This window comes from Sphingomonas sp. QA11 (assembly GCF_028473665.1).
Classification (GTDB): domain Bacteria; phylum Pseudomonadota; class Alphaproteobacteria; order Sphingomonadales; family Sphingomonadaceae; genus Sphingomonas; species Sphingomonas phytovorans.
The window spans coordinates 2,333,903-2,388,045 of the sequence record NZ_CP098774.1; the positions used below are offsets into that span (position 1 = coordinate 2,333,903).

64 protein-coding genes and 1 tRNA gene (2 of these 65 running past the window's edge) are annotated in these 54,143 nt (G+C 64.3%); 31 read left to right on the forward strand and 34 right to left on the reverse strand.

Going from position 1 to position 54,143, the window contains the following annotated elements; genetic code table 11:
• From NDN01_RS10805 to NDN01_RS10835, 7 genes are all read right to left on the reverse strand, one after another.
• A protein-coding gene (locus NDN01_RS10805; protein ID WP_272627380.1) for a hypothetical protein crosses the window boundary here: on the reverse strand, window positions 1-312 show its 5' portion. The gene continues 51 nt to the left of window position 1, outside the view; the window shows 312 of its 363 coding nt (coding positions 1-312); the start codon lies at window positions 310-312; the stop codon falls past the left edge of the window.
• A 150-nt stretch (window positions 313-462) separates the two neighbouring features.
• Window positions 463-966: a DUF5681 domain-containing protein gene (locus tag NDN01_RS10810; RefSeq protein WP_272627381.1), complete on the reverse strand. Its 504-nt coding sequence runs from the start codon at window positions 964-966 to the stop codon at window positions 463-465.
• 678 nt (window positions 967-1,644) lie between these two features.
• The gene (locus NDN01_RS10815) at window positions 1,645-2,247 is read right to left on the reverse strand and encodes an adenine phosphoribosyltransferase (protein WP_272627382.1); all 603 of its coding nucleotides are present in this window, start codon (window positions 2,245-2,247) and stop codon (window positions 1,645-1,647) included.
• Window positions 2,222-3,070 (reverse strand): cytochrome c1, encoded by an 849-nt coding sequence (locus tag NDN01_RS10820; RefSeq protein WP_272627383.1) that lies wholly within the window; start codon window positions 3,068-3,070, stop codon window positions 2,222-2,224. Before NDN01_RS10820 ends, NDN01_RS10815 begins: the two co-directional genes overlap by 26 nt.
• 15 nt (window positions 3,071-3,085) lie before the next feature.
• Window positions 3,086-4,375, reverse strand: coding sequence for a cytochrome b (locus tag NDN01_RS10825; protein ID WP_272627384.1), 1,290 nt, complete (start codon window positions 4,373-4,375; stop codon window positions 3,086-3,088).
• Window positions 4,376-4,385: 10 nt separating this feature from the next.
• The gene (petA, locus tag NDN01_RS10830) at window positions 4,386-4,970 is read right to left on the reverse strand and encodes a ubiquinol-cytochrome c reductase iron-sulfur subunit (RefSeq protein WP_272627385.1); all 585 of its coding nucleotides are present in this window, start codon (window positions 4,968-4,970) and stop codon (window positions 4,386-4,388) included.
• Window positions 4,971-5,102, reverse strand: coding sequence for a hypothetical protein (locus NDN01_RS10835; RefSeq protein WP_272627386.1), 132 nt, complete (start codon window positions 5,100-5,102; stop codon window positions 4,971-4,973).
• A 52-nt stretch (window positions 5,103-5,154) separates the two neighbouring features.
• Here NDN01_RS10835 and NDN01_RS10840 point away from each other — a divergent pair, with 52 nt between their 5' ends.
• The 3 genes from NDN01_RS10840 (at window position 5,155) to NDN01_RS10850 (ending at window position 7,107) form a co-directional block, all read left to right on the forward strand.
• Window positions 5,155-5,604 (forward strand): tRNA (cytidine(34)-2'-O)-methyltransferase, encoded by a 450-nt coding sequence (locus NDN01_RS10840; protein WP_272627387.1) that lies wholly within the window; start codon window positions 5,155-5,157, stop codon window positions 5,602-5,604.
• A 76-nt stretch (window positions 5,605-5,680) separates the two neighbouring features.
• Entirely contained in the window at window positions 5,681-6,520 is an 840-nt protein-coding gene (gene hemF, locus NDN01_RS10845; RefSeq protein WP_272627388.1) for an oxygen-dependent coproporphyrinogen oxidase, read from the forward strand.
• Window positions 6,511-7,107, forward strand: coding sequence for a GNAT family N-acetyltransferase (locus NDN01_RS10850; protein ID WP_272627389.1), 597 nt, complete (start codon window positions 6,511-6,513; stop codon window positions 7,105-7,107). The genes hemF and NDN01_RS10850 overlap by 10 nt, the downstream gene beginning before the upstream one ends.
• Here NDN01_RS10850 and NDN01_RS10855 read toward each other — a convergent pair.
• Together NDN01_RS10855 and NDN01_RS10860 are read right to left on the reverse strand one after the other, a co-directional pair.
• Window positions 7,074-7,820: a hypothetical protein gene (locus NDN01_RS10855; protein ID WP_272627390.1), complete on the reverse strand. Its 747-nt coding sequence runs from the start codon at window positions 7,818-7,820 to the stop codon at window positions 7,074-7,076. The genes NDN01_RS10850 and NDN01_RS10855 overlap by 34 nt on opposite strands.
• A complete protein-coding gene (locus NDN01_RS10860; protein ID WP_272627391.1) occupies window positions 7,817-8,641 on the reverse strand; it encodes a hypothetical protein in 825 nt (274 codons plus the stop codon). The genes NDN01_RS10855 and NDN01_RS10860 overlap by 4 nt, the downstream gene beginning before the upstream one ends.
• A 66-nt stretch (window positions 8,642-8,707) precedes the next feature.
• Between NDN01_RS10860 and lipB the strand changes: the two genes are divergently transcribed.
• The 3 genes from lipB (at window position 8,708) to NDN01_RS10875 (ending at window position 10,632) form a co-directional block, all read left to right on the forward strand.
• Window positions 8,708-9,415 (forward strand): lipoyl(octanoyl) transferase LipB, encoded by a 708-nt coding sequence (lipB, locus tag NDN01_RS10865; RefSeq protein ID WP_272627392.1) that lies wholly within the window; start codon window positions 8,708-8,710, stop codon window positions 9,413-9,415.
• 101 nt (window positions 9,416-9,516) lie between these two features.
• Window positions 9,517-9,771, forward strand: coding sequence for a hypothetical protein (locus tag NDN01_RS10870; protein WP_272627393.1), 255 nt, complete (start codon window positions 9,517-9,519; stop codon window positions 9,769-9,771).
• Window positions 9,772-9,948: 177 nt separating this feature from the next.
• The gene (locus tag NDN01_RS10875; RefSeq protein ID WP_272627394.1) at window positions 9,949-10,632 is read left to right on the forward strand and encodes a hypothetical protein; all 684 of its coding nucleotides are present in this window, start codon (window positions 9,949-9,951) and stop codon (window positions 10,630-10,632) included.
• Window positions 10,633-10,656: 24 nt separating this feature from the next.
• Here the strand turns inward: NDN01_RS10875 and queE are convergent, their stop codons facing one another.
• The 11 genes from queE to NDN01_RS10930 all read right to left on the reverse strand — a co-directional run bounded on the left by queE (window position 10,657) and on the right by NDN01_RS10930 (window position 21,448).
• Window positions 10,657-11,289, reverse strand: coding sequence for a 7-carboxy-7-deazaguanine synthase (gene queE / locus NDN01_RS10880; RefSeq protein ID WP_272627395.1), 633 nt, complete (start codon window positions 11,287-11,289; stop codon window positions 10,657-10,659).
• Between the two features lie 10 nt (window positions 11,290-11,299).
• Window positions 11,300-11,989, reverse strand: coding sequence for a 7-cyano-7-deazaguanine synthase QueC (gene queC, locus NDN01_RS10885; RefSeq protein WP_272627396.1), 690 nt, complete (start codon window positions 11,987-11,989; stop codon window positions 11,300-11,302).
• 171 nt (window positions 11,990-12,160) lie between these two features.
• Window positions 12,161-12,592 carry a hypothetical protein gene (locus NDN01_RS10890; protein WP_272627397.1) on the reverse strand — a complete coding sequence of 144 codons (432 nt, stop codon included), beginning with the start codon at window positions 12,590-12,592 and terminating at the stop codon, window positions 12,161-12,163.
• Between the two features lie 93 nt (window positions 12,593-12,685).
• Window positions 12,686-13,597 (reverse strand): Hsp33 family molecular chaperone HslO, encoded by a 912-nt coding sequence (hslO, locus tag NDN01_RS10895; RefSeq protein WP_272627398.1) that lies wholly within the window; start codon window positions 13,595-13,597, stop codon window positions 12,686-12,688.
• Between the two features lie 132 nt (window positions 13,598-13,729).
• Window positions 13,730-14,647 carry an ornithine carbamoyltransferase gene (argF, locus tag NDN01_RS10900; protein ID WP_272627399.1) on the reverse strand — a complete coding sequence of 306 codons (918 nt, stop codon included), beginning with the start codon at window positions 14,645-14,647 and terminating at the stop codon, window positions 13,730-13,732.
• A gap of 7 nt (window positions 14,648-14,654) precedes the next feature.
• Window positions 14,655-15,827, reverse strand: coding sequence for an aspartate aminotransferase family protein (locus NDN01_RS10905; protein WP_443025243.1), 1,173 nt, complete (start codon window positions 15,825-15,827; stop codon window positions 14,655-14,657).
• Window positions 15,828-15,966: 139 nt separating this feature from the next.
• Complete coding sequence (locus NDN01_RS10910) at window positions 15,967-17,370, reverse strand: NAD(P)H-dependent flavin oxidoreductase (RefSeq protein WP_272627401.1); 1,404 nt, start codon at window positions 17,368-17,370, stop codon at window positions 15,967-15,969.
• A 66-nt stretch (window positions 17,371-17,436) separates the two neighbouring features.
• Window positions 17,437-18,573, reverse strand: coding sequence for a glycosyltransferase (locus NDN01_RS10915; RefSeq protein ID WP_272627402.1), 1,137 nt, complete (start codon window positions 18,571-18,573; stop codon window positions 17,437-17,439).
• A gap of 80 nt (window positions 18,574-18,653) precedes the next feature.
• On the reverse strand, window positions 18,654-19,769 hold the full coding sequence (locus tag NDN01_RS10920) for a glycosidase (RefSeq protein ID WP_272627403.1): 1,116 nt from the start codon (window positions 19,767-19,769) through the stop codon (window positions 18,654-18,656).
• Window positions 19,766-20,524 carry an SDR family oxidoreductase gene (locus tag NDN01_RS10925; RefSeq protein WP_272627404.1) on the reverse strand — a complete coding sequence of 253 codons (759 nt, stop codon included), beginning with the start codon at window positions 20,522-20,524 and terminating at the stop codon, window positions 19,766-19,768. Before NDN01_RS10925 ends, NDN01_RS10920 begins: the two co-directional genes overlap by 4 nt.
• A gap of 33 nt (window positions 20,525-20,557) precedes the next feature.
• The gene (locus NDN01_RS10930) at window positions 20,558-21,448 is read right to left on the reverse strand and encodes an alpha/beta fold hydrolase (RefSeq protein WP_272627405.1); all 891 of its coding nucleotides are present in this window, start codon (window positions 21,446-21,448) and stop codon (window positions 20,558-20,560) included.
• A gap of 37 nt (window positions 21,449-21,485) precedes the next feature.
• On the opposite strand from NDN01_RS10930, the gene NDN01_RS10935 reads away from it, so the two are divergent.
• The 8 genes from NDN01_RS10935 (at window position 21,486) to NDN01_RS10970 (ending at window position 29,049) form a co-directional block, all read left to right on the forward strand.
• The gene (locus NDN01_RS10935; protein WP_272627406.1) at window positions 21,486-22,859 is read left to right on the forward strand and encodes a protein adenylyltransferase SelO; all 1,374 of its coding nucleotides are present in this window, start codon (window positions 21,486-21,488) and stop codon (window positions 22,857-22,859) included.
• A 48-nt stretch (window positions 22,860-22,907) separates the two neighbouring features.
• On the forward strand, window positions 22,908-24,320 hold the full coding sequence (astD, locus tag NDN01_RS10940; RefSeq protein WP_272627407.1) for a succinylglutamate-semialdehyde dehydrogenase: 1,413 nt from the start codon (window positions 22,908-22,910) through the stop codon (window positions 24,318-24,320).
• A 52-nt stretch (window positions 24,321-24,372) separates the two neighbouring features.
• The gene (locus NDN01_RS10945) at window positions 24,373-25,068 is read left to right on the forward strand and encodes a hypothetical protein (protein WP_272627408.1); all 696 of its coding nucleotides are present in this window, start codon (window positions 24,373-24,375) and stop codon (window positions 25,066-25,068) included.
• A gap of 97 nt (window positions 25,069-25,165) precedes the next feature.
• Complete coding sequence (cobA, locus tag NDN01_RS10950; protein ID WP_272627409.1) at window positions 25,166-25,954, forward strand: uroporphyrinogen-III C-methyltransferase; 789 nt, start codon at window positions 25,166-25,168, stop codon at window positions 25,952-25,954.
• Complete coding sequence (locus NDN01_RS10955; protein WP_272627410.1) at window positions 25,951-26,247, forward strand: DUF2849 domain-containing protein; 297 nt, start codon at window positions 25,951-25,953, stop codon at window positions 26,245-26,247. The genes cobA and NDN01_RS10955 overlap by 4 nt, the downstream gene beginning before the upstream one ends.
• Window position 26,248: 1 nt before the next feature.
• Complete coding sequence (locus tag NDN01_RS10960) at window positions 26,249-27,880, forward strand: nitrite/sulfite reductase (RefSeq protein WP_272627411.1); 1,632 nt, start codon at window positions 26,249-26,251, stop codon at window positions 27,878-27,880.
• The gene (locus NDN01_RS10965; RefSeq protein ID WP_272627412.1) at window positions 27,873-28,298 is read left to right on the forward strand and encodes a DUF934 domain-containing protein; all 426 of its coding nucleotides are present in this window, start codon (window positions 27,873-27,875) and stop codon (window positions 28,296-28,298) included. The genes NDN01_RS10960 and NDN01_RS10965 overlap by 8 nt, the downstream gene beginning before the upstream one ends.
• On the forward strand, window positions 28,291-29,049 hold the full coding sequence (locus tag NDN01_RS10970; RefSeq protein ID WP_272627413.1) for a phosphoadenylyl-sulfate reductase: 759 nt from the start codon (window positions 28,291-28,293) through the stop codon (window positions 29,047-29,049). Before NDN01_RS10965 ends, NDN01_RS10970 begins: the two co-directional genes overlap by 8 nt.
• 18 nt (window positions 29,050-29,067) lie before the next feature.
• Here NDN01_RS10970 and NDN01_RS10975 read toward each other — a convergent pair whose 3' ends face one another.
• A complete protein-coding gene (locus NDN01_RS10975; RefSeq protein ID WP_272627414.1) occupies window positions 29,068-30,573 on the reverse strand; it encodes a replicative DNA helicase in 1,506 nt (501 codons plus the stop codon).
• Window positions 30,574-30,700: 127 nt separating this feature from the next.
• Between NDN01_RS10975 and NDN01_RS10980 the strand changes: the two genes are divergently transcribed.
• From NDN01_RS10980 to NDN01_RS10990, 3 genes are read left to right on the forward strand one after another with little or no spacing between them, the layout of a single operon-like run.
• Complete coding sequence (locus NDN01_RS10980; protein WP_272627415.1) at window positions 30,701-31,183, forward strand: UPF0262 family protein; 483 nt, start codon at window positions 30,701-30,703, stop codon at window positions 31,181-31,183.
• A 4-nt stretch (window positions 31,184-31,187) separates the two neighbouring features.
• A complete protein-coding gene (locus tag NDN01_RS10985) occupies window positions 31,188-31,877 on the forward strand; it encodes a glycoside hydrolase family 25 protein (RefSeq protein ID WP_301087125.1) in 690 nt (229 codons plus the stop codon).
• Complete coding sequence (locus NDN01_RS10990) at window positions 31,874-32,332, forward strand: cytidine deaminase (RefSeq protein ID WP_272627416.1); 459 nt, start codon at window positions 31,874-31,876, stop codon at window positions 32,330-32,332. Before NDN01_RS10985 ends, NDN01_RS10990 begins: the two co-directional genes overlap by 4 nt.
• Before the next feature lie 9 nt (window positions 32,333-32,341).
• Here NDN01_RS10990 and NDN01_RS10995 read toward each other — a convergent pair whose 3' ends face one another.
• Window positions 32,342-32,497, reverse strand: a complete 156-nt coding sequence (locus NDN01_RS10995; protein ID WP_272627417.1) for a hypothetical protein — start codon at window positions 32,495-32,497, stop codon at window positions 32,342-32,344.
• 232 nt (window positions 32,498-32,729) lie between these two features.
• Here NDN01_RS10995 and dcd point away from each other — a divergent pair, with 232 nt between their 5' ends.
• On the forward strand, window positions 32,730-33,284 hold the full coding sequence (gene dcd / locus NDN01_RS11000; RefSeq protein WP_272627418.1) for a dCTP deaminase: 555 nt from the start codon (window positions 32,730-32,732) through the stop codon (window positions 33,282-33,284).
• 316 nt (window positions 33,285-33,600) lie between these two features.
• Here dcd and NDN01_RS11005 read toward each other — a convergent pair whose 3' ends face one another.
• The 5 genes from NDN01_RS11005 to NDN01_RS11025 all read right to left on the reverse strand — a co-directional run bounded on the left by NDN01_RS11005 (window position 33,601) and on the right by NDN01_RS11025 (window position 36,695).
• Window positions 33,601-33,957, reverse strand: coding sequence for a tetratricopeptide repeat protein (locus NDN01_RS11005; RefSeq protein ID WP_272627419.1), 357 nt, complete (start codon window positions 33,955-33,957; stop codon window positions 33,601-33,603).
• A 172-nt stretch (window positions 33,958-34,129) separates the two neighbouring features.
• The gene (locus tag NDN01_RS11010; protein WP_272627420.1) at window positions 34,130-34,558 is read right to left on the reverse strand and encodes an ExbD/TolR family protein; all 429 of its coding nucleotides are present in this window, start codon (window positions 34,556-34,558) and stop codon (window positions 34,130-34,132) included.
• Between the two features lie 28 nt (window positions 34,559-34,586).
• On the reverse strand, window positions 34,587-35,072 hold the full coding sequence (locus NDN01_RS11015; RefSeq protein WP_272627421.1) for an ExbD/TolR family protein: 486 nt from the start codon (window positions 35,070-35,072) through the stop codon (window positions 34,587-34,589).
• Between the two features lie 94 nt (window positions 35,073-35,166).
• Window positions 35,167-35,946, reverse strand: coding sequence for a MotA/TolQ/ExbB proton channel family protein (locus NDN01_RS11020; RefSeq protein ID WP_272627422.1), 780 nt, complete (start codon window positions 35,944-35,946; stop codon window positions 35,167-35,169).
• A gap of 89 nt (window positions 35,947-36,035) precedes the next feature.
• Window positions 36,036-36,695 (reverse strand): energy transducer TonB, encoded by a 660-nt coding sequence (locus tag NDN01_RS11025; RefSeq protein ID WP_272627423.1) that lies wholly within the window; start codon window positions 36,693-36,695, stop codon window positions 36,036-36,038.
• Between the two features lie 254 nt (window positions 36,696-36,949).
• Between NDN01_RS11025 and NDN01_RS11030 the strand changes: the two genes are divergently transcribed.
• Window positions 36,950-37,771 carry a hypothetical protein gene (locus tag NDN01_RS11030; protein ID WP_272627424.1) on the forward strand — a complete coding sequence of 274 codons (822 nt, stop codon included), beginning with the start codon at window positions 36,950-36,952 and terminating at the stop codon, window positions 37,769-37,771.
• Here NDN01_RS11030 and NDN01_RS11035 read toward each other — a convergent pair.
• The 3 genes from NDN01_RS11035 to NDN01_RS11045 form a co-directional block, all read right to left on the reverse strand.
• Window positions 37,768-38,109 carry a Rossmann fold domain-containing protein gene (locus tag NDN01_RS11035; RefSeq protein WP_272627425.1) on the reverse strand — a complete coding sequence of 114 codons (342 nt, stop codon included), beginning with the start codon at window positions 38,107-38,109 and terminating at the stop codon, window positions 37,768-37,770. The two genes, NDN01_RS11030 and NDN01_RS11035, sit on opposite strands and share 4 nt — an antisense overlap.
• Window positions 38,106-38,477, reverse strand: a complete 372-nt coding sequence (locus tag NDN01_RS11040) for a dihydroneopterin aldolase (protein WP_272627426.1) — start codon at window positions 38,475-38,477, stop codon at window positions 38,106-38,108. Before NDN01_RS11040 ends, NDN01_RS11035 begins: the two co-directional genes overlap by 4 nt.
• Before the next feature lie 61 nt (window positions 38,478-38,538).
• Window positions 38,539-39,171: a glutathione S-transferase family protein gene (locus NDN01_RS11045; RefSeq protein ID WP_272627427.1), complete on the reverse strand. Its 633-nt coding sequence runs from the start codon at window positions 39,169-39,171 to the stop codon at window positions 38,539-38,541.
• A gap of 92 nt (window positions 39,172-39,263) precedes the next feature.
• Here NDN01_RS11045 and NDN01_RS11050 point away from each other — a divergent pair, with 92 nt between their 5' ends.
• Genes NDN01_RS11050 through NDN01_RS11065 form a run of 4 tightly spaced genes read left to right on the forward strand, consistent with a single transcriptional unit; the run spans window position 39,264 to window position 42,174 of the window.
• On the forward strand, window positions 39,264-39,776 hold the full coding sequence (locus NDN01_RS11050; protein ID WP_272627428.1) for a GNAT family N-acetyltransferase: 513 nt from the start codon (window positions 39,264-39,266) through the stop codon (window positions 39,774-39,776).
• A gap of 38 nt (window positions 39,777-39,814) precedes the next feature.
• Window positions 39,815-40,378 (forward strand): DUF1285 domain-containing protein, encoded by a 564-nt coding sequence (locus NDN01_RS11055; protein WP_272627429.1) that lies wholly within the window; start codon window positions 39,815-39,817, stop codon window positions 40,376-40,378.
• A complete protein-coding gene (locus tag NDN01_RS11060) occupies window positions 40,379-40,981 on the forward strand; it encodes a CoA pyrophosphatase (RefSeq protein ID WP_272627430.1) in 603 nt (200 codons plus the stop codon). It abuts the gene before it with no gap.
• Window positions 40,969-42,174: a CCA tRNA nucleotidyltransferase gene (locus NDN01_RS11065; protein ID WP_272627431.1), complete on the forward strand. Its 1,206-nt coding sequence runs from the start codon at window positions 40,969-40,971 to the stop codon at window positions 42,172-42,174. Before NDN01_RS11060 ends, NDN01_RS11065 begins: the two co-directional genes overlap by 13 nt.
• Here the strand turns inward: NDN01_RS11065 and NDN01_RS11070 are convergent.
• From NDN01_RS11070 to gcvA, 3 genes are all read right to left on the reverse strand, one after another.
• On the reverse strand, window positions 42,144-43,787 hold the full coding sequence (locus NDN01_RS11070) for a putative bifunctional diguanylate cyclase/phosphodiesterase (protein ID WP_272627432.1): 1,644 nt from the start codon (window positions 43,785-43,787) through the stop codon (window positions 42,144-42,146). The two genes, NDN01_RS11065 and NDN01_RS11070, sit on opposite strands and share 31 nt — an antisense overlap.
• 152 nt (window positions 43,788-43,939) lie before the next feature.
• On the reverse strand, window positions 43,940-46,192 hold the full coding sequence (parC, locus tag NDN01_RS11075) for a DNA topoisomerase IV subunit A (RefSeq protein ID WP_272627433.1): 2,253 nt from the start codon (window positions 46,190-46,192) through the stop codon (window positions 43,940-43,942).
• Window positions 46,193-46,244: 52 nt separating this feature from the next.
• Complete coding sequence (gcvA, locus tag NDN01_RS11080) at window positions 46,245-47,144, reverse strand: transcriptional regulator GcvA (RefSeq protein ID WP_272627434.1); 900 nt, start codon at window positions 47,142-47,144, stop codon at window positions 46,245-46,247.
• Between the two features lie 112 nt (window positions 47,145-47,256).
• On the opposite strand from gcvA, the gene NDN01_RS11085 reads away from it, so the two are divergent.
• The 4 genes from NDN01_RS11085 to purC all read left to right on the forward strand — a co-directional run bounded on the left by NDN01_RS11085 (window position 47,257) and on the right by purC (window position 50,489).
• Entirely contained in the window at window positions 47,257-47,439 is a 183-nt protein-coding gene (locus NDN01_RS11085; RefSeq protein ID WP_272627435.1) for a hypothetical protein, read from the forward strand.
• 48 nt (window positions 47,440-47,487) lie between these two features.
• On the forward strand, window positions 47,488-48,393 hold the full coding sequence (locus NDN01_RS11090; RefSeq protein WP_272627436.1) for an alpha/beta hydrolase family protein: 906 nt from the start codon (window positions 47,488-47,490) through the stop codon (window positions 48,391-48,393).
• A 364-nt stretch (window positions 48,394-48,757) separates the two neighbouring features.
• The gene (locus NDN01_RS11095; protein ID WP_272627437.1) at window positions 48,758-49,507 is read left to right on the forward strand and encodes a hypothetical protein; all 750 of its coding nucleotides are present in this window, start codon (window positions 48,758-48,760) and stop codon (window positions 49,505-49,507) included.
• Between the two features lie 202 nt (window positions 49,508-49,709).
• Complete coding sequence (purC, locus tag NDN01_RS11100; RefSeq protein ID WP_272627438.1) at window positions 49,710-50,489, forward strand: phosphoribosylaminoimidazolesuccinocarboxamide synthase; 780 nt, start codon at window positions 49,710-49,712, stop codon at window positions 50,487-50,489.
• 40 nt (window positions 50,490-50,529) lie between these two features.
• Here the strand turns inward: purC and NDN01_RS11105 are convergent, their stop codons facing one another.
• A complete protein-coding gene (locus NDN01_RS11105) occupies window positions 50,530-50,679 on the reverse strand; it encodes a hypothetical protein (protein WP_272627439.1) in 150 nt (49 codons plus the stop codon).
• A 144-nt stretch (window positions 50,680-50,823) separates the two neighbouring features.
• Here NDN01_RS11105 and purS point away from each other — a divergent pair, with 144 nt between their 5' ends.
• The 4 genes from purS to NDN01_RS11125 form a co-directional block, all read left to right on the forward strand.
• Window positions 50,824-51,054 carry a phosphoribosylformylglycinamidine synthase subunit PurS gene (gene purS, locus NDN01_RS11110; RefSeq protein ID WP_272627440.1) on the forward strand — a complete coding sequence of 77 codons (231 nt, stop codon included), beginning with the start codon at window positions 50,824-50,826 and terminating at the stop codon, window positions 51,052-51,054.
• Window positions 51,051-51,719 (forward strand): phosphoribosylformylglycinamidine synthase subunit PurQ, encoded by a 669-nt coding sequence (gene purQ / locus NDN01_RS11115; RefSeq protein ID WP_272627441.1) that lies wholly within the window; start codon window positions 51,051-51,053, stop codon window positions 51,717-51,719. Before purS ends, purQ begins: the two co-directional genes overlap by 4 nt.
• 330 nt (window positions 51,720-52,049) lie before the next feature.
• A tRNA-Cys gene (locus NDN01_RS11120) sits at window positions 52,050-52,121 on the forward strand.
• A 311-nt stretch (window positions 52,122-52,432) separates the two neighbouring features.
• Window positions 52,433-54,143 carry the 5' portion of an eCIS core domain-containing protein gene (locus NDN01_RS11125; RefSeq protein WP_272627442.1) on the forward strand. It continues 410 nt past the right edge of the window, so the window shows 1,711 of its 2,121 coding nt (coding positions 1-1,711); the start codon lies at window positions 52,433-52,435; its stop codon lies beyond the right edge, outside the window.

Sequence of the window (54,143 nt, forward strand, 5' to 3'; positions counted from 1 at the left end):
GCGCCACACTGGCCGGATGTCGCGCCGGTCACGATGCCAGTTCTGCGACCGGCCCTGCCAATAGCCGCGCTGACCGTCGTTCCAGCGATGACGGTGGTTGTTGCGGTCATAGACGTAATAGCCGGTGCCCGGATAATAATAGTCGCCATACCAGCCCCAATAGGGGTCGGCCCGATAGCCGCCATAATAGGGGTCCCAGTCGCTATAGCCGGCGGAGATTCCGCCATAGCCATAGCCATCGGTCGCGCAGCCGGAGAGGCCGAAGCCGGCGGCAAGCGCGAGGCCGGCTACGGAAAGCTTGAAAGGTGACATTGACGCAACTCCCATGATGGGAGCGCCGATGTGGTACGGCAGCGGCGCTTCGAAGCGGCGCTTCGATGCGTCATCAACGGAAAAAGGGCGCGACGGTTCCAGTAAACGCCTCCTTCACGCCGCACCAACACGGGGCCGCATGCCCCGGCTCTACGCCTCGCCCTCGTCTGGCACCTCCCGTACGACGACAGAACCGGTCCGGGGGTCGGCGACGATGTCGTCCGAATAGGACGTGCGCACCACCATCCTCCCCTCGCAGTCCGACCACTCCCGTTCGAGATGGTCACGTTCGAGCACATTGTAGAGCGCAATCTGCGCGCGCTTTTGCTCGGCCTCGGCGGCCTTCACCAACTGGGTCCAGCGATGTTGCGCGATCTGGTTGCCCTCGCGCGCCGCTGTCGCCATCGCGCGCAGCACCGCCTCATGCGTCGACAATTCGAGCGTTTTGCCGTCCTCCTCGACCTTCACGCGGCGATAGGCCTCGGCTAGAATCATCTGCCGGCCGGGCTCGGTCGATCCAGGCAGCCGATCCCCCAGCGCCCCGGTCGCGCGCGGCCTTCCCGCGGGGTTACCGGACTGTCCCTTGCGGAATCGATGCTCGACCGGCGGATTGCCATATCCGGTCGCCTTTGATTCAAGCTTGCCCGTTGCCATGCGACGACTCCTTCCATGATGATGCTCGCGCCGCACAAACCCGAATCCGCCGCATGGTTGAATCAAGCCGTGATCCTGCCGGACTCGGGATTTCCCTGTTCCAACCGTCCCGTTCCCTGTTCGGCTTCGACAAATTCCCTGTTTTATAGGAACAGGGAATCTGCCCGCAGCGCATTGGTTTTCCGACATAATTCGACACCTGCCAACGCCGGGCGGACGGGCGGAAATACCAAATTCCCTGTTATTTTCCCTGTTACCACAGCCGGAACAGGGAAATCCTCAAGGTCCGTGGCGGAGCGGAAACCTGTCTACCGACCGGAATATGCCCGGCAGGCGCGCAAGCTTTGCATGCTCGGCGCCGACGAGGCCGGTATCGCCGATTTTTTCGAGGTGGGAATCGAAACCTATGAGGCGTGGCGCCGGCGATACCCCGATTTCGCCGCCGGCATCGCTGCCGGCCGGCGCGCTGCCGACGACCGGGTCGAAGGCTCGCTCTATCAGCGCGCGATCGGTTTCGAACGGAAAAGGAGCAGGACGATCGTACCTGCCCATGCCGAGGAGCCGATCGTCATGATCTGGCGTGAGCGGATTCCGGCGAATGTGACTGCTGCCCTCACCTGGCTCGCAACCCGTCGTCCGGAAACCTGGGGTAAAGCGATGCCCGCAAGGGCCTGCAGATCAATGCCCGTCGAACGCCACCAGCGAGCGAACGTCGATGTCGTCCGCGCGAAGCGCGTCGGCGCCGCCGAGTTCGGGCAGGTCGACCACGAAAGCGGCTTGGGTGACGATCGCTCCCGCCTTGCGCAGCAGCCGAACGGCTGCCCGCGCGGTACCCCCCGTCGCGATCAGGTCGTCGACCAGCAGGACAGTCGCGCCCGGCGTACAGGCATCGGCATGAATCGCGATCCGGTCGGTACCGTATTCGAGCGCATAATCCTCGGCGATCGTCGCACCGGGCAGCTTGCCGTCCTTGCGGATCAGCAGCACGCCCGCGTTCAGCGGGATCGCAAGCGCCGCGGCGAAGAGGAAGCCGCGGGCCTCGATGCCGGCGACCAGATCGACCTTGCCGCCCACCGAGGCCGCCATGCGGTCGATGCTCAGGGCGAAGCCCCGTGCATCGAGCAGCAAGGTGGTGATGTCCCGGAACATGATCCCCGGCTTCGGAAAGTCGGGGATCGTCCGGATCAGAGCCCTGAGATCGTCATTAGCCCGATCGTCATTGGCTCCAACGTCACCGGCGCCGGGCGCCACTGTCTCAGTGCTTAATGTCGCGCCAGACATTCTGATACGCTCCCCAGGCAAGGAAGCAGAAGATCAGCAGGAAGATCACCACGGCGAAACCAGCCGAGTGACGCGCCGTGAGATTGGGCTCGGCCGTCCACACGAGGAACGCGGCGACATCCTTCGCCATCTGGTCGACGGTCGGCTTGGTGCCGTCGAGATACTGCACCTGGCCTTCGCTGGTCAGCGGCGGCGGCATCGCGATGTTCATCGTCGCGAAATAGGGGTTCGCGTGCAGGCCCTCGGGCGTCTTCACGTCCGGGAATTCCTTGATCATCTCGGCCGACTGAGCCTGATAGCCGGTCAGGAGCGAGTAGATATAGGCCGGGCCGTCATGACGCGCCTTGGTCATCAGCGAGAGATCGGGCGGAACCGCGTTGTTGTTGGCGGCGCGCGCGGCGATCTCGTTCGCGAAGGGCGACGGGAAACGATCCGACGGGATGTTCTTGCGGGTCGCGGGCTCGCCGGTATCCGGGTTGATCGAGGGCTGCTCGATGACCCACTGGTTGGCGATCGCCTTCACCTGGGCATCGTTATAGCCGATCTGCTTAAGATCGCGGAACGAGACCTGGTGCAGCGAATGGCATGCCGCGCAGACTTCCTTGAACACCTGGAAGCCGCGCTGCAGCTGCCGGGTGTTCTTCAGATTGCCGAACCAGCCGTTGGAGTCGAGTTCGAGCTCCTTGGGATGCTTGTGCCACTCCGTCGTCTCGATCGACGCGGGCGCCGGATCGGTGATCTGGCTCTGGACAGTCCAGAAGAGAGCCCAGGCGAGTACGGCGACGAACCCGGCGCCGACCAGCATTGCGAGATTGCGGACCATTGTACCTATTGCCCCTTATTCGGCCGCGAGCGCGGTCTGCGCCGACGAACTGCCGCCATGCTTCGCCAGCACCGCCTCGGTGATCGAGTTGGGCAGCGGCGTGGGGCGTTCCGCCCGCGAGATGATCGGCAGGATGATCAGGAAATGCGCGAAATAATAAGCCGCACAGATCTGGCTGAGGATGACGTAGAGCGGCGTCGCGGGCGATCCGCCGCACCAGCCGAGGATCAGGACGTCGACCACCAGGATCCAGAAGAAGGTGCGATAGGTCGGCCGGTAAGTGGCCGAGCGCACCGGCGAACTGTCCAGCCAGGGCAGGAAGAACAGCAGCAGGATCGAACCGAACATCGCCAGCACACCCCACAGCTTCGCCGGGAGGATGAAGTCCGAGGTGAAGGCGCGCAGGATCGCGTAGAACGGCCAGAAATACCATTCGGGCACGATGTGCGCGGGCGTCGAGAGCGAGTTCGCCGGGATGTAGTTGTCGGGATGGCCGAGATAGTTCGGCGCGAAGAACAGCAGCACCGCGAACAGCAGCAGGAACACGCCGAGGCCGACGCCGTCCTTGGCGGTGTAATAGGGGTGGAACGGAACCGTATCCTGCTCGCCCTTCACTTCAACGCCGGTCGGGTTGTTCGACCCCGGAATATGCAGCGCCCAGATATGCAGGACGATGACCGCGGCGATCACGAACGGCAGCAGGTAGTGCAGCGAGAAGAAGCGGTTCAGCGCCGCCTGGTCCGGGGCGTAGCCGCCGAGCAGCCAGATGCGGATATATTCGCCGACCACGGGTATCGCCGAGAAGAAGCCGGTGATCACCTGCGCGCCCCAGAAGCTCATCTGACCCCAAGGAAGCACATAGCCCATGAAGGCGGTTGCCATCATCAGCAGGAAGATGACGACGCCGAGCAGCCAGACCATCTCTCGCGGTGCCTTGTAGGAACCGTAGAAGAGGCCGCGGAAGATATGGATATAGACGACGATGAAGAACATCGAGGCGCCGTTCGCGTGCGCGTAGCGCAGGAACCAGCCGCCGTTCACGTCGCGCATGATATGCTCGACCGAGTTGAACGCACCGTCCGCCGTCGCGCCATAATGCATGGCGAGGACGATGCCGGTGATGATCTGGATGCCGAGCGCGGCACCGGCGAGAACGCCGAAATTCCAGAAATAATTGAGGTTGCGCGGCACCGGATAACCGGCACCCACGGCGTTATAGACGAGGCGCGGAACCGGCAGCCGTTCGTCGACCCACTTCATCAGCGGGTTGGTGGGTGCGTAATGCTTGGCCCAGGGAAAGCTCATGGGTGCGTCCTCAACCGACCGTTACGGTGGTGGCAGAATTGAATTTATAGTCGGGCACCGCCAGATTCTTCGGCGCCGGGCCTTTGCGGATGCGCGCCGCGGTGTCGTAGGCCGACCCGTGGCAGGGGCAGAAATAACCGCCGAAAGGCCCGCGATTCTCGCCCTCGCCCGCGCCCAGCGGCACGCAGCCGAGATGGGTGCACACGCCCAGCGTGATCAGCCAGTTCTTGTGGCCTGCCTTGGTGCGCTGCTCAAGCGTCTGCGGGTCGCGCAGCGAACTGACCGGCACGGCGTCCGCCTCGGCGATTTCCTTCGGCGTCAGGTTGCGCACGAACAGGGGCTGCTTGCGGAACGAGGTCTTGATCGCCTGTCCCGGCTGGATCTTCGACAGATCGATCTCGGTGGTCGACTGTGCGAGCACGTCGGCCGACGGATTCATCTGGTTGAGCAGGGGCAGCACGGTGACAGCACCGCCGACGCCGATCCAGGCCACGGCCGCGATATTGATGAAATCGCGGCGGCGGGGATCTTCCACCTCCTCATGGAACGGTGCCGGGTCTTCCCCAGGCGGTACGGCGGTATCAACAATTGCCATTCACTTGCCCTTGCACTTCAGGTCGCGGCGACGTTCGGAGAAGCGCGATGCGATATATCCGCGCACGCCCGCCGATCCTCCGTCCCCACGGAGGCTGGCGGCCTGATAGACGCGGGGGGCACGCTTTGCCAACTGCATTTTAGCCCTGTTGTTACGGCTACGCCCAAAGGCCTATGCGCGCACCATGCGCATCGCACTTTACCAGCCCGATATCGCCGGCAATGTCGGCACGATCCTGAGGCTCGCAGCCTGTCTTGGCGTGGGCGTCGACCTGATCGAACCGATGGGATTCGCCTGGTCCGATCGCGCGCTCGCGCGGGCCGGAATGGACTATGTCGATGCCGTCGACGTGGTCCGCCATGTCGACTGGGCGGCGTTCGAAGCGCAGGTCCCCGGCCGGATCGTGCTGCTGACGACGCGGGGCGGCGCGCGCATCGACGAAGCGGCCTTCCTTGCGGACGATGTGCTGCTGCTCGGCAGCGAGAGCGCGGGCGTGCCGGCGGACGTCCATGCCCGCGCCGATCTGGCGGTGCGCATCCCGCTCGTTTCAGGCAGGCGATCGCTGAATGTCGCCGTCGCCGCGGGAATCGCCTTGGGGGAAGCACTTCGCCAGACCGGAAGCTGGCCCGCCTGATTCAACCCAGCGCCGGCTTCGCCTGGGACAATCCGTCTTCTCGACTTCCACGGAATCCATCGGCAAAGGCTGGCGCATGGAACTCGACTCCGAACAATCCACCGCGCGCGCCTGGTTCGAAAGCCTGCGCGACCAGATTTGCGCCGAATTCGAATCGATCGAGCGCGAGGCCGGGTCGGATGCGCGATTCGACTATATCGCCTGGGACCGGACCGATCCCTCGGGCGAGCCCGGCGGCGGCGGCGTGCGCGGGGTGATGAAAGGCCGGATATTCGAGAAGGTCGGGGTCAACGTCTCGACCGTCGGCGGCAGCTTCGAGGGCGACTTCGCCAAGTCGATCCACGGCGCAGGCGAGGATCCGCGATTCTTCGCCACCGGCATCAGCCTGGTCGCCCATATGGCGAACCCGCATGTGCCGGCCGTGCACATGAACACGCGATTCCTCGTCACGACCAAGCGGTGGTTCGGCGGCGGCGCCGATCTCAACCCTCCCCTGCCCCGCGCCGAGGACACGGAGGATTTCCATGCGACGCTGAAGGCAGCCTGCGACGCGCACGACCCGGCGCATTATCCGCGCTTCAAGCAATGGGCGGACGACTATTTCTATATCCCGCATCGCCAGGTTCATCGTGGCGTCGGCGGCATCTTCTACGATCATCTGGAAGGCGATTTCGCGGCGAACTTCGCCTTCACGCAGGATGTCGGACGCGCCTTTCTCGACACTTATCCGCGAATCGTCCGGCGACGGATGGGCGACGGCTTCACTGACGCCGACATCAAGACCCAGCGCGCATGGCGCGGTCGCTACGCCGAATTCAACCTTGTCCATGATCGCGGCACGCTGTTCGGACTCAAGACCGGGGGCAATATCGACGCGATCCTGATGAGCCTGCCGCCGGTCGCCACATGGGACTGAGTCCCGTTTCTCCGAACGACGTGGCGACGATCGTCACGACGCTCGAGATGCGGCAGCGCCCGCCGCTGCGGCCGATGCCGGCCTCGCGCCTGCGGCTCGTCGCGTGGCAAAAGCCGTCTCCTGGCAAATATCGCGCGCTGTTCCGGCGAATCGGGGCGCCGTGGCTATGGTTCTCGCGGCTGGTGATGGACGAGGCGACGCTTGTCCGAATCATCCATGATCCGGACATAGCGATCTTCGCGGCGGTCGATCCGGCAGGTGTCGAGGTTGGCATGCTCGAACTTGATTTCCGCGCCCGGCACCAGTGCGAGATTTCCTACTTCGGGCTGATTCCCGAACTGGCCGGGCAAGGCCATGGCCGCTGGCTGATGGCCGAGGCGCTGACGCGCGGCTGGACGAAAGGCGTCGAACGAGTCTGGGTCCATACCTGCACGCTCGATCACCCGTCCGCGCTCGGCTTCTATCGCGCCTCGGGCTTCACCGCGATCTCAAGGACGATCGAGACATTCCCCGATCCGCGCGCGACCGGCTTCCTGCCGCCCGACGCCGCGCCTCAGATACCCCGGCTCGACACCAGCCGCCGGTAGAGCGCGACCTGGATCAGGATTCCGCCGAGCAGCGCGACGGCAACGCCCATCGCGGCAGCGGTATCGAGCAGGCCGGCGACCACCGGATTGGCCATGGGGGCGCCCCCCAGCATCTTGCCCATGGCAATGAACGGCCGGGAGAGCAGGTCGCCGGCGAGCAGCACGAGGCACCCCATGCCGGCGAGGACCATGCCATGGCCGCGGGTGAGCGCGAGGCTGCGCGAGATCGAGGCGAGCGCACCCTGGGGCTGTTCCGCCACGCCCGCGGGCAAGGCAACCAAGAGGCGCCCCTGCGCATAGAAGCCGGGCAGGAGGAGGAAGATCAGGCCGAATTGAACGGGCAGCGCGACCAGGATCGTGAGCAGCAGAAAGCGTGGGGAGAGCCACAGCGCCCGCGCCAGGGCGCGCCGCGCTTCGGGCCGATCCGGATCGAGATAGAGCGTGAAGACCGCGAGGCTACCGAACAGCGTGACCAGCCAGAGCAGGATGACGATCAGGCTGTATTGGGAAGACCAGGATTCAGCCGCGTCGACCCAAGCCCTGACCTTGGCTGCCTCGCCGAAGTCGGGCAGATTCGGCGGCAGGGGCACGAACAGCTTCAAGGCAAGTTGCGGGACGAACAGGAAGAAACCCGCCACACCGATCAACAGCTCGCGATCGCGCTTCCACAGCTTCCAGGCGTCGTTGAAGACGCCGATCACATTGAGGGTCATAGCGAATCGACGATCGACTCGCGCGCATCGCGAACAGCCAGATAGAGCCTTCCGGTGAATGCCGACGCGAGCACGCTAAAGGCAGTGACGACCACGCTGACCATGATCGCGGCGAGCACGCTGCCGATCGTTACCGGCCCGTTGCCACCGGCGACCAGCCCGAAGATCGATCCGAAGACGAGCTTCGCGGCCAGGAACGAGACTCCGCCTACGATCATGTAAAGGATGATCACGCCGATGATCCGCCACAGGATCGCCCGGGTCAGCTTGAACGAGCGCGCGAGTGCCCCGAACCACAGCCCCTCCATCAGCACCACCGGCGTGATGAGGGCGAGCCTGGCGCACAACCACAGAAGGGCGACCAGAAAGGCGAGCGAGTAGAGCAGCACGAAACCGCTGATGCCGGACGGGAGCTCTGCCGCTCCACCATTCATCGCCGCCTGGAAATCAAAGCCGGAGGCGGCGAGCGCGACCGGGATTGGCAGCATCAGGACCATAACCCCGAAGAGCAGCACGAGCAGAAGGCCGATGACCGGCAAGAGCCGCTTGCCAGCCACGGTCGCCGCCGCGCTCCTGCCCCCCGCCGGATCGAGCACCAGGGCGGTAATCGCGAGCTGACCCCAGAGCGATAGGATCGAAAGCCCGAGGGACAGGATCTGGATCGCCATCGCGGTGGCGCCGAAAACAGCCGTCAGCGGCTCTAGGCTTGCCGAAAGCGCGGCGGGAATGAAGATCGCGAAGAAGGCGATCGGCGTGATCGCGGAAAGATTGTCACTCAAGAATTCGGTCGTGCGATCCCAGACCGTTCCCATGCTCACCATGTTCTTTCCGTCCTCCGTCGCGCATCGGCGCGCGGACCCTGTTAGCGCAGCTTCCTACGTCACGCCATGCTTGCGCATGGGGCCGGACTAGCGCATCGATCCGGCGTGACTGCTCTTCCCGACGACATCGAATGGCGCGTCGAGCCTGCGCCAATGCCCTATGACGAAGCGATCGCCATCATGGAGGTGCGTGCGTCGGCGGTAGGCGCAGGGGAAGCCAATGAGCTGATCTGGCTGCTGGAACACCCGCCCGTCTATACCGGCGGCACCAGCGCCGACCCGGCCGAACTCCTGGATCCGCGCTTTCCCGTCGTCCAGACGGGGCGCGGCGGGCGTTATACCTATCACGGCCCCGGCCAGCGGATCGGCTATCTCGTCCTCGATCTCAACAAGCGCGGGCGCGACGTGCGGCATTTCGTGCACAGCCTGGAAGGTTGGCTGATCGCCGCGCTCGCGGAAATCGGCATCGAGGCGTTTCGCGCACCGGGCCGCGTTGGAATCTGGACGAACGTACCGACTTCCTTTGGCAGCATCTCGGAAGCCAAGATCGGCGCGATCGGGGTTCGTGTCCGGCGATGGGTCACGCTGCACGGCTTCTCGGTGAATCTGTCGCCCGATCTTTCACACTTCGGCGGAATCGTCCCCTGCGGACTGCCCGACTATCCCGTCACCAGCGCCGCCGCGCTTGGAAAGGCCGCCGATCTTGCAACCTTTGACGCGGCGCTGGCGTTTGCCCTTCCCGCCTTTCTCGAGACTCTTTCTCGTGCCCGATAAAACGAGGCTTGAGGGGCGCTCGATATCAGACTAATGTCCACCACGGTTTGGGTATTAAAGGTCTCGAGACCATCCAGATCCACTATCTAGGGAGCTTTCCAATGCGTGCATTCATTTCCAAGGTCGCTACCGGTTCGATGATCGCCGGCGCGGCGCTGATGGTTTCGGCTTGCGGCCCGAAGACCGAGACGACGACGACCAACGACACCTCCATCACCGAGATGGGCAACGACGCCACGATCTCCGACAACATGACCACCGTCGACAGCACCTCGATGGACGGCAACATGATGGCGAACGACACCGCGGTCGTCACCAACGAGACCTCGACCACGACGACCACCAACTCGCACTGATCGCCCGCCAGGGTTTGATTGGTTGGGGGCCGTCCGGTACGCCGGGCGGCCCCTTTCGATTCTGACGTCGGCGCGATGCCGGGATCCGAAAAATCGATGTGCAGGAAAGGGCTTGGGTTAGGAATCGAAAAGCCTTAACCACACCCGACAGGTCTTCGAGAGGATGAAGAGGCGATCATGAAGCTGTTGCGTATTCTTTGTGCGTCCGCCGTGGCGATGGGCACTTTCTCCGCCGTCCCAGCTTCGGCCCAGTTCTTCCTGGCCGAGCCGGACATGAAAGCCGAGGCGGTGCGCGGCCACGAAACCGGCCTGGGCCAGGCGCTCCCGGGCGCGACCGAGGCGGAACAGCGCGCGGCGCTGGTATGGAACATGCGTGCGGCGCTCAACGTCGCGGCGCTGCAATGCCAGTTCGAACCGAGCCTGCTGACGCAGGCCAATTACAATGTGATCCTGCTCAATCATGATGACGAGCTCAAAAGGTCCTACGATACGCTGACCAAATATTTCGTGCGTACGGCCAAGACCCCCAAGGCCGGCCAGCTGGCGCTCGACCAGTTCGGTACGCGGACCTATTCCGGCTTCACCACGGTCGCCGCCCAATATGGCTTCTGCCAGACGGCGGCGTCGATCGCTCGGGAAGCGATCTTCCTGCCGCGTGGCTCCTTCTACCAGATCGCCGAGAACCGCACGCGCGAATTGCGCAAGAGCCTGATCCCGAGCGGCGAGCAGCGCTATCCGCGTGGCATGCTATATGCGCGCCAGGCCGGCACCCTGCCCCGGTTCGACGATCTGTGCTGGGACAAGAAGGGCAATTGGGTCGCGAAGAAATGCGGCGCCTTCCAGCTCAGCTCCATCAACTAGGACCCGGGCGCTAGTCCGGGCGCCCTACCGCAACCCGAGAGCCTTGTGCGCCTGCAACGTCAGGCGCCAATGGGGACGCGCGAGGACAAAATCGATCGCGGCCGCCTGATTTTCCACCTGCCGGGCGTCGTCCATTGGCTGGACTAGGAAATGGCAGAAATCCCAGTCTTCGATCGCCGCAACGTCAGTACCCGCCTGCGGCCAGACCAGCTTGAGCTCGTCGCCTGATTTCTGCACTACCACACTGCCTGCCTTGGGGCTGATGCAGACCCAGTCGATGCCGGGATGCGCGGCGATCGTGCCGTTGCTCTCGATGGCAATGACGAAGCCCGCGGCATGGAGCGCCTCGACCAGCCCATCATCCACTTGGAGCATTGGCTCGCCGCCAGTCAGCACGACAAAACGCTCGGCCGTGCCCTCGCCCCAATGACTCGACACCGCCGCCGCCAGCGCCGCGGCATCGGCGAACTTGCCCCCACCGGCGCCATCGATGCCGACAAAATCGGTATCGCAGAAGCGGCAGATCGCGGCCTCGCGATCCTGCTCCCGTCCCGACCAGAGGTTGCAGCCGGCAAAACGCACGAACACCGCGCGTCGGCCGGCATTCACGCCCTCCCCCTGCAGGGTGAGGAACATCTCCTTGACCGCATAGCTCATCGCCGAAATCTCAGAGCAGTTCGGCGTAGCGTGTCGGATCGGGAATACCCGCTTCCTCGAAGCCCTTGGCGCGCAAGCGGCAGCTGTCGCACAGCCCGCAATGCACGCCGCCCGGCGCCGGATCATAACAGGACCAGCTGAGCCCCGCATCGAGCCCGAGGCGTGCCGCCTCGCGTACGATATCGGCCTTGGTCATGTGCTGGAGTGGGGCATGGATGCGGAAAGGATGGCCCTCCACCCCTGCCTTGGTCGCGACCTCGGCCAGTCTTTCGAATTCGGCGATGAATTCGGGACGGCAGTCGGGATAGCCCGAATAATCGAGCGCATTGACGCCGATATAGAGGTCGCGCGCACCGGTCGCCTCGGCCCAGCCCAGCGCCAGGCTGAGGAAGATCGTGTTGCGCGCCGGAACATAGGTGACGGGAATGCCTTCCTCAACGCCGGTTTTTGGCACCGCGATGTCGGAGGTGAGCGCTGAACCGCCGAATGCCGAGAGATCCAGCGGCAGGACGATATGGCGCTCCGCGTCGAGGAGCTTGGCGATGCGTCGCGCAGCCGCCAGTTCGAGCCGGTGCCGCTGGTTATAATCCACCGAAAGGGCGAGCAAGCGATGGCCATCCTCGCGTGCACGCGCCGCCGCCACCATCGAATCCAGGCCGCCCGACACCAGGGCGACCGCCAGGGTCGTTGAATTTGTCATGATGGGGCGAGAGTTAGGGCCTGAGGCGCCGATCCGCAATCCCGCCTGTCCCCCAACAAAAAAACGGGCCGCCCTTGAGCGACCCAGGGATGCTCCTCAGAGCGACTAGGGAGAAAACCGTGCCCAAGAATGACACGAACCTTTTGTTAGCATGACGCGGTAACCAACGCGTTAATGCCCGGCGCCCCGCGGCGCGCAAGCACCCGTCCGGCGCGCTTCGTAGTCGAGGTCGAAAGGGGCGCCACCCGCAATGCCCTGAGTCTGCAGGTGCAGCAGGCGCGGTGTCTCGAGCGAGAGGGTGGTTCGGCCATGGCCCGAACCCGGGCATGTATAATGGACCGTGGCGCTCTCCGGCGTGTCGTCAATCACGAAGCGCGAGCATTGCACGCCGACATGGCCGACCTGTAACAGCACCGCCGGGTCCGACACGCAAAGCGATCGCGCCGGGGCGGTAGAACCTGCTTCCCTGAGCTGCCATTGCCCCGTCTCGATGTGCGCCAGCACCGTAAGCTGCGGCGCACGCGCGGGTGCGGCTGTACCGAGGGCCGCCGCAAGGAGCAGTCCGGCCACCATGCGCCGGGCGATACGCTGAACATCGAACATCTAGAACCTCGCTCGCCACAGGTGCCCCCTCAGGGCATCAAGCCAGCGACCCGCATCATGTCTGCCGCAGTTGCGAACGAGATTCAACAATGTTCAGGCAGCGTAATGATCGGCCACGGGCACGGGAAATTTGCGTGCGCAAAAAGCGCAATCAACCACGATCATGCCGTTCTCGTCCGCCATGGAGCGCTGCTCCTCCGCGGGAAATTTCGACAGGACCGAGGCGATATAGTCGGGCGAGCAGCGGCAGCCGCGCACGAGCGACGCGGTTGGCAGCAGCCGCACCTCATCCTCCTCGTTGAATAGCCGCCACACCAGGGCATCGAGCGGAATGGTCGAATCGGCCAGTTCGTCGGCCCCCATGGTCTGGCCGATCACCGCGACATGCTCCCATTCCGGGTGATCGAGCCGGGTATGCAGGCGTTCGCGGCCATCCTCGCCCTCGGGCAAATGCTGGAGGAACAGTCCACCCGCGACATGATGGCCGTCGGCCCCGCGCGCGATGCCGACGCGGACAAGGGTCGGAATCTGCTCCGACTGGATGAAATAATTCTGCGCCGCCTCGGCAAGGGTCGCGCCATCGAGCGGCACGATACCCTGATAACGCTCCTTGGTAGCCACCTGGTCGAAGGTGATCGCGAGATAGCCCTGGCCGAACAGCGCGAACAGGGTTGGATCCTGAGGCCCTTCAGCGAGCCTCTCCTCGTCGAACTGGACATAGCCGCGCAGTTCGCCGCCGCGATAGTCGCAGACCAGCAGCTTCACGACGCCGCCGTCGGTCTGGGCCTGGAGAGTGAGCTGGCCGCCCGCATCCTTCAGGGTGGACCCGATCAGCGCGGCGAGCGTCAACGCCTCGGCAAGCAAAGCCTCGATCGCCGGCGGATAGGCGTGCGCCGCGAGGATCTCGTCGAGCACCGGGCCAAGCCGCACGATCCGGCCACGCGCATGGCGCGCCGGAATGGTGAAACCGAGCGCGCGGTCGAGATCGGTATTGGGTGTTTCCATCGGGCAAATCCGTTCGGTGAGCCTGTCGAAGCCCTGTCCTTCCGTCGACGGGAAGAACAGCCCTTCGACAAGCTCAGGGCGAACGGGTTTCCTTGTCAGCCAAAAGATAGGGCACGAAATGGCCCGTACAACTCAGCCGATCTGGCCGAAGCACCAACGCAGGATCGATTTCTGGGCGTGGAGACGATTCTCCGCCTCTTCCCAGATCAGCGATTGCGGGCCGTCGATCACCGCGGAGACGACTTCTTCCTCACGGTGGGCCGGCAGGCAATGGAGAAACTTCGCCTCGGGCCTGGCCATCTCCATCAGCGCCTCGGTGACCTGATAGGGCATCATTGCCGCAAGCTTGGTCTCGGCATGAAGCTGGCCCATGGAAATCCAGGTGTCGGTCACGACGATGTCGGCCCCCTCGACCGCCTCGCGCGGATCGGCGACGACCCGGGCACGACCGTTGGCGCGGGCGATCATATCCTCATCGGGCTGGAACCCTTGCGGACAGGCGGCCACGACGTCGAAATGCAGCAGCGACGCTGCCTCGACGAACGAGGTGAGGACGTTGTTGCCGTCGCCCAGCCAGGCGACCTTGAGCCCGGGGAGCGACTTGCCGCTTTCGATGATCGTCAGCAGATCGGCGACGATCTGGCAGGGATGCGATGCATCGGTCAGCCCGTTGATGACGGGCACGCTGGCGTGCGCCGCCATTTCCTCTACCTTCGCATGATCGTCGGTGCGGATCATGATCGCGTCGCAATAGCCCGACAGGACGCGCGCGGTGTCGGCAACCGTCTCGCCGCGGCCAAGCTGCGTCGTGCCGGCGTCCATGACGACCGAGCTGCCGCCCAGCTGGCGAATCGCCATGTCGAAAGACACGCGGGTTCGGGTCGAGTTCTTTTCGAACACCATTGCCAGCGCATGACCGGCGAGCGGCGCGTCAGCGTCCGCCCTGCCTTTCGGCCAGCCGGCGCGAGCTGCCTTGCGATCAAGCGCGTCAGCGAGGATCGCGGCGATGCCGTCCGCGCCCGCGTCGGACAGGTCGACGAAATGGCGCACGGCCACTCTAGTCGTCGCTGGCGGGTACATAGACCCGCGCCGCCTCGGACAGCTTCTCGATGCACTCGGCGATATGACTCTCGTCGATCACCAATGGCGGCAGGATCCGCACGACATTCTCGCCGGCAGCGACGGTCAGAAGGCCGTGATTGTCGCGGCAATGCGCAACGAAGCGCCGGCTGTCGGATTTGAGCTTGATGCCGAGCATCAGCCCCTTGCCACGCACGCTGTCGAACAGATGATCGTGATTGGGGATCATCTGCTCAAGGCCGGCGCGCAGTCGGTCGCCCATCGCAGTCACATGTTCAAGGAAGTCCGGCTCCAGGATCACGTCGAGCACTGCCTCTCCCGCCGCCATGGCGAGCGGGTTGCCGCCATAGGTCGAGCCGTGCGTGCCGATCACCATGCCCTTGGCCGCTTCCTCGGTTGCCAGGCAGGCGCCAAGCGGGAAGCCGCCACCAATGCCCTTGGCGACCGCGATGATGTCAGGCGTAACGCCGTAGAGTTCGTGCGCGAACAACTTGCCCGTGCGGCCATAGCCCGCCTGGACCTCGTCGAGCACCAGCAGCAGGCCATGCTCGTCGCACGCCTTGCGCAGGCCCTGGAGGAATTCCTCGCTCGCCGGACGAATGCCGCCTTCGCCCTGGATCGGCTCGACCAGGAAACCGGCGGTATTGTCATCGATCAGCGCCAGCGCACCGGCGAGATCGTTGAACGTCGCGTAGGCGAAGCCCGGCAGCAGCGGCTCGAAACCGTCGCGCATCTTCGGCTGGTTCGTCGCGCTGATCGTGCCGAGCGTGCGGCCGTGAAATGCCGTATCGAAGGTGATCAGCGTGTGCCGCTGCGGATTGCCGTTGGCATGATGATACCGCCGCGCGGTCTTGATCGCGCATTCGACCGCCTCGGCGCCCGAATTGGTGAAGAACACCGTATCGGCGAAGCTTGCGTCGATCAGCCGCTGCGCGAAATGCTCGCCCTGCGGGCTGCCATACAGGTTCGACACATGCATCAGGGTCGCGGCCTGATCGGCGATCGCCTTCACCAGCCTGGGATGACCATGGCCGAGTGCATTGACCGCGATGCCGCTGGCGAAATCGAGATAGCGTTCGCCCTGCTCCCCGATCAGGTAGCAGCCCTCGCCTCGAACCGGCCGCACCCCGCAGCGGGGATAGACGGGCATGAGTGGGGTGATGGGCACCGCAGGTCTCCTCAACAGAAAAGGGCGGCCCAGCCGGGCCGCCCGGAGCGGGTGTTTACGAGGCAGCGGCCCCCCGCGTCAATATGAAGGTCCGGGCACGTCGAAACTGCGCCCGACACCGTCAATCGCCGGTCAGGATGCGGTCCACGAGTTGCTTCACCGTGGGCACGAACCCGTTCGAATAGAACGGATCACTCTTGAAATTATACGCGCCGTGCCCGGCGAACATCAGATTCTGGTCGATCGGCCCGCCATGGGCGATGTCCTGAAGCGTCTTCTGGATGCAGAAGCTGCGCGGATCGGCGAGGCGACCAGTCGAATTGGTTTCGCTGTCAGCCCAGGACGAGAAGGCGCACTGGCTGAGACAGCCCATGCAATCGGCCTGGTCCTTGCGGATCACGCTCTTCTCCTCGGGCGTGACGAAGACGAGCGTGTTGTCGGGAGTCTTCAGCGCGTCGGTGAAACCGTCGCCGAACCATTGACGGGCGCGGAGCAGGTCGTTGCGCGTCACCCAGAAATTCTTGCCCTTCACACCCACGTCGAGTTGGAAGACGTGATCGCCAGCCTCCTGGGTGGAAAAGGCGATCTGGCGTTCTGACCGCGCCTCGAGCGAGCGCAGGAAGGGATTGCGGACCGCGCTTGAATAGAAACCGGTGGGCGAGAAGCGGTGAAGCAGGACCTCGCCTTCCTCGATGTTGGTGAGCTTGGCCTTCCAGCCTTCGGGAATCGGGCTTTCCTGAGTCAGTAGCGGGCGCGTGCCGAACTGGAAGGCGATGCTGCCGAGTTCCGGATTGTCGATCCAGTTGTTCCAATCGCGCAGATACCAGACGCCGCCGGCCATGATGATCGGCACGTCATCGGATATGCCACCTTCGCGCATCGTCTCGCGCAACGCCTTCACGCGGGGATAGGGATCCTCGGGTTTCAGCGGGTCCTCGGCATTGGACAGGCCGTTATGACCCCCGGCGAGCCAGGGGTCCTCATAGACCACCGCAGCGAGCCAGTCCGCGGCCTTGGAATAAGCCCGCTTCCACAGCGCGCGGAAGGCGCGGCCGGAGCTGATGATAGGCAGATAGTTGACGTTATAGGACGCCGCGATCTCCGACAGCTTGTACGGCATGCCGGCGCCGCAGGTGACGCCCGCGACCATGCCGCGAGTCCGCTCCAGCACGCCGTGAAGGATGCGCTGGGCACCGCCCATTTCCCACAGCACATTGATGTTGATCGCGCCCTTGCCACCAGCGATGTCGAACGCGCGCCTGACCTGCTGCACCGCCCCCTCGATCGCATATTCGATCAGTTCCTCGTGCCGCTCGCGACGGTTGAGCGCCCGATACACCTGCGGAATGATCTTGCCGTCGGGATCGTAGCTGTCGGCGTTGACGGCGGACACGGTACCGATACCACCGGCCGCCGCCCAGGCGCCGGCTGAAGCGTGGTTGGTCGCGGCGACGCCTTTTCCGCCCTCCACCAGCGGCCAGACTTCCTGGCCGTTATAGATGATGGGCTTAAGACCTTTGAACACACGACCTCCGACTTTAACTTACGTTCGATATAGCGTTTGGGTTGCGCTTAGCGAGAAAATTGCGACTCAGGCCAGGGTCCCTGGCCTGCCCATCGCCTCTTCGTAGAGCGCAGCATAGCGGGCGATCATCACGCCCTCATCATAGTCCGCCACCGCCTTTGCCCTGTTTCGGGACCCGACAAAGGCACGGGCGGCAGGCGGGCATCCGGCAAGCGCCTGAAGCGAATCCCGCAGCCGGACTTCGGTCCGATCGACGATATAAGCGTCGTTCTCGGGCGCTACCATGTGGGGGATATCCCCCACCTTCGGCGCCGCGATCGGCAGCCCCGCCGCCATCCCCTCGATGACGGCGATCGGGAACTGTTCGCTCTTCGACGAGAGCGCGAGGATGTCGAACAGGCCGATATAGCGATGCGGCTCCGTCAGGAAGCCGGGCAGATGGAGCCGGTCCTCCATGCCCATCGCCTCCGCCGTGTCCATGATCCGCTCTCGCTCGGGCCCCTCTCCGACAATCACCAGCCGCACGCGCGACGATACGCCGCCGACCGCGCGGACCAGGGCAGGAAGGTCCTTCACCTCGCGCAGGCCGGCAAGCGTGCCGATCACGACCTCGCCAGGTTTGCGACGGAAGCCGGGAATCGCCTTCGGATCGGGCTTCCCCGCATAGAGCGCCGTGTCGATGCCATTAGGGATGCGGTGGATACGCTCCGGCGGCTGCTTCCAGCTGCGCAGGGCAATCTTCTCCAGCGTCTGCGACGGCACGACCAGCGCGTACACAGCCGGCAGCGCTAGACGCCGATACATGTTTCGCTCGATCTTCAGTCCGCTCGCCTCATCGGCGTTGAACCCATCCTCATGATGGACCAGCGGCGGCATGCCCTTCGAAAAGACACGCCGCGCCATCACACCGTCCACCGCGCCCCAATTATAGGTCAGCACCAGGTCGAAACGCCGCATGAACTTCGCCAGCGCCTCGTAGCGCGAGACCGAAGGCTTGCCGGTCAACGGCGGCGGATCCTGCGCGATCTCGTATCTGATTCCCCCGGCGATCGCGTCGCGCGCGCCAAGCTGGTCGGGCATGCCGGAGACGATGGTGTGCCGCGCGCGTTCGCCGAACGCGTTCATCAGGCGAACCGCCCGCGCCTCCTTGCCGCCCAGGCTGAAGGTCGAATGGAGGTGCAGGATGTTGATGGGCTGCGGCATCGGGAGGGTGCGTTAGCGGGAAAAGATTGGTGCGTCATTACTGAGTACCATCCTGCCCGCCTCCCGAAGGCGGGATGGGATCAGGCGAACACCGTCTTCGGCACATGAGTGATCCGGCAGGCCAGATCCGCTTCGCCACTGGCAACGATGTAATGGTCGCCCGCGTCAGCGATCCCCGTCGTGAAGACGACATTGTCGATATACATCAGATCCTTCAGCGGCTCGGTCAGAGCCGGAGCCGGTTCGATGAGCGGTCCGTGGCTGCTGCGGACCACCTGTGACGGATCGTCGCGATCGAGCAGCGACCAGTAGGTGCGATAGATGCCGACCACGCCGAGCGGTTCCACACCGTGCCACAGGCTGAGCCAGCCGTCGTCGGTCAGGACGGGAGGCGCACCGCCGCCCATGCGCGCCGTCGCCACGGTCGCCGAATGCGGGCGGATGCCGGGCTTGTCGAATGGCTTCCAGTGAAGCGCGTCGGGCGAACTCGCCAGGTTGATCGACGGCCCGGCACGCCATTCGCTGCCCGGCGGATAGGCGAAATAGAGATCGCCGAGCGGCCGGGTCTGCGCCCAGTGCTTGTCGCCGATCAGCCCTTCGAAAATCAGCATATCCTTGTTCTGGTGATCGAGAACGATCCCCTCCAGCATCCAGTCTATCGCGTCCTCGGAACTGTACAGCGTCGTAGAATGGCGTTCGGGGCTGACGGAACAGGTTGTCATCAGATACCGACCGCCAACCCTGCTGATCCGGGCGTCCTCGACGCCGTAGCATTGATAGGGCGCGCGCGGCGTGACCGCCCGGTCGTAGTGCACCGCAACTACCCCGCGGCCGTCAGCCGACAGTTCAACCGGGAGCAGCCAGGACAGCGAGGTCAATGCCATCACCTTCCAGCCACCCCCGCGCATCATGAATTTCCGCGGGTCGGAGGTGTCGACGAAATCGAGCGGCCAGGCGTCGAGCACATAGCCGTCGCCCTCGCTGCGGATCGCATGGATGTGGCCACCGGCGATCGGCGTGCGCAATGCCTCGGCCACGCGCACCATGAGCAGCAAATTGCCGTTGGGCAGGCGGGTCATTCCCGGATTGAACGCGCCGAGCACATAGGTTTCGGCACCGAGCTTACTGGCGAGCGGCGAGCGCGACAGATCCACGTCGCGCGGGCCGAAGACGAGACGATCGACGGTGAAGCTCATTCGCTGGCCTGTGCACGAGGGGCGATCGTCAATTGCTGGACGACGGCGCGGTTGGGTTGAGTGAGGATGTAGTGGACGCCGACTGCGATGTCCTCCGCCCGGAGCGATTCTTCCGCGCGGACCATCTCGCGCTGCTTGTCCGGCGGAATATCGGGCAATTGCATGTCCGAACCCGTCTTGCCCGGCTCGACGAGCGACACCTTCACGCCCTTTGGCCCCATCTCACGGCGGAAGGCTTCGGCAAAGCCCTGGATGCCGTATTTGATCCCGGCATAGACGGTCGAGTGAGCGCCGAGCACGTGCGCGCTCATCGAGCCGATCAGGACGATATCGCCCTGCCCGTCGAGCTTCTCCACCACCGCATGCGCGGTCAGCAGATAGGCGGTGAAATCAGTCGCAATGGCGTAGCGCAGGTCGGACTCCGACATCTCGCTCAGCCCGTCAGCCGGGATAGCTGCATTGACCACGGCGATGTCGAGGCCACCCAGCCACGCCACACCCTTTTCCACAAAGGCGGCGACATTGTCGGCGTCGGCCAGGTCGGTGGCGATGCCGCTGCCCTCGCCAACCTGCCGAATACGGGCCAGCGCGTCCTCCAGGTGCCTTGGATCGCGGCCGCAGATGAAGATCCTTACCCCTTCGGAAGCGAGCAGCACTGCAATGGCCCGACCGATACCGGTGGTGCCGCCGGTGATGATGGCCCGCTTGCCGGCAAGGCCGACCACCTCGGTATGGGCATCCGACAGATCGAGCATGCGTGCCTCCCAGCGTGTGGGAGGAAGACGCGCTCAGACGGTGGTGGGTTCCCTCGGGATACGACCGAGCAGCCGGTCGATCGCCTCAGCCGCCTCGGGTTCGTCGAGCGCAGGCGTGTGGCCGACGCCAGTCACCGTCACCAGTTCCGCATCGTCAAGCGCCGCCGCCATGCGTTCAGCCGTCCTTGCTCCGAGCACGTCCGAACGGCCGCCGCGCAGGATCAGCACCGGCACTTCCTTCAATTGCTCCAGCGCACGCCACATATCCGGCCCGGCTTCGTTGCCGGGGACGCGGAACGGTTCGGCGATCTTCATGTCATAGTCGAGCACGATGCGACCCGCGCTGTTCAGCCGGTAGAGCCGCTTGGCCATCGCCAGCCAGTCCTCGATCTCATAGTGCGGATAGACGTCGCCATTAGCCTCGGCGATGGCGCGCGCGGCGTGCATCCAGGTCGGCCAGGTGTTCGACTTGCCGACATAGGTACGGATGCGTGACAGGCCCGCCGTCTCGATCTCCGGTCCCACGTCGTTGAGCAGGGCGCCCGCGATCTTCTCCCGCGCGGTGCCGGCGAGCAGCATGGTGACGATTCCGCCGAGCGAGGTCCCGAACGCGATAAAGGACGGCACCGCCAGTTCGCCGAGCAACGCCTCGATATCCTGCACATAGGTGAGCGGGACATAGGTCATCGGATCCTTGGCATAGGCGCTCTCGCCACGCCCGCGCAGATCGACCGCGATGACTCGCCATTCCGGGGAAAGCCGCGCCGCCAGATCCTCGAAATCACGCGCGTTGCGCGTCAGGCCTGGCAGGCAGACGATCGGCGGACGATCCTCCCGTCCCGAATAGTCGCGATAGTGAAGGCGCAGTCCGTCGTTCGACCACCAGTAACGATTTTCCCAATGACGATTTTCTGGGGCGGACATGGTTGCATCCTGCGGTTTGCACCTCCCATATCACCGGATGACCCTACCCCCGCAAGCATATCGGCCCGAAACCGCGATTCTGGAGCTGGGGAGCGGTTTCTACGATCCGGTAGAAGCAGCCGATTTTCCCGAAACGAAGCTGCGCTTCCGCAACGACCGCGCCGCCGCTGGCATCGGGTTGATGGCGTTGAGCGACGCCGAATGGGTTGCGCATTTCGGACGGTTCGCGCCGCTGGAGGGCAGCCTGACCCGGCCGCTCGCGCTGCGCTATCACGGGCACCAGTTCCGCGTGTACAATCCCGATATCGGCGATGGGCGCGGCTTCCTCTTCGCGCAGCTTCGCGACGATCGCGGACGCCTCATGGATCTGGGCACCAAGGGCTCCGGGCAGACGCCCTGGAGCCGGTTCGGCGATGGGCGCCTTACCCTGAAAGGCGGCGTGCGCGAGGTGCTGGCGACCGAGATGCTGGAGGGACTGGGCGTCGAGACATCACGCAGCTTCTCGCTCATCGAGACCGGCGAGGCGCTTGAGCGCGGCGACGAACCCTCCCCCACCCGCTCAGCAGTGCTGGTGCGGCTGAGCCACGGCCATATCCGGATCGGCACCTTCCAGCGGCTCGCCTACGACCGTGACGAGGACGGCATCCGCGCGCTGACCGCCTATGTGTTGCGCCATTATTATGGCGAGGAAGCGGGAGACGATGCGCCGGTCCGGCTGCTCGACCATGTCGTCCGGCGCGGCGCGCGGCTGGCGGCGAGCTATATGGCCGCCGGCTTCGTCCACGGCGTGCTCAACAGCGATAATATCAACGTCACGGGCGAGAGCTTCGACTATGGCCCCTGGCGCTTCGCCCCGACCTGGGACCCGACTTTCACCGCCGCCTATTTCGACCATGCCGGGCTCTATGCCTTCGGTCGACAGCCCGAGGCGATCCATTGGGACGCGATGCAGCTTGCCGTGTCGCTCCGCTTGGTCAGCGAAGCGGAACCGCTGATCGCCGTGATCGAGCGGTTCGGCGAGCATTATCAGCCGGCGGTGGCGAATGCGATTCTCTGGCGGCTTGGGCTGCGCCCGCGCGACGCGGAAAGCGATCGCGGGCTTGTGCAGGCGGTGGAAAAGGCGCTCCGCGGCGACAATGCCTCGATCGACCGGTTCTTCTTCGACGCCTTCGGCGGGGGCTTGCCCGATAGCTACGGCCCTGCGTTCGACGAAGTGCGCGCGGTCCTGGCCGGATATGAGCCCCGCAGCGAGCGCAGCCACGCGTATTGGCAGGCCGGCTCGCCCTGCTCGATGCTGATCGACGAGGTCGAGGCGATCTGGTCGACAATCGACCGGCACGACGACTGGTCAGCTTTCCACGCCAAGATCGCCGCGATACGCCAAATGGGTGCGGCGCTATCGACCGATTGAGCCGGACCAGTGGAATTCGCTGATGAACTAGGGCAAGACCGGGACAAGATGGCATCCGAGATCGTTTCGATAGAACCCGCGACCGGCGCGATCCTCTGGCGGCGCGAGATCGGCGACGTCGACGCCGAGGTGGCGATGGCCCGCGCGAGTTGGGCCGAATGGGCCGCCCGGCCGCTCACCTATCGCGTCGAGACGCTCCGCCGTTTCGCCAATGTGGTGCGCGCCAGGGCGGATGCCTTTGCCGACCTGATCGCCCGCGAGACCGGCAAGCCCTTGTGGGAAGCGCGAACCGAGGTCGAATCGGTGATTGCCAAGGTCGACATCTCGGTCAGCGCCTATGCCGAACGTACCTCGCAGCGCCGGCTCGACGCGCCGATGGGATCGCGCATGGCGCTCCGGCACAAGCCGCACGGCGTACTCGCGGTGCTGGGCCCCTATAATTTCCCGGCGCATCTGCCCAACGGGCACATCGTGCCGGCCTTGCTTGCGGGCAATGCGGTGGTGTTTAAACCCTCGGAAAAGACGCCTGCGGTCGGTGCCTTCCTGGTCGAGTGTTTCCATGCCGGCGGCGTGCCCCAGGGCTGCATCCGCGTGCTGATCGGCGGCCCGGCCGAGGGCAAGGCGCTTGCCACGCATGACGGCATCGACGGATTGCTGTTCACCGGATCGGCGCATACCGGCGTTGCAATCAACCGCGCCTTCGCCAACCGGCCTGACAAGATCCTCGCGCTGGAGATGGGCGGTAACAACCCGATCATCGCCTGGGACACGCCCGATCTGCACAGCGCGGCGGTGATCATCGTGCAATCCGCCTTCACCACCGCCGGCCAGCGCTGCACGGCGGCGCGACGGCTGATCGTCGACGAGCGGCTGTACGATCCGCTGATCGACACGGTGAACAAGCTGATCGGCCGCCTGATCGTCGGCGAGCCGCATGCAAACCCTGCCCCTTTCATGGGGCCGGTGATCGACAATGAATCGGCCGACATGCTGACCGAAAGTTTCCTTGAGCTGATGATGCGCGGCGGACGTCCGATCCGGCATCTTGAGCGCGTGGTCGAGGGGCGCCCGTTCCTGATCCCCGCGCTGATCGACACGACAGAGATGCGCGACCGGCCCGATATCGAGCTGTTTGGTCCGATCCTGCAAGTGATCCGTGCAAAGACTTTCGAGGATGCGCTCACCGAGGCGAACAACACGCGTTACGGCCTGTCCGCCTCGCTGCTGAGCCAGGACCCGGCACTGTACGACCAGTTCTGGGCCAATGCCCGCGCGGGCATCGTCAACTGGAACAAGCCGACCAACGGTGCTTCCTCAAGAGCTCCGTTCGGCGGGATCGGCCTGTCGGGCAATCACCGCCCCACTGCCTTCTACGCGGCGGACTATGCAGCCTATCCGGTCGTATCGAGCGAGGCCGACCAGGCGCGTGCCTCGATCGGCGTGGGGTTGCGCGAAGGCTAGAATATTCGCGCTGCATTGCGGCTTTGGACACTCATCGGAAAGGCATGGGATTTTGCTCGTACGCCATCTACTCGCCACGGGCGCAGTCGCCTCGTGCATTGCCGGCAGTCCGGCACATGCCGACGATCTGCAAAATCAGATCCTCGCGACGGCAAAGGCGACACGCTCCGACGTTTATAGCTTCCGCCGGACCCTCGTGGTCGAACGGGCCGGTACGCCACGGAAAGTCTATGTGGAGCAATTCGATCCCCGTCGGCCCGAAGCCGACAGATGGTCGCTGATCAGCGTCGACGGGCGCGCGCCGACGCCCAAGGAAACTGACCAGTCACGCAAGACGAAACGGGGCCCGGTCCCGTCCTATGGCGAACTGGCTGACTGGATCGGCGCTCCCGCGACCCGGGGCAATGCGCCAGCCGGCTATGTCCTTTTCAGATTTGCGGGTCTTCCCAAGGGCTCGTTCAAAATCGGGTCGCACGACGCCTCCCCCGATACACAGGCCGAAGCGCTGGTGAACACCAGGGGCAAGGTGCCGTTCGTCGAGCGGGTCCGGCTGAATTTGACCAAAGGCTTCAGGATGATGATGGTCGCCTCGATAAAAAGCATGGCAGTCAATGGGCGCTACCAGCAACTGGCCGACGGCCACGCGGTACCGGGCGATTCCGTCAGCGATTTCGCCGGCTCGATGATGGGCAAATCCGAGCAGATACGCACGAACGTGAGCTATTCGGACTTCCAGAAAGTGCGCTGAGCGCGGGAACGCGACCGGCGGCGGCATAGATTCGCTAAGGGTGCCCCAAGCAAGCATCCGTTGCGGCTTTCCGGACCTGGGACCATCTGCACGCCTCATGGCAAGTCTTCTCGATCCTTCCGCGCGCGGGCGTGTGATCCTTGTCGGCGCCGGCCCGGGTGACCCCGGGCTGCTGACCGTGCGTGCTGTCGAGGCGCTGAAATCCGCCGACATCGTCGTCCATGACGGACTGATCGATCGCCGTGTGCTCGATATCGCGCCCGCATCGGCGCAGCGTATATCGGTCGCGAAGCAGCGTGCCCGGCATACCCTGCCGCAGGACGCGATCAACGCGCTGATCGTCGCTCATGTGAAGACCGGCGCGATCGTGGTGCGACTGAAGGGCGGTGACCCGTTCATCTTCGGCCGCGGCGGCGAAGAGGTCGAGGCGGTGCGCGCGGCGGGGCTGCCGGTCGAGGTAATTCCCGGCGTATCGGCGGCGCTTGGCTGCGCGGCCGAGGCGATGCTGCCGCTCACCCACCGGGATCATTCCAGCGCGGTCAGCTTCGTCGCTGGCCAGTGCAAGGGACTGACCGATCAGGACTGGTCGGGCCTTGCCGGCAAGGGTCGCACGCTGGTGATCTATATGGGCGTCGCGACCGCGAGCGACATCGCCGACAAGCTGATGCGGGACGGCGTCGCGCCGGAGATGCCGGTGGCGGTGCTTGAGCGCGGCACGCTCTCCGGCAGCCGGGCGATCAGGACGTTGCTCGCCGATCTGGGATCGATGGTCGATCGCGAGAAGGTGGCGAGCCCGGCGATCATCGTGGTGGGCGAGGTGGTCGATCTGTCGGATGCCGAGGACAAACTGGGCCGGTGGGCCAGGATATCGGAGAGTGTCGCGTGAAATTGCTGACGGGGAACGACCTGCCGACCGGCGACGTGATCTGGTGGACTGGCGAAGGCTGGTCGCGCCATGTCGAGGATGCGGTGGATGTCGGCGACCAGGGTGAGGCAATTGCCCGGGCCGAGGAAGGCCTGCGCCATACCAACGCCGCTTATGTGATCGACGCGACCGCGACACCCGAGGGCCCTCGCCCCGCCCATATCAAGGACCGCGTCCGCGCCCTTGGTCCCACGGTGCGGCTCGACCTGACATTGAAGCCCGCCGACCCGTCGGCAGGAAGCTGGGTAATCTGAGATGTACAAATACGACCAATATGATCAGGCGATCGTTGACGCCCGCGTCGACGAGTTCCGCGATCAGGTGAAGCGTCGCCTCGCCGGCCAGATCACCGAGGACCAGTTCAAGCCGCTGCGGCTGATGAACGGGCTCTACCTTCAGCTTCATGCCTATATGCTGCGCGTCGCCATCCCCTATGGCACGCTCGATGGGCGCCAGATGCGGATGCTGGGGCATATCGCGCGCAAATATGATCGCGGATATGGCCATTTCACCACGCGGCAGAATATCCAGTATAACTGGATCAAGCTGGCCGATGCGCCCGATATCCTGGCCGATCTCGCGACCGTGGAGATGCATGCGATCCAGACCAGCGGCAATTGCATCCGCAACATCTCGTCGGATCAATATGCCGGCGCCGCGGCGGACGAAGTCGCCGATCCGCGCCCCTGGGCCGAGCTGCTGCGCCAGTGGAGCACCTTCCACCCGGAATTCAGCTACCTGCCACGCAAGTTCAAGATCGCGGTGATCGCAGCGGACGAGGACCGCGCGGCCATGCGGCTGCACGATATCGGCATTCAGCTGCTTGAGCGCGATGGCGAGCTGGGCGGGAAGATCTTCGTCGGCGGGGGCATGGGCCGCACGCCGATGGTCGCACCCGAGATCAAGGATTTCGTCGGCGCCGACGACCTGCTCAGCTATGTCGAGGCATGCCTGCGCGTCTACAATCGCTATGGCCGGCGGGATAATATCTACAAGGCGCGGATCAAGATCCTGATCCACGAGCTTGGCGCTGACGAATATCGCCGTCAGGTCGAGGAGGAATTCGTGCTCGTGAAGGCGCTGGGCATCGATCCGCCCAAGGCCGAGTTCGATCGAATCACCGCGTTCTTCGCCCCGCCGAAGTTCGAGCAGGGTGCGAGCGAGCTGGTCAGCCGCAGCGATCCCGATTTCGCCGTCTGGCTCGACCAGAATGTGAAGCCGCACAAGCAGCCGGGCTATGCGATCGTCAATATCAGCCTGAAGCCAATCGGCGGCATCCCGGGCGATGCGACGGCGGCGCAGATCGACCTGATGGCGGCGCTGGCCGAGCGCTATTCGTTCGACGAGCTGCGCGTCACCCACGCCCAGAACATCGTGTTGCCGCATGTCCGCAAGGCCGATCTCTACGCAGTGTGGCAGGCGCTTAGCGAAGGTGGGCTGGCAGAGGCCAATCTCGACCTGATCAGCGACATCATTGCCTGCCCCGGCCTCGATTATTGCAGCCTCGCCAATGCGCGCTCGATCCCGGTCGCGCAGAAGATCGCGACCCGCTTCGCCGATCCGGTACGGCAGCGCGACTTGGGCGAGCTGAAGCTGAAGATCAGCGGATGCATCAATGCCTGCGGTCATCACCATGCCGGTCACATCGGGATCCTCGGCGTCGACAAGAAGGGCACCGAAAATTACCAACTGCTGCTTGGCGGCTCCGGGGCTGAGGATGCGAGCCTCGGCAAGATCACCGGCCCCGGCTTCGACGAGGACGGCATCGTCGATGCGGTCGAACGCGTGACCGACCGTTACGTCTCGCTGCGCGAGGACGGCGAACGCTTCCTCGACACGTATCGCCGGGTCGGCATCGATCCGTTCAAGGAGGCGATCTATGGGTGATCTTCTGCGCTTCCGCGACGACGCGCCGCACGACGAGCCCGCCGTTACGCTCGATTCCTTCCTCGGCCAGACCAACGCCACCGCCGTCCGGATCGAGTCAGGCGACGATGCTCGCTCGCTGATCCCGCATCTCGGACAGATCGGGCTGATCGAGGTGAGCTTTCCGACCTTTCGCGATGGCCGCGGCTATTCCTCGGCGCGGATCCTGCGCGAGGCAGGCTATGACGGCGAGTTGCGTGCGGCCGGCGATGTGCTGGTTGACCAGATTCCGCTGATGAAGCGCTGCGGCTTCGACAGCTTCGCTCCCCAGGCGGAGATCGACGCCGCCACCCTGCACGCCTCGCTCGCGCGCTACGAGCATGTCTATCAGGCGGCAGCCGATGGCGCGGTGCCGGTGTGGAAACTGCGGCATGGCTGAAGCCGCGCGGAAGATCGACGTCATTGATGCCCGACCCGTCTTCACCCAGGCGGATGCGGATGCGCTCAATGAGCGCTTCGCGGGTGGCGATACGCTGGAGATGTTGAAGGCGCTGTTCGCCGAAGACATTCTCGGCGCGACGGCGGTCGTCTCCTCGTTCGGTACCGAGAGCGCGGTGTTGCTCCACCTCATTGCGCAGGCAGATTCGAACGTCCCGGTGATCTTCGTCGACACACTCAAGATGTTTCCCGAAACGCTCGCTTATCGCGAGACGCTCGTCGACAGCTTCGGCCTGGCCAATAGCTGGGTCGTCGAACCCGATGCGGCGGTGCTCGCGGCCAGGGACGACAAGGGCCTGCGCTGGTCCTACGATCCGGACGGATGCTGCGAGATTCGCAAGGTCGAGCCGCTGAAGCGCGCCAAGGCCGGTCTCGACAGCTGGATTTCGGGCCGCAAGGCGTTCCAGTCAGTCACCCGCCAGAACATCCCGCGCTTCGAGGTCGAGGATGGCCGGCTGAAGGTCAATCCGCTCGGCGACTGGGTGAAGGCTGACCTCGAAGCCTATTTCGAGACACATGCCCTGCCCCGCCATCCGCTTGAGGCGGAAGGCTATCTTTCCATCGGCTGCCAGCCCTGCACCAGCAAGGTCCAGCCGGGCGAGGACCCACGCGCAGGACGCTGGCGCGGCTGGGACAAGGTTGAGTGCGGGATCCACGTGGCCGACAAACCGGGCGAAGAGCCGGTTTTCTGAACCGGCAACGGGTACCGGCTATCCGCCATAGCCTTCGCCCGGCGCCAGATCGCTGAACTTGGTGATGTGCGGCTCGAATTTGAGAGTCACCTTGCCGGTCGAGCCGTGGCGCTGCTTCGCGATGATCAGTTCCGCCTGCCCCTGGACGCGCATGAAATGTTCCGTCCACATCGCATGCTTGTCCCCCACGCCGGGCGGACTGCTCGCCGTCGGAATCTCGGGCTGGGTCATGTTGAGATAATAGTCCTCGCGGTACACGAACATCACCATGTCGGCGTCCTGCTCGATCGAGCCGGATTCGCGCAGGTCCGACAATAGCGGGCGCTTGTCTTCGCGCTGCTCGACCGCGCGGCTTAGCTGGGACAGCGCGATCACGGGAACATTCAGGTCCTTGGCCACATTCTTGAGACCACGGCTGATCTCCGAAATCTCCTGAACACGCCCGTCTCCCGAACTCTTCGCTGAGCCCGTCAGGAGTTGGAGATAATCGACGATGATAAGGCCCAATTGATTATTATGCCGACGCTGAAGCCTACGGGCCCGCGTATGCAACGCACCGATCGTCAGGCCGGCCGTGTCATCAATGAACAGGGGGAGGTTTTCGAGCTCGCCCGCCGTCGTCGCAAGCTGCTTGAATTCCTGATGGCTTATCTTGCCTGATCTCAGCACGTCGGAATTAATCCTGGCCTGCTCCGACAGGATACGACCCGCGAGCTGATCGGCCGACATTTCCAGGCTGAAGAACGCGACCTTCGCGCCTAGCGAACGGTCGGGATCGATGCCGTCCTCCATGTCGCGCATCCACCGCTGGGCCGCGTTGAAGGCGATGTTGGTGGCGAGAGAAGTTTTACCCATGCCCGGTCGCCCGGCCAGGATCATGAGATCGGACCGGTGCATGCCGCCGATCTTGGTATTCAGGCTTTCGATACCCGTGGTGATGCCTGAAATATGGCCGCCCGAATTAAGGGCGACCTCGGCCATTTTCAGGGATATTTTGGCGGCCTGAAGAAAGCTCTTCGTCTGGGATTCGCTCCCGCCATCGAGGGCCACCTTGTAGAGTTCTTCCTCCGCCGCCTCGATCTGCGCCCGCGGATTGACCTCTTCCGAGGTATCCATCGCACCCTCGACCAGCCCACGGCCAACCCTCACCAATGTCCGCAGCATGGCGAGATCGTAGATCTGCTGCGCGAACTGCCGCGCACCGATCAGGCCGGCGCCCGATCCGGTGAGTTCGGCCAGGTAGCTCGGGCCACCCAGTTCCCGCATTCCCTCGTCCTGCTCGAACATCGGACGCAGCGTCACCGGCGTAGCCAGCATGTCGTTGCTCCGCGCCGTCTTGATCGCCGCGAAGATTCGGCCATGGACCGGTTCGAAGAAATGATCGGGTTCGAGCCTGTCGATCAGATCGTCGGCCAGCCGGTTGTCGATCATCATCGCGCCGAGCATCGCTGCCTCGGCCTCGACATTCTGGGGAAGCGTCTGGGCGTTGGGGAGAATCGGTTCTTGAAGGGTCGCGGTGGCCATGCCGTCCTTTCCCAGAGGTCGCACGCCGGCTCAATAGACCGCGACGCACAATAGCGGGGATAAGTCCTCAACACCCGATGAATGCGAGCGTGTTGTTCCCGGACGCCTTCCCCTTTACGGCGACGACATGGCCGACCCGCGCATCATCGCCGTCTCCCTCGACGAGCGCACCATCCTGTGGCGGTCGGCCGACATCGAGCAGGAACGGCGAATCGCGATCTTCGACTTGGTCGAGGGCAATTATTTCTGCCCGCAGCGCGCCTATCCCGACAATTATGGCGGGCCGTTCAGGATCGCGCTGGCGGTAGAGGAAGGCCGGCTCGCCATCGCGATCCATCGCGAGGACGACTCGCACCTTGAGACCTATGTCCTGGCGATGGGCCGCTTCCGCCGGCCCATCAAAGACTATTTCGCGATCTGCGACAGTTATTACGAAGCGATCCGGCACGCGACGCCGGCGCAGATCGAAACGGTCGACATGGCACGCCGCGGTATCCACAACGAGGCGGCCGAGTTGCTGAAGGAACGCCTGGAGGGCAAGATCGAGATCGATTTCGACACCGCGCGCCGGCTGTTCACGCTGATCTGCGTCCTGCACATCAAGGGCTGACGGGGTGGCATCGCGCCTCTGGGGACGCCGGATCGGTCAGATCGGCGCGCTGGGCATCGTCCTGGCACTGACCGGCGTGGTCGCCTGGACCTTCGCGCTGAGCTGGCGCCCGTCCGACAAATATGATTTCCAGGGCGTCGACGTGTCCGAAGACCAGGGCGCGGTCGAATGGCCGACAGTGAAGGCCGGCGGCGCTGACTTCGCGTATCTCAGGGCGACCTATGGCGCTGACGGGCGGGATGAGCGCTTTGCCGACAACTGGGCGGATGTCTATGCCTCGGGCATGCGCCGCGGTGCGGTCCACGTCTATTCGCTATGTCGCCTCGCCGCGGACCAGGCGAATAATTTCAACACCACGGTACCGCGCACGAGCGACGCCCTGCCGCCGGCGGTGGAGATCGATTTCGATCCGGGATGCGAGTCGCGGCCGGTTCGCGACGTCGTGCTCGGCGAGTTGCGGCGGTTCCTGACGATGGTCGAAGCGCACAGCGGCAAGCCGACACTGATCAAGATCAGCAAGCGTTTCGAGGCGAGCTATCAGGTGACGAGCGCCATTCCGCGAACCATCTGGGCGGTACAGGATTTCTTTCCACCCGATTATACGGCAAGGCCCTGGCGGATGTGGCAGGCGAACGACATGAGACGGATAGATGGAATTGCTGGCCCCGTGCGCTGGAACGTCGTCGCGCCATGACCAGCGATAGCGACGTCCGCGATCGCCTGATCGCCGCCGCCCGCGACGCGGCGCACAACGCCCATGCCCCCTATTCGCGCTTCGGCGTCGGCGCGGCGGTGCTGCTGACTGACGGCAGCGTGGTGACGGGCACGAATTTCGAGAATGCGAGCTACGGCCTGTCGCTGTGCGCCGAGACGGTCGCGCTGGCGACAGTCAATGCACAGGGCCGGCTGCGCGATGTCGTCGCGATCGGCGTGATCGGCGGGATGATGGATGGCGACGGCAAGCCCACCGGCACGAAGCCGGTCGGCCCCTGCGGCCGCTGCCGTCAGGTGATCAACGAGGCAGCGCAGATGGGCAAGCGCGACATCGCGATATGGTGCGCGGGCGCCGAAGGAGACCTGCATGAGCGGCATCTCCTGTCGGAATTGCTGCCGCACGCCTTCGGTCCGGGTGATCTCGGAATCGACTGAACCGGGCGCTCAGCGACCGAGAATGCCGATCAGACCGATCGTCAGCAAGGTAGCGGTATAGGTGAACGCGGCGCGACGGAGTGCCCGCGAGTAACCGCGGCGCAGAAAGAACCAGACGAAGATCACCGGCATTGCGAGCATGCCCAACAGCAATGGCGCGCTCAATCGCCTTGGTTCTTCCGGTCCGTCCGCAATCACCCTGTCGTCCCCCCTTACCATATGCAGATCCATATCCTGACAGCCTGATATCCGTTCATCGACGTCCGGCGCACAGGCCGGACAAGCAGCCGGTACGACTCCATCGACTCGCAATAGCTGACAGTTCCTCATTCAGTGCAATCGGCCTTGCCCCGAAGAGCCATTCCCGCGAAAGCGGTCGCCTCAAGGGAGGCTCTCAATGTCGATCATGTCGGACCGGTGGATTCGCGAGCAGGCACTCGCCAACGGAATGATCGAGCCGTTCGTCGATCGCCAGCAGCGCGACGGATGCATCTCCTACGGCCTGTCATCCTATGGCTATGACGCCCGCGTGTCGGACGAGTTCAAGGTCTTCACCAACATCGACAGCGTGATCGTCGATCCGAAGGATTTCTCGTCGAACAGCTTCGTCGACCGCAAGACCGATGTGTGCATCATTCCGCCCAACAGCTTCGCGCTGGCTCGGACGGTGGAATATTTTCGGGTGCCGCGCGACGTTCTGGTCATCTGCCTCGGCAAATCGACCTATGCGCGCTGCGGCATCATCGTGAACGTCACACCGCTCGAGCCCGGCTGGGAAGGGCATGTTACGCTGGAATTCTCGAACACCACTCCCCTGCCCGCCAAGATCTATGCGAACGAAGGCGCGTGCCAGTTCCTGTTCCTGGAGGGCAACGAGCCCTGCGAGACAAGCTACGCCGACCGCTCCGGCAAATATATGGGCCAGCGTGGCGTCACGCTGCCGAGACTCTGATCCCGCTGGTTGCAGCCAAAGCGGAGCGACACGGTCAACCTGGTTCGAACGGAATCGAACCTGTTGCGGATTTCCGATTTTCACGCCTTCACGTGGCTGACGGGTTCAGCCCTGCTCGAGAGCGCTCCGGTGCATCGAGCGCTAAATCAGAACCACCTGCCCGTTCGTGCCGAGTACAGATCGAACAGGCGCAGCCGTATCGAGAGCTCGTATCGAGGTACGATTGAAGCGCGAAAGGCTTGTCCCCCCGATACGCCATCTCGACAGGCTCGACGGTTACTCGGGACGAACGGATCGGATTTTACGCACGACGGTTCTAACGTGACGACATTTGCCGTGCATCGAGCCGGGAAAGCCCTGCAGTGGCAAGCGTGTGCGACCATGCAGTCCGATCGGCAGTGACGTCCATCAGCGTATTGGGACGTGCCAGCACAGCCTCGTACAGCACCCGTGCTTCGTCCCGGCGGCCCGTGCCACGATAGACCGCTGCAAGATTCAGCATCAGTTCCGGGCGTGAGGGATAGATTCTGCGCTCCGCGACCAGCGTACGTTCCGCCGTGCTGAAATCACCCTGCTTGATGGCGATGAAACCGGTGCGGTCGCTTGCGGTGGCAGCGGTAGCCGCACCCGCCAGGACAATTCCGGCAATCAATACTCCAGAACCGATGCGCATTGCTCTTCTCCTCGACGACCTTTCCTTGAAAGGTTTCACTTTTGTGACGTTCTTGTGTCACTTTAGTGACTCCGCTGCAATAGAGTTGCAAGCGATACGGGCAACCAACGCCAGACAACAAAAAAGGGCGGCCCCGAAGGACCGCCCCATCATGTCGCGCTGATCGGATCGATCAGAAATCGTTGCGATATTGCTCATTGCCGATGAAGCCGAGCTTGGTCACGCCAGAGCGCTTGATGACCGCGAGCACTTCATCAACCCGCGCATAACGCGCCTGGGGATCCGGCTGGAAATGCAGCTCCGGCTCCGGATTGATGCTCTTCGTCGCTTCCAGATATTGCTGGAGAGTGACCTTGTCGACCGGCGCACCGTTCCACGCAATCGTTCCCGCCGGGTCAATCGTGACCTTGTTCTTCTGCGGATCGACCGGTGGCGGCTTGTTGTTCGGGTCGTTGATCGGAAGATCGACCTTCACTGCGTGCGTCTGGATCGGAATGGTGATGATGAACATGATGAGGAGCACGAGCATGACGTCGATCAACGGCGTCGTGTTCAGATCCATCATCGGCTGGCCGTCATCGGAGCCGCCGCTCATTGCCATATCATATTACTCCTGAAGCTCTGACCGGTCACATGCGCTCGGCGTTGCCGCCGGGCGGAGGCTCGGAAATGAAGCCGACCTTGGCAAAGCCTGCCATCTGCATCGTGTAGATTGCGCCACCAATGCAGCGATACGGCGTGTTCACGTCACCGCGGATATGAGCCTCGGGAAGCTCCAGATCGGGATTGCCGACACCGCCCTGACGCGCGATCTCGGCCTTCAGCTTCGCGACTGCCCGATCGAGCAGTTCCTGATGCCCCACAGGCGCCGTACCCCAGTAGATACCGCAAGAACCATCGGGCTTCTGCAGGATCGAGAGCGACACGTTCTCGGGCTTCGTGGTCGTGGGATCGTAACGAATGTCGGGAAGCTTCAGCTTCACCGACTGCAGCACGACGGGCACCGCGATCAGGAAGATGATGAGGAGCACCAGCATCACGTCCACCATCGGGGTCGTGTTGATGTCCGACATCGGTTTTTCTTCGGCGCCGTCGCCGCCAACGCTAATTGCCATTGAGGACTATCCTATCCTTGCAACTGGGCCACCGGGGAAACTCCGGGGGCGAGAGGCGGGACGACGCCAACGCGGCGCGCGCCCCGCCCCGTCATCAGCGTGCTGCCGTGGTGGTCGCAGCCGCCGGCTTGGCTGCCGGAGCCGCACCCTTGCGGGCAGCAGCTGCCGGGCGAACCGCGCCGTCCGACGCCAGATAGCCGAGCACGTCGTTCGAGAACGCGTTCAGGTCTTCGGCGATCGACTTGTTGCGACGCTGCAGCCAGTTATAGGCGAGCACCGCCGGAACGGCGACGACGAGACCGAGAGCGGTCATGATCAGCGCCTCACCGACCGGGCCGGCAACGGCGTCGATCGAAGCCTGACCGGCCGCGCCGATCTTGATGAGCGCGCGGTAGATGCCGATAACCGTACCGAACAGACCGATGAACGGTGCGGTCGCGCCGACGGTCGCCAGGAACGCCAGGCCCGAGTTGAGCTGCGAGTTGATCGACGCTTCCGAACGGGCGAGCGAGCCGTGCAGCCAGTCATGAGCCTCGACCGGATCGGTCAGGCGGGTGTGCTGCTCCTGAGCCGACAGGCCGTCGTCGACGATCTGCTTGTAGGCCGAGTTCTTCTCGAGCTTGGCCGACGCTTCACGCAGGCTGTTGTTGTTCCAGAAGCCACCACTCACGCGCTTGTGCTGATTGATCACCTTCTGCTGCTCGAACAGCTTGGTGAACAGGATGTAGAGCGAGACGAAAAGCATCAGCACCAGGATGCCGAACACGGTCTGCGAGATCAGGCCGCCTTCGCGGAGCGCCGGGATCAGGCCGTAAGGATTTTCGCCCTTGGGGGCGGCTGCTGCGGCGCCGGCCGCAAGGATGGTGGTGAGCATTTAGTTGGTTTCCTCTAGGCTGTATTTTTTACTGTCAGGTCTATCCAGAAACGGCCCGGGGCATGGCGCACCGGGCCGAATCCCTATCGTCAATTTTCAGGCAATACCCAACGGACCGGCAGCGTTGCCGTCGACACGGTCGGCTGACCGTTCTCGTCCTTGGCCGGGGTATAGCGCACCCTGCTGCGCGCGATGCGGCACGTCGTGTCGTCGAGCGAGCTGTTACCGCTCGACGTCGTGATGCTGCATGCACTCACGCGGCCATCGGCGCCCACCGTCAGCTTCGCAACGACTCGACCCTGAGCACCGGCGCGAATCGCCTCCGATGGATAGGCATCGTCATTGAAGAACTGGCCGGGGTTACCCTTCAGGCCCGCTGCCTGCGAGATGCGAGGCGGCGCGGGTGGAGGTGGCGGCGGCGCTGCGACCGGCGTCGGGACGAAGACCGGCGGCGGAGCCTGCACTGTCTGGATGACGACTTGCGGCGGCGCCTGAGTCTGCACGATCGGCGGCGGCGAGACGACCGGAGGCGGCTCGAGCGGCTGATCTGGCGGAGGGGGCGGCGGCTCGTCGGGTGGCGGGGGTGGCGGCTCCTCGACGTCGAAGGTCTTCAACTTCTCCGACATCGCTTTCACGTATTTGTACGTGAGTCCGGTGACGAAGGCGTAGCCCATGACGGCGACAATCACCGACACGATCACGATCGCCACCACGCGGTTGCCGCTTACATTACGGTCAGCATAAGCCATTCAGAAACGAAACTCCTCTATCCGTACACGACGCGAACCGCCGATCCGTAACGTCCGTTCGTCCGATCTGCCTGTCGTGGGCTGATGTATCCTTGGACAGGGGCGATCCTATATGACCCCCCAAACCCTGACGCAAACGCTTTGTCTCACGCAACAAACGTACAATCCCGACGTGGCAGAATTATTTCTGTATAATATCGGAACGAACGCGTAACCCATAGCGAATGATTTCAGCTCCGAAACTCGTGCTTGCGATGGCCTTCGCGGCGGCCGCAACTGGTGCCTCAGCCCAGCAAAGACCGCAGATTCCCGCCGATTCGGTGGTAATCGCCCCGCCCTACGCCGACTATGCTGATCTGGTTCTCGCGGCCCCCGCGATCATCGATGCGACCATTCGAAGCTCCACCCGCCTGAAGGGCCCGGATGCCGCCGGCGTAGCCGCCAACATGGCCCGGCTCTATGTCGAAGCAGACGTGCTCGCACTGATTCGCGGCACTGCAGCATTGCCGCCGCGAATCGCTTATGTGCTTGATGTGCCTGTGAATGCGCGCGGGAAACTGCCGAAATTGCGCAAGCTCCGTGTCCTGCTGTTTGCCCGGCCCGTTCCGGGTAACTCAACTCTCGTTCAACTCGTCCGCCCCGATGCCCAGCGCGACTGGACGCCCGGCGCGGATGCGTTGACCCGGCGAATCATCCAGGAAACGCTCAGTCCCGATGCCCCCCCGAAGGTGACCGGGATCGGCAACGCATTCCATGTCACCGGCGATCTGCCCGGATCAGGCGAAACCCAGATATTCCTCACCACCGCAGACAGCCGGCCTGTTTCGATCGGCATCCAGCGGACGCCCGGCGAACAGCCGCGCTGGTCAGTTGCGTTGAGCGAGCTTGTCGGCGAGGGCGCCGTGCCGCCGGCGCGCGATACCTTGTTATGGTATCGCCTCGCCTGCGCCTTGCCGCCGGAGCTCCCCGCGTCGAGCCTGACGTCGCTCAGCGATAGCGACGCGGCCATCGCGCGCGAGGATTACCGCCTGGTGATTCGCTCGCTCGGTCCCTGCAACCGGGGCGGTGGCCGCTAAATTTCGGGTGCGACCCTGAGGATCTGGCCTGTCGTCGACCGCGCGGCGGCTAGGAAGCGCGCAGCGGCGGCGACATCGCCCTCTTCCGCCCCCGCCATTACGTCGATCGCCCCGATTCGAGTATACGATGCAAGTTCGACGGCGAGAGGCCCGATCGCAGCGACCAACATCGCGCGCTCGATCGCGGGCACCGACGAATCGAGCAGGAGAAGGACGATGTCGGCCTTCGCCGCGCGAAGGTGCTGCACGGTCTCCCCTGCCCGTCCCGCTTCGGCCGTGACAAGGATCGCGCCCGTGGCCGTCGCAAGCGATTCGCGAACGGCCGCCTCGATGCTCATTTCCGGTGACGGACGAGCGTGATGCCGATTGATTCGCCAGCTTCGGCAATGGCCAGCTTGACGATCTTGATCTGCACCCGCGCAACACGCTTGTCTTGGAGGAACAGAGTTTCGGCGATATGATCGGCCACACCTTCGACCAAGGTGAAATGCACCCCTTCGGGCAGCGCCGTCGTCGCGGCCCGCTTCAGATCCAGATAATTCTTCGTCGCGCCCAGCGGCGAATCCGGGGCGAAATGCGCCGGACAATCGAGATCGACCGTCAACGAAATCCGCAGCGGCTGCGGCAGATGGGTTTCTTCGGAATAGATGCCGGTGAGAACCGGCACCTCCAGATCATGCACTTCAAGGCTGAGACGATCGTCCAAGCGTGGCCCTTTCATGGTGTGGCGGGCGCCATAGCAGATGAGGAAGCAGTGGAAAGCCGCCTCAGGCCGCGGCACTTGGCCGTGCGCTGGCCGCCGCATGCCAGCGCGCGACCGAACGACAATCCTCGGGTACCTGGAATTTGGCGGCGCGAGCGAAATCGATCGTCACGAGCGCGGAGATATCGGCGAAGCTGAAGGTGTCGGTCGCGATCCAGTCGCGATCCGCCAGCCGGACGTCGAGCGCCTCGACGAAAGCGCCCCACATGATCAGCCCACGCGCACCCAGCTCGGGAATCTGCGGCATCGCCGGCCATTTGCCCGGTGCCGCACGATCCTGGAAGGCGGGATGGACGTTGCGAAAGGCATAGACGGCGGCGGCATATCCGTCCGATTCGATTCGGCGAGTCCAGGATTCGATCCGGCCGATGTCGAGGGCCGTGCTCCCGAACAGTGCGGGTTCCGGGTGCAGCGCCTCGAAATAGCGGCAGATCGCAGCCGATTCGCAGATGACCTCACCATCGTCGAGCTCAAGCGCTGGCACCGCGCCGCGCGGGTTCACGGCGAGATAGGGATCCGAAAGCTGCTCGTTCCGGCGGAGATCCACCATCACGCGTTGGATCTCGATGCCCTTCTCGGCAAGGAAGATGCGCACCCGGCGCGGGCTTGGGGCGAATTCGGCATCATACAGCTTCATCGCGCGCCTCCAATTCGGCTTGCGTTCAGGCGCACCACCGCTAAAGCGCGCGGCCCCGTGCGTCCATGCCGGGACTCGCAGGAGCAACCATATTGATCAGGATCGCGCCGATTTCCGAAGTTGAACCGCAGGCAGTCGAGCATCTGCTCGACCGCGCGTTCGGCACGGACCGGCACGAGCGAACCGCCTACCGGATTCGCCAGGGCATGCCCGCGATTCCCCGGTTGAGCTTCGCTGCCCTGGAAAACGGCGCGCTGGTCGGCACGATCCAGTGCTGGCCGATCCTGTTCGACGGTGACGATGGCCAGGATGTGCCGATGGTGATGCTCGGCCCGGTCGCCGTCGAACCGGCGCGGCAGCGCGACGGGATCGGGCGTGACCTGATGCTCTATGCGCTGAACGCGGCGGTGGCCTCGGGCGAGGCCGGTGCGCTGATGCTGATCGGCGACCCGGAATATTATGGCCGGTTCTTCGGCTTCACCGCTGATCGAACGGCCGGGTGGCGCGCGCCGGGCCCCGTCGAGCAGCGCCGGCTGCTGGCAATGGGCGATTCGGTCCCGGACGGCGCGGGCATGCTCGCCCCTCGAACCGTGGCGCTCGCCTGACGCTTTACGCCCGGGCAGGCCTGTCCTACCGCCTACCGATGCCGATGGACCCGCTTCCCGATCTTGCCGCGCTGTCGCTCGCCGATATCGCGCGCCTCGCCGGGGAACGGAAACTGCCACCGGTCGAACGCTGGAACCCGACTCATTGCGGCGACAGCGAGATGCGCATCGCGCGCGACGGGACCTGGTTCCATCAGGGATCGCCGATCGGGCGTCAGGCGATGGTCCGGCTGTTCTCGACGATCCTGCGTCGTGAGGAGGATGGCGGCTATGTGCTCGTCACGCCGGTCGAGAAGCTCGATATCGCGGTGGAGGACGCCCCTTTCGTCGCGGTAGAGATGAAGGTCGAAGGCGAAGGTCGCGATTCGCGCCTGGCCTTTCGCCTCAACACTGGCGATCTGGTGACGGCCGGCAGCGACCATCCCCTGCGTTTCGAGGAACGCGGGAATGGCCCCCGCCCCTATCTCCATGTCCGGGGCGGGCTGGAGGCGCTGGTCGCCCGGACGGTCTATTACGATCTCGCCGCGATCGCGCTGGCGGGCGACGATGTGGCGCCCGGCGTGTGGAGCAACGGCGCCTTCTTCCCTTTTGGAGCCGACTGAATGACCCTTGCCGATCGTTTGCGCCACGCGCTCGAAACCGGACACGGCATGGAGACCGTGCTGCTGACCGGGGATCATCGCGACCCTGAACTCGACCAGTCGACGCCGCTGATGAACGCCGCCGTGCTCGTCGCCGTCACCGATCGTTCAAGGCCCGGCGTCATCCTGACCCAGCGTACCGACACCTTGTCGCGCCACCCCGGCCAGGTCGCCTTTCCCGGCGGCCGGATCGACCCGGGCGACAGCGGCGCGATCGACGCGGCGCTGCGCGAGGCGGAAGAGGAGATTGCCCTGCCGCGCGACCGCGTGATCGTGATCGGAGAGGCCGACCGCTATCGCACCGTCACCGGATTCGACGTGACCCCGGTTATCGGGATCGTCCCGCCCGACCTGATCCTGGTTCCCAGCGCAGCCGAGGTGGCTCAGGTGTTCGAGGTGCCGCTCGATTTCGTCCTCGACGCCGCGAACCATGTCGAGGCGACCGTCGAATGGCAGGGCCGCAACCGCCATTATTACGAGATCAACTGGGACGGCCACCGCATCTGGGGCGCGACCGCCGCGATGATCGTCAATCTCTCCAGGCGGCTACGATGGAACGGATGATCCTGCCGCAGGCCGCGTGGCGCCGACGCGACGGACTGGTGGAACTCTGCGACGTGCTGGGCGCGGCCGAAGGCAAGGTGCGTTTCGTCGGTGGCGCCGTGCGCGATACGCTGCTCGGCATCGACGTGGCCGATGTCGATCTCGCGACGACTCATTCGCCCGACCGGGTAATCGCCCTGCTCAAGGGCAATGGCATCAAGGCAGTGCCGACCGGCCTCGCGCACGGCACGGTGACGGCGGTGCTGACCGGCGGCCCCGTCGAGGTAACCACCCTCCGTTGCGATATCGCGACTGACGGCCGGCATGCGACCGTCGCCTTCACCGACGACTGGCAGGAGGATGCCGCGCGACGCGATTTCACGATGAACGCGCTCTACGCCGATCCACTGACCGGGAAGATCTTCGATTATTTCGGCGGGATCGACGATCTGGACGCGCGGCGGGTGCGTTTTATCGGCGATCCGCTGAAACGAATCGCCGAGGATCATCTGCGCATCCTGCGCTTCTTCCGCTTCCACGCCCGGTTCGGCGACACACCGGACGAGGCCGGGCTGGATGCCTGCACCGAACGCGCGAACGACCTGATGGCCCTGTCGCGTGAGCGGATCGCGGCCGAACTGCTCCGGCTGCTGGTCGCGGTGCACGCAGTCCGCGTCGTCGACCTGATGATCGACCATGCGATCTTCGTCCCGGTACTTCCGGAGATCGAAAGCACCCGACAACTGGCGCGGCTGGTCTCGCGCGAGGCCGAGGCGGGGATCGATCCGGATCCGATCCGGCGGCTTGCCTCGCTGCTCCCGGCGGACACCCGCGTGGCCGACGATATCGGCGCGCGGCTGAAACTGTCCAAGGTCGAGCGGCGACGACTGGTCAGCGCCGCCGAACCAGTGGGCGACGAGCCGGCGACGGTGATCGACTACCGGCTCGGCAGGGAACTGGCGATCGATCGCCTGCTCCTGTCGGATCGTCCGGAAAAGGACGTGACGTCCCTACTCGCCTGGGAATCCCCTGCCCTGCCGCTCACCGGCGGTGCCCTGGTCGAACGGGGCCTGCGCAAGGGGCCCGAGGTCGCGCGCACGCTGCGCCGGATCGAGGAGCAATGGATCGCCGAGGGCTTTCCTGATCCAGCGCGGGTGAACCAGATCGCCGACGCGGCGACCGCTCAGTTCCTGCGGGCTTCCAGCAGCGAATAGGCAGCGTCCGCCTCAAGCGGCCGCGCATAGACGAAGCCCTGGCCATAAGTGCAGCCAAGCGCGGCGAGCGTCTGGGCAAGTTCGTTGGTCTCGATTCCCTCGGCCGTCGTCTGCATGCCAAGCGCCTGGGCAAGCGACAGGATGGCCCGCACGATCGCGATCTTGTCGCGGTCGGCAAGCATGCCGGTCACGAAGCTGCGGTCGATCTTGAGAATATCGATCGGCAGCTTCTGCAGATAGGCGAGGTTCGAATAGCCGGTGCCGAAATCGTCCATCGCCAGCGTCGTGCCGAGCCCCTTCAGCGCATGCATGATTCCAGCGATTCGGTCGGGATCGGTGACGAGCGCGCTTTCGGTGAGTTCAAGGGTGAGGCGCGAGCCGTCAAGGCCGTTGCCGGTAAGCGCGCGCTCGACCACCGGCGCGATGCTGTCGCGCTGAAGCTGGATCGCCGACAGGTTGACCGCGAGCTTAACGCGGCAATTGCCGCCCGCCCGCGCGTCCCATCCGGCGAGCGTGCGCACCGCTTCCTCGATCGCCCAGCGACCGAGCGGAACGATTAGGCCCGATTCCTCGGCGACCGGAATGAAATCGCAGGGTGAATATTCGGTGCCGTCATCGTCGGCCCATCGCGCCAGCGATTCGAAGCAGACGATCTGCCCGGTCGCAAGATCGCAAATCGGCTGGAAGCTGAGCCGAAGCTGACCCCGGTCGAGCGCGCGGCGCAGCGCGGTCTCCATGCCGAACTGCTCGCGCGCGATGTCGAACGCCTGGGTCTGATAGGCTTCGGCGCGACCGCTGGTCTTGGACCGCCGCACCGCGAATTGAGCGTGGCGGATCAGTTCCTCGGCATCGTCGACCTGGCTCGACCCGAAGGCGATGCCGATCGAGCAAGCCACCCGGATCTCGAAATCGGAAAGCTGGAACGGTGTGCCCAGCGCGCCCTGGATTCGCCTGGCGACATGGTCGGCGTCACCGGGACCATCCTCGAGCGTCAGCAGGATACCGAATTCATCACCACCGGTGCGGGCGAGCACGTCGTGCGCGCGCAGGATGCCCTTGAGACGCCGGGCAACGGTGATGAGCAACTCGTCGCCGGCCATCGACCCGAGGCAGGCGTTCACGCGGCTGAAACGATCGAGATCGACGATGAGCACGGCGTAGCGTGCCTGCTGTGTCGTGTCGTCGATCAGCGCCTCGAGATGATCGCTGAAGCCGGCGCGATTGGCGAGGCCGGTCAGGCTGTCGGTCATCATCTCGCGACGAAGATTATGCTCGGTGCGCAATTCGGACGTCTGGTCGATCAGGGTGACGAGGCAGCGCCCCTCGGCGTTGCGCGTCAGGCGCGCAAGCGTGACTTGATAATAGCGGCAATCGACGGCGTCGCCGAATTGCCAGGGGAAATCCTCGCGCAGCGAATCGCTCTGGACGAACTTGGTGATCCGCGTCGCAATCAGCGAAATCAACGGCGACGCACCGTTCGCGGAACCAAGGCCGGCCTGACGGAACGGCCGATTTGCCATCTGGATGGACACATCGCCGTCGGCCGCGATCACGAGCGCCGCCGGGATGGGAAGAAGATCGAACGTCGCTCCGATCCGGTCCAGATCGTTCATGCGCGCGTCACCGGCCTCCATCGATACGGGAGGCTCTTCCGCTTTCAAGACCCGGGACCTGAACGGCATCATCCAGGGTAGCGTTACCGCGAACAGGTTAAAAGCGGCTGAAGCTTGCACAGTATTTCAGCCACTTGATACCACCAAAATGGCTAGAAACGGTTATCCCTTGGAAAGCCGGTGGGTGGCATTCGTCCGGCCGCGCCGCGCGCCGCGCGCCACGGTGCAAGATCGCTTTCCGTGCGAGTCCGTCCACTCTCGCCGCCCATCGCCCAACTCAGCCCGTCAGCGAAAACGAAAGTGATCGCATCGGACAGGCCACCGTCGCGATACCGTTGCAACTGGACACCCTGGCCGCGCGCCAGCTCAGCCAGTTCGGTCAATGGGAAGACGAGCAGGCGGCGGTTGTCGCCGATCGCCGCGACATAATCGGCCGCCGGATCGACCGGGCGCACGATCTTCAGCTTCGCGCCCAGACGCGGCGTCACCACCGTCTTGCCCTTGCGCGTCTCGGCGATCGTATCCGCCGTCCGCACGATGAAGCCGCGGCCGTCCGTGGCGGCGACCAGCAGCTTCTCCGCGCGGCTCGCCGGCATCAACGCGACGATCCCGACATCGCCGTCGAGATCGATCATCGCCCGCACCGGCTCGCCGAAGCCCCGGCCGCCAGGCAGCTTGTCGGCCGCGAGCGTGTAGAAACGTCCATTCTCCGCCGCGAGCAGGATCTTGTCGGTCGTCTGCGCGGAGAAATGCAGGAAGGCCGCGTCGCCTTCCTTGAACTTCAGGTCGGCCGCGGCGGCGGGCTCGATATGGCCCTTCATCGCCCTGATCCACCCCCGCTGCGACAGGATCACGGTGATCGGCTCCCGCTCGATCATCGCCTCGAGCGGGATTTCGCGGGCGGGGGCAGCTTCCTCGATCGTGGTGCGGCGCTTGCCCAGCTCGGTTTCCAGGCCGTAGCGATCGCGCAGCTTGGCGAAATCCTTCTTCAGCCGGGTCCGCTGGCGCGCGTCGCTGCCGAGCAACGCCTCAAGGCCTGCCTTCTCGGTTTCCAGCCCGTCGCGCTCCTTGCGAAGCTCCATCTCCTCGAGCCGGCGCAGCGAGCGCAGGCGCATGTTCAGGATCGCCTCGGCCTGGCGGTCGGTCAATTCGAACTCGGCGATCATCACCGGCTTGGGCTCGTCCTCGGTGCGGATGATCTCGATCACGCGGTCGAGGTTGAGGAAGGCGATGATGTAGCCGTCCAGCAGTTCCATCCGGTCGGCGATCTTGGCCAGCCGGTGCGCGGTGCGGCGCTGGAGCACGATGAACTGGTGATCGACCCAGCCGAGCAGCGCCTCGCGCAGGGACATCACGCGCGGGGTACGGCGCGCGTCGAGCACGTTGAGGTTAAGGCTGACCCGATTTTCCAGATCGCTCATCCGGAACAGGCTTTCCATCAGCAGGGTCGCATCGACCGTGCGGGCGCGCGGCTCGATCACGATGCGCACCTCCGAATCGGATTCGTCGCGCACATCCGCCAGGATCGGCAGCTTCTTGTCGTTGATGATCGTCGCGATCTGCTCGATCAGCTTGCCCTTCTGGACGCCGTATGGAATCTCGGTGACGATCGCGTTCCAAGTGCCACGCCCCTGATCCTCGACATGCCAGCGTGCTCGGACACGGAAGCCGCCGCGTCCGGTGGCATAGGCTTCGGCGATGGCGGCGGCGCTGTCGACCACTTGCCCGCCGGTCGGGAAATCCGGCCCCTTCACATGCTCCAGCACCTGCGCGTCGCTTGCCTCCGGCTGGTCGATCAGCAGGATCGCGGCGTCGAACAGTTCGGCGGCGTTGTGCGGCGGGATGCTCGTCGCCATGCCGACCGCGATGCCGGCGGCACCATTGGCGAGCAGGTTCGGGAACATGCCCGGGAACAGCTCGGGCTCCTGGTCTTCGCCATTGTAGGTAGGACGGTAGTCGACAGCGTCCTCGTCGAGGCCATCCATCAGGTCGATCGCGACCTGGGTCAGCCGCGCCTCGGTGTAACGATAGGCGGCGGCGTTATCGCCGTCGATATTGCCGAAATTGCCCTGCCCGTCGACGAGCGGATACCGCATGGCAAAGCTCTGCGCGAGGCGAACCATCGCGTCATAGACCGACTGGTCGCCATGCGGATGATATTTACCGATCACGTCGCCGACGACGCGGGCGCATTTCTTGTAGCCCTGCGCCGGATCGAGCCGAAGCAGGCGCATCGCCCAAAGCAGACGCCGGTGAACGGGTTTCAGCCCATCGCGGACATCGGGCAGCGAGCGCGCCGTGATCGTGGAGAGCGCATAGACGAGGTAGCGCTCCGACAGAGCACTGTCGAAGGGCGCGTCGACAATGGCGTTGAAGGGATCGGGCTCTTGGATATCGGTAGGCATTGGGCCCCGGTTAGCAGGCGGAATCGGGCTAGGCTAGGATCCGGCGGTCTGTTCAGACCGGGCTCGGCAGGTCGCGCGCCAGCTCGGCGAACAGCCATTCACGGAATCGCTTGATCTTGGGCACGCCGCGCCGTGCCTCGGGGCAGACCAGCCAATAGGCATAGCCGCGGGTCGATACCTGGTCGAACGGGCGCATCAGCCGGCCCTCGGCCAGATCGTTGCGCCAGAAGAAAGGAGTCAGCATCGCCATGCCCTGCCCGGCCATTGCCGCATGGCCTTCATGCGCTTGGGAATCGAGCCTGACGCCGCGGCGGGGCATCCTGTCCGGCGCGTCGACGCCGGCCTCGCGCAGCCAATGGGACCACCAGCTGTCGTGTGGGCTGATCAACGGCAGGCGGAGCAGGTCGGCCGGCTCGAACAGGGGCCCATGGCGCCGCTGGAAACCCGGGCTGCACATCGGCGTGAAATCGATCGGCAACACCAGGTCCTGCGAGAGATCCGGCCATGATCCGCGGCCGGCGCGGATGGCGATATCGACATCGTCGGTCGTGAAATCGGCCAGCATATCACTGGTCAGCAGGCGCACCGCCATATCCGGATGCGCCATCTGGAAACTGCCGAGACGCCAGGCGAGCCAGGTATTGGCGAATGTGTTGGAGGTGGAGACGGTCAGCAGCCCCTCATCCTCGGCGCGGATCGTGGCGAAGGCCGAATCGAGCGCGTCGAAGGCACGGCCCACTTGCGGCGCGATCCGGCGGGCTGCCTCGGTCAGGAGGACGCGTTTCTTCTCGCGGCGGAACAACGGCACGCCGAGCCGCTCTTCGAGCAGCTTCACCTGATAGCTCACCGCCGCCTGGGTCATGCCGAGCTCGGCCGCCGCGGCAGTGAAATTCTCGTGGCGCGCCGCCGCTTCGAACACCCGGACAGCGGAGAGAGGCGGAATGCGGCGCATATTCGATGGATAAGGCAGGCTTATGGATCGTGTCCAACGATTTGTTGGCGCCCCAATGAGCACAGGCGCATATCCGTTTCGTGATCAACGCCAGCAAAAAAGGAGAATGGCGGTGCGTGACGATTTCTACAGCCAGGCCTGGGCCGGTAATCACCAGCATCTGAGCAAGACGATCCATAAGCTGGTTCGCGCGGCGATGGATGCTTTCGACAAGCTCCAGGCCCATCAGTTCGACGCACCCTGGCGCGCGCGACGGGCCAAGGGCAAGACGCCGGCATTCGAGCCCGCTGCCTGATACTCGGCGGTTTTCGACACTGTCGCGGGGAACGCGTATCGGGGGAGCATGTTCAGGCTTGCTCCGATCGCGCTTCTCGCGTTGATTCCTGCGGTGATGACCGCAACTGCCCCTTCCCTGCTCACCTGGGCCGATCTCACCGCGAGACCGCAGCCGAGACCCGATGCAACGATCGCCTATGGCGACGACGACATGCAGAAGGTCGATGTCTGGCTGCCCGCGGGCAAAGGCCCATTGCCGACCCCCTTGCCGACCGTCCTGATGGTGCATGGCGGCTGCTGGACGACCAGCATCGCCGATCGCAGCCTGATGAACTGGATCGCCGATGATCTCCGCAAGGACGGAATCGCGGTCTGGAACATTGATTATCGGGGCGTCGATCGCCCGGGCGGCGGCTATCCCGGCACCTTCCTCGACACGGCCGCGGCCGCCGATTCGCTGATCGCGCACGCGAAGCGCTTCCATCTCGATACCGGGCACATCGTCGCTGTCGGCCATTCGGCGGGTGGCCATCTCGCCTTGTGGCTGGCCGCGCGGCCGAAACTGCCCAAGGGCAGCCCGCTGCGTACCGCCACACCGCTGCCGATCGCCCATGTGATCAGCCTTGGCGGACTGCCCGACCTCGAAGCGACCGCGGCCAGCCCGGACAATGGATGCGGCACCGATGTCGTCAGGCAACTCGTCGGCCCACCGGACACACGCCCTGACGTCTATGCCGACACCTCGATCCCGCGCCTGTTGCCGATTGGCGTGCCGCAGGATCTGGTCAACGGCCGTGAGGACAGGATCATCCCGATCAGGCTCGGCACCGGCTATGAGGCCAAGGCCAGGCAGGCAGGCGACAACGCCAGGCTTCACCTCGTGCCCGCGACCGGCCACGTTGAACTGGTGACACCCGATACCAGAGCCTGGGCCGAGACCAGGCGGCTGATCCGCGCGGCGCTCCAACGATGACGCTGGACGACGCCCGCGCTCGACGCTGCTGATCGGCGCTGACGAGGACGATGTGCTTCTCGCGGATTCGACGTCGGCCAATCTGTCTAGGGTTATCATAGTCGCGCCTATCTCGATCCGGCGCTCTTGAAACGGCACACGGTCAATTGATCGGCCATTTCCGCGTTAACCATTTCTATACTATAGTTCGTCCCGATCGACGGGGGAATCACCGATGCGAATCGTGGCTGTACTGGCGGCATTTCTTGCGCTCGCCGGATGCGAACAAGCACCCGGCCAAGCGAGCGGCGTGGCGGCTGCGCCATCGGATCCACCGGCAAGCTCCGGATCTTCCAGCGCTTTCGATTATCACTATGCTTTCCGCTTGCCCGGCTCCCGTATCGCAGCGGTGCAGGAAAGCCATGCTCGCGGCTGCGATCAACTCGGCCCCGCGCGCTGCCGGATTTTGGCGATCCGCTACAATGTCGACGATCGGAATCGTGTCGAGGCAACGCTCACGCTGAAACTCGATCCGACCGTGGCCCGCGCCTATGGCAAGGGAGCGACGGATGCCGTGACCCGCGCGGGCGGGTCAATGACCGGGGCCGATATTGCCGGCGCCGATTCAGGCACCGCCGCCGGACGCAGCGACGGGGTCGTCGCCCGGTTGCGCGAGTCGCTTGGCAATGCCGAGGCGCAATTGCGCGGAACCGTCTCGCCCGAGGAGCGGGTACAGCTTTCCGCCAGGATGGATCGGCTTCGCGCCGCGATCGGCACGATCGGCGAGGTGGACCAGGGTGCTGGCACCGGCGTGGCGACGACGCCGGTGCTTCTCACCTATGCCTCCGGCAACGCGGTCAGCGGCCTTGGCGGGTCGGACGCCACTTTCGACACGGCCGGCCAGACGCTGCTGTCGTCGCTCGCCGGGCTGGCCACGATCCTCGCGGGCGCCGGCCCCTGGCTTCTCCTCCTGGTTGGCGGCGCGCTGATCCTGCGCCGGATCGTCCAGGGCCCCGCCGACCGGACGCCGGCCCCCGAACTGCCTGTCGCGCCTGCGGAAATCGGTGACGATCGTACCGTGATCCAGCGATGGTTCGCGCGCGACAATCAGCCGGAGCGCGAGCCCGCCGACTAGCTTCCTGGCGCCGTTAAACGTGGCAATGGCCGCATGCCCCGGCATGCTGGCTCCCCGCGATATACCTGCCGGCCCCGACCGGAAGCGGCCCGGCCAAGCTGATTGCGCCGCCGTCGGCCTTCCGATATAGCGCCGGTCTTCCGGCCCCGGCCCGCGCATCCGCGCCGCCGGGGCTGCTCATTTTCCCAAAGGTAACGCCATCATGGCTCGCCGCCGCCAGATCTACGAAGGCAAAGCCAAGATCCTCTACGAGGGTCCCGAACCCGGCACGCTGATCCAGTATTTCAAGGACGACGCAACTGCGTTCAACGCCCAGAAAAAGGGCACGATCAGCGGCAAGGGCGTGCTCAACAACCGCATCTCCGAGCATATCTTCACCCTGCTCGGCCATATCGGCGTGCCGACTCATTTCATCCGCCGCCTGAACATGCGCGAGCAGCTTATCCGCCAGGTCGAGATCATCCCCGTCGAGGTGGTGATCCGCAACGTGGCGGCCGGGTCGCTGTCGACGCGGCTCGGGATCGAGGAAGGCACGCAACTGCCCCGCACGATCATCGAATATTATTACAAGGACGACGCGCTCGGCGATCCGATGATCACTGACGAGCATATCGCGGCGTTCGGCTGGGCGAGCCAGGAGGAGATGCACGACATCGCCGACCTCGCCATCCGCGTGAACGATTTCCTGTGCGGCCTGTTCGCCGGGATCGGCATCCGTCTGGTCGATTTCAAGCTCGAATTCGGTCGCATCTGGGACAATGACTATGCCCGGGTAATCCTCGCCGACGAGATCAGCCCGGATGGCTGCCGCCTGTGGGACATGGAAACCAACGAGAAGCTCGACAAGGACCGGTTCCGCCGCGATCTCGGCGGCGAGGTCGAGGCCTATCAGGAAGTCGCGCGCCGGCTCGGCCTCTTGCCCGAAGGCGCCGACGGCGCAGTACTCGATCTCGAAAAGCACCGGCTGAGCAAGGGCAAATAAACCCGATCGTGGCGGCCGCGCGATGCGTGGCCGCCATTCCTCAGCCTTTGACTCGGTAACCGCAGATAATGCCGAAGACATAGGCGCTGAACAGGGCGAGCTGGACTCGGCCACCCGCGTCGCTCCAGCCGAAATATTGCCCGCCGAACGCGAACAACGCGATGAACATGATCATTGCCAGCCCGGCCATTGCCCGACCTCCCCATGCCGCCCTGCCCAGCACAAGGCCTTGAGCTGGAGGCTGATACGACCGCGTAAATTTTCCATGAAGCTTGCGGCAGGGCGCTGCGCTCGCCATAGGGGCGCCAACCAATCCCAAGCCCAGGAAACGCCCATGAAGCTTCGCATCTTCGTCACGCTGAAGAACGGCGTGCTCGATCCGCAAGGCAAGGCGATCCACAAGGCGCTCGACGGTCTTGGCTTTGCCGGCATCAACGATGTCCGCGCCGGAAAGCTCATCGAGCTCGACGTCGCTGACGACACCAGCGACGCAAGCATCGACGAGATGTGCCGCAAGCTGCTCGCCAACACCGTGATCGAGAACTATCGGGTTGAACGGGCATGAAGACAGCGGTCATCGTCTTTCCAGGCTCCAATTGCGACCGCGACATCGCCGTCGCGCTTGAAGCCATCACCGGCGTGAAACCGGCCATGGTGTGGCATGGCGAGACCAGCCTGCCCGACGGCGTCGGTCTGGTCGCGCTGCCCGGCGGCTTCTCCTATGGCGACTATCTTCGCTCCGGCGCGGTCGCGGCACGATCGCCGATCATGCGCGCCGTGGTCGAGGCGGCTGACAGCGGCCTCCCGGTGCTCGGCATCTGCAACGGCTTCCAGGTGCTGACCGAGGCAGGGCTGCTGCCGGGCGCGCTGATGCGCAACGAGGGACTCGATTTCGTCTGCCGCGACGTGGAACTGACCGTCGCCAACGCTCAGTCCGCCTTCACCAGCCGCTATGGCCAGGGCGAGACGATCACCGTTCCCGTGGCGCATCATGACGGCAATTATTTCGCCGACGCGGAAACGCTCGACCGCCTCGAAGGCGAAGGCCGAGTCGCCTTCCGCTACGCCGGCCAGGTCAACGGATCGGCGCGCAAGATTGCCGGCGTGCTCAACGCGGCCGGCAACGTGCTTGGCATGATGCCGCATCCCGAGCGCCGCATCGAGGCGGCACATGGCGGCCTTGATGGCCGGCGGCTGTTCGAAGGGTTGCTCGAAACCGTCGGGGGCTGATCCTATTTTAGCCAAATAGGCTATTGCACCGTGAGAGCCATGATGGCATAGTCAACTCATGGCTATGACCATTCCTTTTGTGCAACCGCGCCTCGCCAGCTGTCGACATTGACGCTCGCATAGTCGTGCACCCCGCTCGGGGCGCGACACAATAGTGATATCCGTCTGACTGACGGGAGGTGCCGACACCGCCCTCACCAATCCCTGCCAACGAAATCCCCAGAATTCTGCTGCCTTCAGGTGTGGCCGAACGCAATCCAGTGCGCGGCCGGTTTGTGATTCCGGTGACAGCGGGTGCAAATCCCGCCGGTCACCCCTGAGGGCAGCAGTGTCCGAGTGGCAAAATGGGAACGCGACGGATTGCAAATCCGCGATGAGCCGGTTCGATTCCGGCCTCGGACTCCCTCGTCCATTGAACCCATATGGTTATATTTTCCCCAACGGCGAGGCACGCCTCAACTCTCCGATGGTGATGGACCTCTCTCCCCTTGCGCCCATGCGGGGCCGGTCCGGAAGCTGCCGTATCGAGATGCAACCTAAACGGCTCAATACCGCTCTCTCATCCCGGATTCCAACTTGCCGATTGAATCGGGTGGGATACCCTCCATTCTTCATTTTATCCGCGCGAACCGCCGGAGCCGTAACTTTCGCCCTGGGGGTCCTTCGAGGCCGCCACTGATTGCAAGATTCATTGCGATGGAGGGACAAAAGCGATGCAGGAAAGAGCGCACAAACCCGGCCCGTCATCACTCGTCGCGCAGCGGCAGGACTGCAGCGCCTGCCTCGAAGAAGCGGCGCAACTGTCCGGTGGACAGCAAGGCTATCTGGCGCAGCTCTCGGAACAGATCAACGGCAGTCCGGGCGTACAGGCCGCGGCGCAATTACGAGCCGAGACCAACGCCAGCCCCCGGGTTCAGGCACTCTCCGCCATGATCGGCAGGCCAGTCCAGCGCGCGGAAAAGCCAGCCAATCGCACCGGCCTGCCCGACACTCTCAAGGCAGGTGTCGAGTCTCTCTCCGGGGTTTCGCTGGACAACGTCAACGTCCACTACAATTCCGACAAGCCGGCCCAGCTCAACGCTCATGCCTATGCCCAGGGAACCGATATCCATGTCGCCCCCGGCCAGGAACAGCATTTGCCGCATGAGGCATGGCATGTCGTGCAGCAGGCCCAGGGTCGCGTCCAGCCGACGATGCAGATGAAAGGCGACGTCCCGATCAATGATGACGCGAGCCTCGAGCAAGAGGCCGACACGATGGGAAACAAGGCCGCCAGTATGCCGGACATCCCGAGTGCGGCCGAGGGAATCGAGCCTCCGTCCGCCGGCGCGCAATTGCGGGCAAAGGCTCCCACCGGCACTCCTGCAGTACAACGCAGGATGGGGCTTGAGCTTGAATTTCCCATCCCGGTGGACGGATTGGGCCATCTGAGCGAGGCCCAGCAAGCTGCCCTCAGAAGACCTTTGCCCGACGAGGAACGATCAGCCCTGCAAGAGAGCGCGCTTCTGGACAAGGATCTGACCATGATGGAGGGTGACGGCTACGTCATCCGGCCGGACCATCAGGGAAGCAGGCTTGCCCCCCTGATGGGGGAAACCCCGGCACAAGCACTGTCCACCAATATAACCGAGTTCATCTTCGATCCACCCGTCGAGGAGATGCACGAAGTATCGACCGTTCTGGACAACATCTTCGACATGGTGGACGCGATTGGCGGCATCACCAACGACCTGACCAGCCGTGGCCAGCTCAACGGCGCCTATTATGTCGGACCGATCAATACCGGCGGTATAAAGCCTGACGCCTTGAAGCTGGAAGCCAGCTCGATGCAGATCAATTTCGGTATCGAAACCCAGAAGATACCCGATCTCTTCATGTCTTATGCAAGATCCACCGATCTTTCGGAAGAACATGCGAGGGAAGTCTTCGGCCTCGCGAACGGAGACAAAGCCGCGGAAGTTGCACAGATTTATCGCGAAGCCCTGGTGCGGGCGGCAACCATCTCGGCCGATGTGGAGGAGGTGTTCCGCGAACACGAAAGCGTGCGGGCCGCGACACCATTGCTGGGTATCCGGGGAATATTGGCGGTACAGGCACTTTACCTGATCATGGGCAGCATACCGGAGGAAGACAGGTTTGGCGGCACGGTCAAGAATTTTACCCCGCTCCTGATGAAGAGCTCGCTGAGCTGGATCGCTGACTATTCCCTTACCCCCGAAGAGCAGCAGCTCTATGCGGAGCATAAAAAAATGCTTCTCACATTGTTGATCAGTGCCTGTGGCGGACGCGCGGGAGACGCCACCCCGTCCGATCTGCTGGTCGTCGGCGACAAAGGGGCCAGGACAGGGATCACCATTGAAGACCTGCTCACGCCAAAACTGGACGGACCCTTTGTGGTTCCAGGCGCCGGCATCCTGCCCGATT

Bases quoted from the DNA above. Each gene is read 5' to 3' on its own strand.
- NDN01_RS11045 (WP_272627427.1), bottom strand. From the start codon at position 39,171: ATGAAGCTGTATGATGCCGAATTCGCCCCAAGCCCGCGCCGGGTGCGC.
- dcd (WP_272627418.1), top strand. From the start codon at position 32,730: ATGTCGATCATGTCGGACCGGTGGATTCGCGAGCAGGCACTCGCCAAC.
- NDN01_RS10905 (WP_443025243.1), bottom strand. From the start codon at position 15,827: ATGCCCGTCTATCCCCGCTGCGGGGTGCGGCCGGTTCGAGGCGAGGGC.
- NDN01_RS11010 (WP_272627420.1), bottom strand. From the start codon at position 34,558: ATGGCAATGAGCGGCGGCTCCGATGACGGCCAGCCGATGATGGATCTG.
- purS (WP_272627440.1), top strand. From the start codon at position 50,824: ATGAAGCTTCGCATCTTCGTCACGCTGAAGAACGGCGTGCTCGATCCG.
- NDN01_RS11020 (WP_272627422.1), bottom strand. From the start codon at position 35,946: ATGCTCACCACCATCCTTGCGGCCGGCGCCGCAGCAGCCGCCCCCAAG.
- queE (WP_272627395.1), bottom strand. From the start codon at position 11,289: ATGAGCTATGCGGTCAAGGAGATGTTCCTCACCCTGCAGGGGGAGGGC.
- NDN01_RS11025 (WP_272627423.1), bottom strand. From the start codon at position 36,695: ATGGCTTATGCTGACCGTAATGTAAGCGGCAACCGCGTGGTGGCGATC.
- NDN01_RS10925 (WP_272627404.1), bottom strand. From the start codon at position 20,524: ATGCTCGATCTGTCGGATGCCCATACCGAGGTGGTCGGCCTTGCCGGC.
- NDN01_RS10960 (WP_272627411.1), top strand. From the start codon at position 26,249: ATGTACAAATACGACCAATATGATCAGGCGATCGTTGACGCCCGCGTC.
- NDN01_RS10980 (WP_272627415.1), top strand. From the start codon at position 30,701: ATGGCCGACCCGCGCATCATCGCCGTCTCCCTCGACGAGCGCACCATC.
- NDN01_RS11015 (WP_272627421.1), bottom strand. From the start codon at position 35,072: ATGGCAATTAGCGTTGGCGGCGACGGCGCCGAAGAAAAACCGATGTCG.
- queC (WP_272627396.1), bottom strand. From the start codon at position 11,989: ATGACAAATTCAACGACCCTGGCGGTCGCCCTGGTGTCGGGCGGCCTG.
- NDN01_RS10810 (WP_272627381.1), bottom strand. From the start codon at position 966: ATGGCAACGGGCAAGCTTGAATCAAAGGCGACCGGATATGGCAATCCG.
- NDN01_RS10920 (WP_272627403.1), bottom strand. From the start codon at position 19,769: ATGAGCTTCACCGTCGATCGTCTCGTCTTCGGCCCGCGCGACGTGGAT.
- NDN01_RS10970 (WP_272627413.1), top strand. From the start codon at position 28,291: ATGGCTGAAGCCGCGCGGAAGATCGACGTCATTGATGCCCGACCCGTC.
- NDN01_RS10860 (WP_272627391.1), bottom strand. From the start codon at position 8,641: ATGGTGAGCATGGGAACGGTCTGGGATCGCACGACCGAATTCTTGAGT.
- hslO (WP_272627398.1), bottom strand. From the start codon at position 13,597: ATGGAAACACCCAATACCGATCTCGACCGCGCGCTCGGTTTCACCATT.
- NDN01_RS11030 (WP_272627424.1), top strand. From the start codon at position 36,950: ATGGCCTTCGCGGCGGCCGCAACTGGTGCCTCAGCCCAGCAAAGACCG.
- NDN01_RS10890 (WP_272627397.1), bottom strand. From the start codon at position 12,592: ATGTTCGATGTTCAGCGTATCGCCCGGCGCATGGTGGCCGGACTGCTC.
- NDN01_RS10820 (WP_272627383.1), bottom strand. From the start codon at position 3,070: ATGGTCCGCAATCTCGCAATGCTGGTCGGCGCCGGGTTCGTCGCCGTA.
- NDN01_RS11105 (WP_272627439.1), bottom strand. From the start codon at position 50,679: ATGGCCGGGCTGGCAATGATCATGTTCATCGCGTTGTTCGCGTTCGGC.
- NDN01_RS10825 (WP_272627384.1), bottom strand. From the start codon at position 4,375: ATGAGCTTTCCCTGGGCCAAGCATTACGCACCCACCAACCCGCTGATG.
- NDN01_RS10915 (WP_272627402.1), bottom strand. From the start codon at position 18,573: ATGCCGCAGCCCATCAACATCCTGCACCTCCATTCGACCTTCAGCCTG.
- NDN01_RS10815 (WP_272627382.1), bottom strand. From the start codon at position 2,247: ATGTCTGGCGCGACATTAAGCACTGAGACAGTGGCGCCCGGCGCCGGT.
- NDN01_RS11035 (WP_272627425.1), bottom strand. From the start codon at position 38,109: ATGAGCATCGAGGCGGCCGTTCGCGAATCGCTTGCGACGGCCACGGGC.
- NDN01_RS10875 (WP_272627394.1), top strand. From the start codon at position 9,949: ATGAAGCTGTTGCGTATTCTTTGTGCGTCCGCCGTGGCGATGGGCACT.
- NDN01_RS10965 (WP_272627412.1), top strand. From the start codon at position 27,873: ATGGGTGATCTTCTGCGCTTCCGCGACGACGCGCCGCACGACGAGCCC.
- parC (WP_272627433.1), bottom strand. From the start codon at position 46,192: ATGCCTACCGATATCCAAGAGCCCGATCCCTTCAACGCCATTGTCGAC.
- astD (WP_272627407.1), top strand. From the start codon at position 22,908: ATGGCATCCGAGATCGTTTCGATAGAACCCGCGACCGGCGCGATCCTC.
- purQ (WP_272627441.1), top strand. From the start codon at position 51,051: ATGAAGACAGCGGTCATCGTCTTTCCAGGCTCCAATTGCGACCGCGAC.
- NDN01_RS10855 (WP_272627390.1), bottom strand. From the start codon at position 7,820: ATGACCCTCAATGTGATCGGCGTCTTCAACGACGCCTGGAAGCTGTGG.
- NDN01_RS10990 (WP_272627416.1), top strand. From the start codon at position 31,874: ATGACCAGCGATAGCGACGTCCGCGATCGCCTGATCGCCGCCGCCCGC.
- NDN01_RS10930 (WP_272627405.1), bottom strand. From the start codon at position 21,448: ATGTCCGCCCCAGAAAATCGTCATTGGGAAAATCGTTACTGGTGGTCG.
- lipB (WP_272627392.1), top strand. From the start codon at position 8,708: ATGCTTGCGCATGGGGCCGGACTAGCGCATCGATCCGGCGTGACTGCT.
- NDN01_RS11090 (WP_272627436.1), top strand. From the start codon at position 47,488: ATGTTCAGGCTTGCTCCGATCGCGCTTCTCGCGTTGATTCCTGCGGTG.
- NDN01_RS11060 (WP_272627430.1), top strand. From the start codon at position 40,379: ATGACCCTTGCCGATCGTTTGCGCCACGCGCTCGAAACCGGACACGGC.
- NDN01_RS11055 (WP_272627429.1), top strand. From the start codon at position 39,815: ATGCCGATGGACCCGCTTCCCGATCTTGCCGCGCTGTCGCTCGCCGAT.
- NDN01_RS10935 (WP_272627406.1), top strand. From the start codon at position 21,486: ATGACCCTACCCCCGCAAGCATATCGGCCCGAAACCGCGATTCTGGAG.
- NDN01_RS11005 (WP_272627419.1), bottom strand. From the start codon at position 33,957: ATGCGCATCGGTTCTGGAGTATTGATTGCCGGAATTGTCCTGGCGGGT.
- gcvA (WP_272627434.1), bottom strand. From the start codon at position 47,144: ATGCGCCGCATTCCGCCTCTCTCCGCTGTCCGGGTGTTCGAAGCGGCG.
- NDN01_RS10870 (WP_272627393.1), top strand. From the start codon at position 9,517: ATGCGTGCATTCATTTCCAAGGTCGCTACCGGTTCGATGATCGCCGGC.
- NDN01_RS10850 (WP_272627389.1), top strand. From the start codon at position 6,511: ATGGGACTGAGTCCCGTTTCTCCGAACGACGTGGCGACGATCGTCACG.
- cobA (WP_272627409.1), top strand. From the start codon at position 25,166: ATGGCAAGTCTTCTCGATCCTTCCGCGCGCGGGCGTGTGATCCTTGTC.
- hemF (WP_272627388.1), top strand. From the start codon at position 5,681: ATGGAACTCGACTCCGAACAATCCACCGCGCGCGCCTGGTTCGAAAGC.
- purC (WP_272627438.1), top strand. From the start codon at position 49,710: ATGGCTCGCCGCCGCCAGATCTACGAAGGCAAAGCCAAGATCCTCTAC.
- NDN01_RS11070 (WP_272627432.1), bottom strand. From the start codon at position 43,787: ATGAACGATCTGGACCGGATCGGAGCGACGTTCGATCTTCTTCCCATC.
- NDN01_RS10975 (WP_272627414.1), bottom strand. From the start codon at position 30,573: ATGGCCACCGCGACCCTTCAAGAACCGATTCTCCCCAACGCCCAGACG.
- petA (WP_272627385.1), bottom strand. From the start codon at position 4,970: ATGGCAATTGTTGATACCGCCGTACCGCCTGGGGAAGACCCGGCACCG.
- NDN01_RS10840 (WP_272627387.1), top strand. From the start codon at position 5,155: ATGCGCATCGCACTTTACCAGCCCGATATCGCCGGCAATGTCGGCACG.
- NDN01_RS11065 (WP_272627431.1), top strand. From the start codon at position 40,969: ATGGAACGGATGATCCTGCCGCAGGCCGCGTGGCGCCGACGCGACGGA.